Here is a 41,596-nt window from a genome sequence, read left to right on the forward strand (position 1 = left end):
CAAAGCGTGTTCACCTTTCGGCTTCGGCCTGTTCGGAGCGGCTCCGTGTGCTCCAAGCCGCAGGGATCATCGAGGGGTTCTACGCCCGACTCAGTCCAGCCCTCATCGGGGGCATTATCTCTATAATGGTGGAGGTGGTTCTGGATCGCCATCGTCTCGAGGATCAACGACACTTCGAGACTGCGATCCAGGAAATTCCGGAAATCCTGGACTGCTGGGCTATCGGGGGGCGGATCGACTATCTGATGCGCGTTTCTTCTCCTTCCATGGCTGCGTATCAGAATTTCATGGAGGGACTGCTGCAGGCAGGCTTGGGGATCGACAAATACTATAGCCTTGTCGTGACCAAACCAGTGAAATCCAATTCACCGATCCCCTTGTCCGCTCTAAGGCAAAGATAAACTCCCCAAACCTCGATTTCCACGGCGATCGGTGTCGTTTCCGCGAATTCGTCGGCTAAAGTCGTACATTCCCGCGAAAGTCGAGAGGCGTTTGCCGGTATGCTAATTGCTAAAGAGGCGGCTGGCTGAGTGTCCTCCGCCGATGATCGCGAGGAGACGGACGATGAGCTTGAGCAATCTGGGAACCGAGCAACTCCGGGAGAAGGATCGGAGCTTTGTCTTTCATCCGTCTACGCACTTAGCCAAGCACAGCCGCGGCGAGACGCCAAACCGAATTATGGTAGGCGCAGAAGGCGTGTACATCTGGGATACCGAAGGCCGAAAAAGCCTCGACGGTTTTGGCGGGCTCTATTGCGTCAATATGGGGTATGGCTGCACCGAGATAGCCGACGCCATTGCCCGGCAAGCGCACGAGTTGCCGTTCGCCCATGTCTATGCAAGCCAAGGAACCGAGCCAGTCGCGCTCTTGGCAGAGGCCGTGGTCGAATATTTCGGTCAGAACATGCGAAGGGTCTATTTCGGCCTCTCCGGTTCCGACGCTAACGAAACCAATATCAAGCTGGTCTGGTACTACAACAACATCCTCGGCCGTCCTGAAAAGAAGAAGATCATCTCGCGACATCGCGGATATCACGGGTCCGGGCTGATCACCGGTAGCCTGACAGGCCTTCCCTTCTTTCACAATTTCTTCGACCTGCCGCTGGACTTGGTGCGCCATACGACGACGCCACATTACTATCGCCAGGCGCATGACGGCGAAAGTGAGGAAGCGTTCTCCAGACGCTGTGCTAACGAACTTGAAGCCCTTATCCTCGCTGATGGCCCCGAGACAGTTGCAGCCTTTATCGGAGAGCCGGTACTTGGGACCGGCGGCATCGTTCCGCCCCCAAAGGGATACTGGACGGCAATTCAAGGCGTGCTCGACAAGTACGATATCCTTCTGATCGCCGATGAAGTGGTCTGCGGCTTCGCGCGAACCGGTGAGAAATTCGGTTCCCACCTGTATGGCATGCGCCCGGATTTCGTAACGATCGCCAAGGGCTTGAGTTCAGCCTACCTGCCTATCTCCGGGTCTATTATCGGTGATCGGGTCTGGTCGGTCTTGGAACAAGGAACGGAGAAGCACGGCCCACTTGGCCATGGCTGGACATATTCTGGTCACACGCTTTGCGCGGCGGCAGCGCTTGCGAATATTAAACTGCTCAAGGAAAGAAACATCTTGGAACATGTTCGGGATGTCGGACCGTATTGGCATGCCCGCATGAGAGCCGAACTGGAGGGACATCCTATTGTTGGCGAGGTTCGCGGCGTCGGCATTCTAGCCGCCGTGGAGCTGATGCAGGATCCTAAAGGGCGGGTACCATTTGAACCCGGACTTCAGGTCGGCGTGCGCGCCGCTGCTGCTCTGTTTGAGAATGGTGTCATCGGCCGCGCTATGCCGCATGGCGATATTCTCGGCTATGCCCCACCTCTGATCATTTCCCGGAAAGAGATCGACATCATCGTCGACGCGACCGCGAAATCAGTCGATACGACCTATCGCGCGCTGAAGGCGGACGGCGCGATATGATCTGGCGTGAGATGAAGCCTTCCACTCGGATCGGCCGGGATATTCACGTGCGGCAGCCCTGTGGCGTCATGAGCAGGGGGGCGCAACAATCCGCTTCGCTTTTAAGGCAACTTGCATGGAGGGTGTGCGAGCCGATGCCGAAATGCGACGCCAATCTCGAAAAACACACTGCCGCCTTCGCGTCCGAAGACGGCTCACGTGAGCTGCTGCAAAAAAAGAGGTGACGCTTTCACAGACCACAGACCGCAATCTACCGTGAGGCTGAGCTCCTCCATGGAGCAGTCTCAACCGCACGCAAAAAGACACCCCGACCGTGATGAAGTGCAAACCCAAGAGGACAACTGTCACCTGCTAACAGATGACGCTGGAATGACGTCTCGGTTTCGATAACAGCGCCGTCGAAGCACATATCGCCCTCCCAAGGCGCACCGGCCCGGCACGGAGCTCAGTCTCCGGCCGGGCCTTCTACCCAGAATGGCTGCGGATTGGCCGGCCCGTCTTGGCTCCTTTTTGGGAGGCCAGAACTCACTGCAGTTTAGCTATGCAAGACGCTTTTCATAGATTTGTAGAGCAGATCGCGGACAGCGCTGACGCGACGGACCTGCGCAACGCTCTGGGCGAGATTGCCTCTTCGCTCGATTTGCCGTCTTTTGCCTATCTTTTTCCTTCGCCTGTCAAGGGCCGCAAGGTCCGCCTGATTTCCACCTACCCTCAATCCTGGACATCTCACTACCTTCACAGCCGATATGAAAAGATTGACCCGGTTATCCATCAGGCGCGTGGTGGTCAGGAACCATTCAACTGGGATGCGCACGGTGCTGTTCTCGAACTATCGACGCAGCAGCGACAATTGATGGATGAGGCGACGCAATTTGGCATTCACTGCGGCTTCACGATCCCGATCCATGACAGCACCGGTACTTTTGCAGCACTGACCTTCGCCTCCGATGAAAGGCGACCACCGTTCTTTCGCCTGATTGATCGATATGATCGCGTGCTGCAGCTCATCGCGGTCTTCTTCCACCTTCATGCCTGTCGCAAGCTGGCCGACGGCAGGACCGTGGCTGGCGTTGCCCTGTCGCGAAGGGAAATGGAATGTCTGAAGTGGGCGGCTCGCGGCAAGACGGCGTGGGAAATCGGCCGCATCTTGGGAATCAGTCGGAGCACCGCAGCCTTTCATCGGGATAACGCCAGGAAGAAGCTTGGCGTGAAGACGGCTATTCAGGCAGCCGTTCGACTTGCACTATCCAGGCCATCTCTCTTCACCTGATCTCCGAAACCTGGGCACATGCACAGGTTGTATCAACTCCGGCCTTTGCCTTCAATCGCAGGTATTATCCATGCGAGGGAGAAAGGCCATCATGATGCAGTTGATCACGCCGGATTGCTACGCTGAGTTCAGCGACGAGCTCGAGCAGATGCACCGCTTGCGGTATCGCGTCTTCAGGGATCGACTTGATTGGGACGTTTCGTTCAGCGGCGGCTTTGAGGTCGATCCGTTCGACGCGCTTCGTCCCCACTACCTATTGCTGCGTGCGCCCGACGGACGCATCGACGGCTGCGTGCGCCTGTTGCCGACTACAGGACCGACAATGCTGCGCGATAGCTTCTTCGCTCTCCTTGCCGACGGTCCAGCGCCGGAAGATCCGCGTGTTTGGGAAAGCAGCCGTTTTGCGCTTGATCTGCCGCCGTCCGCGCCGAAACAGGCGGGCATCGCTATTGGCACCTACGAGCTGTTTGCCGGGATGGTCGAGTTTGGGTTGTCACGTGGTCTGCACAGCATCGTTACCGTAACGGATCTACGCATAGAGCGGATCTTGCGTCGCGCCGGCTGGCCACTCGAACGGCTGTCCGATCCGCAAACAATAGGCCACACGCGCGCCGTTGCCGGATATCTCGACGTCTCAACACAGAGCTTGGAAGCCCTCCATCGCAATGGCGGACTCAAGGGCCCGGTACTGTGGACACCGGTCATGAAGATCGCCTGAGCCTGGAATCCGACCTTTCTTGGAAACGATGCAATGGACGAAACAAGACCTGGTGATGGTGACTATGGCTATGTCGAGCGGCTGACCAGCCGAGGCTGGGCCTGGGAATTCCTCAGGCGCAATCCGGACTTCCAGAAGGATCTGGCGAACGCGTTACGCGGTGCCGAACGCACGAACGCCCGATCCGTGGACATTATCAGCCTGCCTTCGAACACTGTTGATCTCTCGCGGTGGGGCCTTCTGTTTTGCAAGCTCAAAAGGAACTGATGCGAGCGTCTTTTGGTGCCCCTGCCAATGTCCGCATGTTTTGCCGGTTGCTGCCGAAATGGCGGCGCGGCCGCGCGGGGTCGACTTGCTTGATCTCGCCCCGCGCTCCTGCCGCATCTCCATACTCGTCACGCGGGACGGGCATCAGCACGTCCTTGTCGAGGACAGTGGCAGGAGCTTGCAGCTGGCTGCCTCCGGCGTCAGCATCCTCGAACCTGTGCGATTGACATCCTCCGTCCTCTGGTCGCCAGAGGAACTGAAGCAACGCCTGAACGCGCTGGAATGTCTGAACAGCCTCTGTTGGACCGGCAGGCTGCAACCAGGATTCTTTCCGACCGAGCCCCGTTGCTCGCGGTTGCGCCGAGTCTTGCGTGCGCTCGACGGCTCCATCGCTGGCGCATCACACCGCGAAATCGGCCTTGCCCTCTTCGGCAGAGCCCGCGTCGAGCAGGACTGGGCCGACCCCGGCGACCATCTTCGCGACGGCGTCCGCCGTGCAGTCAGACGCGGGCGCTCGCTTATGAGCGGTGGGTATAAGCGGTTTCTTCTATAGCGATCGTCACCATCAGGCCTCTTGACCAGAGAACAGCTCTTTGTACCCCGCGATCACCAGCCAGTGGGCGCGCGCGAGATGGCTGCGAACCGCCTTTTGGGCGCGAGCTGGCTCTCGCACTGGATCAATGCCCAATATCGCCTGCGCCATCTCTTCTTCGCTGGCATTCCCGGCGCATGCGTCTATGAGTCTCAGATAGATCCTGAAGTGCTCATTGTCATAAGCGGTCAGGCTCTCCGCCCAGGGGACCTCGTCGGCAACAGCAGGTTGGAGCAATCTGTCTTCCATCTCATATCTCGCTATGAATTACCCCGCGTCCGCCTTTGACTGGACAATATCCTAAAATGGGATAATCCGAAACTGGGATTAGTCGATGAGCCAGTTCTTCCTGGCCGGTTCGTCTGATGCCGAAATCCCTTCGATCACCTCGCCAGCGCTGGCTGCTGAAAAGGTTGATTGCGGCGCGCAAAAATAACGGATTCACCCAGAGCCAGATTGCTGAAATGCTAAGCCGCCCGCAGTCGTTCGTCGCCAAGTATGAGGGTGGTGAACGTGGGCTGGACGTAATTGATTTTCTCGACGTAACCGAGGCTCTCAAAATCGATCCTTGCGAGCTTCTGGCACAAATGCGTCGCTCTCGTGACCTATAGGTGGCGTCGCACTTTGTTTGGGTGTCAAACTTCACGCTTTACGTCCTTGAGTTTTCGGATCAGCGGGATTTGCCCTCGCTAAAGTGATGCCGTGCAGCCGCTCCCCTTTGTTGTCTCTGATTTTTGTAGAGAATCCTCCGTGGTGAAATCCTCGACAAGAGGGTGGCTTCTCGTGCATGGAAATCCGAGAGGTCTTTGCCCGCAATCTGCGTAGGCGTCGCCAAAAAAGAAATTGTCGCAGGAAGCGCTGGCGCATGAGGCTGGCGTTGACCGAACATATGTCAGCGCACTTGAGCGCCGGTCTGTGCCGCCAGCATTGATATGGTGGCAAAACTCGCCAGAGTGCTCGGAATCGAGCCGGCCGATTTACTCAACCCTCATTCTGAATAGATCTGGAAGTAGGGACGAAACCGCGGTTGATGAGACTCGAGCGCCCGCGCGCCTGACGACGCGCACCAGGTGCTCATGAACCGAGCCCGCTTTTCTTCGGCAAGCTCAGGCGGTCTCGGCCATTCGGCTTCGCCCCTTGGCGCGGGCAGCCCTTCGGGCTGTGACGGCCGCCGCCCTTGCGGGCGGCGCGGTTTGGCTGTTGGCCTTTCCCGGTGGCGCGGGGTGGGCGGCACTCCCTTCTAGGCCCGCCGCGGCAGCCCGCAACCCTTCGCGTGCCGCTCAGGGTCCTCCTCTTCGTTCCGGTCCTTCGGATGCGGTCCGCCTCCCACGGCGGGCCTTTCCGGTCGCGACTCGCCGCCCACCCCGCTCACATGGGGATTTTGTCGTCAAGACTGTCTTCGCATATCCACCTCAATGCGTTGTGATCCAAGGTCCGAGCCTGTCATCTTGGCGCGGTGACAACACCGGTCCAAACTCACATACGGTCGCTGCTCTGCGGCAGCTGCACCAACATCCCGCTTTCGTCGGTAAGGCTCAGAGGAACGCGACCAATCTTCCGGACGGCATTTTAGGCCAAGTGGGGTGGAAGGTTCGTTCGCCCAGGATCAGCCGGGAGCGATCAATCCCGGCGGATGGAGAAGAGTGCGTTGATTATGCCGGCTTCATAACAGCGCCCTCAATGACAGCACCATGATGAACGTACTTCCACAGCGCGATCAGAAGTTTTCTCGCGAGCGCAATGATGGCCGGCTTGCGGCGCCTGCCGCCGTCGATCGCGACTCGCTCCTGGAACCATTGTGCCAAAGCCGATCGAGGTTGATGCAAAAGCCAGAACCACGACAATTGCACCATCACGGTCCTCAGCCTCGGATTGCCCGCCTTCGATACGCCCTGTTCCCGGCTGATCGATCCGCTTTGCCACGGTGTCGGTGTCAGACCGGCATAGGAGGCGAGCTGCCTTCGATTCGCAAATTCGCGATACAGACCCTCGGACCAAAGCACCTCGGCAAAGTCCGCTCCCACGCCGCGCAGCTGCTTGAGCATCGACATTCCATTGGCGACTTTTGAAGGCTCGCATTCTTTGCGAGCCGCTTCGTCGCGCGCTGCCTCCACGTCCTTGATTTGCCGAAGCACGAGCTCGATCCGGTCCAGTGCACGGACAATCTCCGCTTTGAGATTCGACGGTAGTTCACGACCGTCTCCGGTCCTGAGTTCTTCCAGTCGAGTGCGCCGGTTCCGCTTCAGCGGCTCAAATCAACGATGCCCTGTGAGAACAAGAGCCCCTTGATCCGGTTCACAATCTTGATCCGCTCCGCGATGAGAGCGCGTCGCTCACGGCTGTTGCGCTTTCGGTCTTCTTGCTCGGGCGATGGCGGAACGACCATGGCGCATACCCGCGGCTCGCCGCGCTTGTAGGCAAGCAGGGCGCGAAGGAGGGTCTCGCCGTCCAGCTTGTCTGTCTTCGCCCGGCGTTTCCTGCGTGACGTGGCGATGGATGCCGCATCAACAACATGGCTTTCGATGCCATTACGCTCAAGGATCCGATGTATCCAGAAGCCGTCCAGGCCAGCCTCCTGGACTGCGATCACCGGCACGTCACGGCCCGTTCTGCGCCGAACTGTCGCCTTCAGGTGGCGGACAAGGTCGAACAATCCGGCCGTATCGCCTGCCTTGACGATGCGCTTTGACATCTTCTCTCCGTTGCACGGCAACAAACTTGTCACCAACCAGGTCGAGCGACTGAGTTCCAGGGACAGGAAGATAGCGCCGAGTGTCGTATGGACGGCATCGGTTTCAATCTCAGTCGCGTTTTCAGCCTTCATGTGTTCTGTCCCTCCAAGTTGTTCATGAGCAATGCGTCGGTCAAAGCGAGTTGATCACAGCTGCGGTCATCGCTTCGCGATGTGGTTTTGGTTGTTGCCTGCCCCCGCTCGCGGGGTGGGCGACGCTCCTTTCTAGGCCCGCTGCGGCAGGCCGCAATGTTCGCTCCGCTCACATCCTCCACTCCGTTCCGGCCCTTCGGGTGCAGCCTGCCTCGTTCAGCGAGCCAAGCCAGTCGCGTTCTGCCGCCACCCCGCTCACGGGGCAGGCACGCGAGATCGGGATCGAGCGCTGCCTCCACCACCCATGGGATCTTCCGGGGAAAGGCGCGGCGATTGGCGAGCGGAGGATGAGACGATGCATGCAAACAGCAAGCGTACCCCCAGCGGAGAGGCTGGCGCAGGCAAGGGCGGGCGCCCCGGCGCCAGCCTTTATCAGGAGATCACGGACCGCATCATTGCCGAACTGGAGCGCGGCACCGTGCCATGGGTCAAGCCATGGGGCAGCGCAAAGGCAGGCCTTGGCCTGCCGAGGAATGCATCCACGCGGGGCCAGCCACCGCTCCTGCAGCAAAAGCACAGCAGCTGTCGCAGCATGGCTGAACAAGGCGTCTTGTCGGCGTCGAGGAACTCCGTGCTCGCCTTACGCAGGCGCATAGCTCTGACATGACGTCCGGGAGACTGATGCCCCCATCAACAATACCCAACAGCCATCCTGAATCCGAAGCGCATCTAAGCACGTCCATTTCAGGCGTTAGTCGAGGCCGCATTGACCAGGGGTACCTTCTTGGTCCGCTGGAGGAGGGCAGTTGTGTGCATCAAGTTCTGCAAAATGGCGTGGCATTGCGGTGACGTCGGCGTGTCGCCCGTACAGAGACGACCAAAAAAGGGCGCACGAGGCGCCCTTCATTCCAATCGGCTATCAGCAGCCGCCTTCACCTTTCGTTGTTAGAAGCGGTAGGTGACACCTGCTCCTATCAACCAGGGATCGAGCTCCGCCTTTCCCGTCAGCTTCGCGCCGTCGACCGTGACGTCGAAGTCTGGCTTGAGGAAAAGCTTCTTCACGTCGAAGTTGACGCCCCAGTGCTGATCCACCATGTAGTCGAATCCGACCTGCAGCGCGGTGCCGAATGTATTCTTAACCTTGAGAGCATCGGCACTGCCGGCACCCTGGTTATAGAAGATCGTGTAGTTCACGCCGGCACCGACATAGGGCTTGAACGCGCCGAAATTGGTAAAATGATACTGCAATGTGAGGGTAGGCGGCAGCAGCCAAACCTTGCCGATATTGCCCAGTCCGCCGATCGTACCTTGGCCCCCGATGTTTGCATAGGTGGTGCCGAGTATGAGCTCGGCGGCGATGTTGTCCGTGAAGAAATAGGAGATATCGAGTTCCGGGATCACGGTGTCCGAATAGGAAAGACCGGAGCCTGACACTGCATTGACGTAGCCCGAATCCTCGGTGATGACCCCCAACCCACGCAGGCGGAGTTGCCAAGGGCTTGGCGCTTGCGTGACCGAGGCTCCCGCCTGCGGGACGCTCGCCGCTTGCGCAAGGTCCGCCGCGACTGCCTGCTGTCCCATCACAATGAGGACAACGGCCGCTGTTACTCCCCACGCCGCGCGCATTTGGTTTCTCGCCATGATATTCTCTCCTTGCTCTTCAGAAATGTGGACTGAATTACGAATAATCTTGCTCGAATTGCTTGATATTGGCGGAGCGCTCATGCCCAGTTTGCTTCGCGGCTGCGACCGCGTTCGGCGCGCATGATCATGGGATGATTTCTCCTCTTTCCGTGCCGCAGCGCGTTTTGCGGACTGCGCTGCAGGTGTCGTGCCAAATGAGAAAATCATTTCATAACAATGCGATCACCCTGATGGCGCTGTGTCTCATGTCCGACATCGTCGAAGATCCGACAACGAATGCAGCCGTGACCGCCTGATAGAACCTCCTGCGCCACTCGGTGGACACTGCGGAATAAGCAGTGAAGCTCACCGCGAAACTGGTCGAGCTTCGGATCGACATCGGCGACGGGGCCATCGACGACCACTACGTCGCCGGTCTCGGGCGCGGCACAGCCTGAAGACTCCGCGACGGCGATCATCGAATAACTGCGTTTACGATTGCTCCATCCTGGCCACCGGCTCGGCGCGCAAAAGACTGCTTTGCGGCCTCATCGCTTTCCCTGGATTGAGTCGCAGGGACCGAATGGCGCATCTGCTTTTGGAACCGGCAGAGTGGTAGAACGCAATTGTCTTCCGGCTATCTTTACAGTTCGATAATCCAGTTGGTGAAGGTGCCAGATCGCACAATCATTGATGCGCTCAGGTATGTGCATGCGGCCATCCGCAATCATCTCATCCGGAGCATCGATCCGACACCAACATAGAGAATTGCTTCCCCCTGAGAGAGGCGTCGCGGCGGATATGAGATTGCGTCAGCCTTCATGATCGCGGCCCCCGAGGATGTCGGGATCGAGCCAGTGCAACGGCACGATAGGGCTAAGGATCTGGCAGCTCTTGCAACTGCCGGCCTCGATGGGAGAGGCACATCGCGATCTGTCCGGCAGAGACGCAAGGTTCTGCACTGTCCGTTCATGAAGACGTCGTGCTGGTCTCCAAGAGAAGTATTCTGGTGCAGAAGTGCCCGATTAGCTATTGGGAAAAAGGCGACATCGGCGTGCTAATCGAGCGCCGCCGTGAGGCGTCCCTCAATGTCGGATTTCCGACAGGATCGCAAATCCGCCAATCCATTGTTAAATAAAGTTTCCTTCTCTGGCACGGCCCATGCATGGGACTCTGCGAACGCATCAGCGAGACGTCGTCCATGATCATGCGCACTGAAAATGCCGTCGCCGCAGTGAAAACCGCGCTCTCGCCTGCCATCAAGCCGCCGAAAGGCCGGCGCGTCATGGTAGAGGCGGGCGATTGCGCCGGCTTCAAACACCTTAATGGGCCTGGAAAGCTCCTCGCGTGATGGCGACGCGGGCATCCAGACGGGCGGAAAGGACATACGTCGTTGCCCCACGTCGCCGGCATGACCCGTCGATTGTCACCGCGCTGGAATGCTCGGGTCTACATTCGACGACCCGAACGCGCAGGACAATTCTCGCAATCCGGTCGGCACCGGGGCTCGAAAACGTCCGCGAGGGGGCCCAATGGCTATGGCCGATATTCGCCGCGAACAAGCCGCCTAGCGGGAAGACTCTATAGGAGGAAAGCAAGTGGAGTTATCTTGCGTTGGGGTCGGTGCTGGGCCGTCTAATTTGAGCCTTGCGTGTCAGATACACGAACAAGTTGGGGAAGGGGCACTGTTCCTGGATCGACAGGTCGACTTCCGCTGGCACCCAGGCATCGCATTCGATTCCTCAGAGCTCCAGGTGAGCCACTTCAAGGATCTGGTCACGCTGGTGAATCCGCGATCAGCCTACACTTTCGTAAACTTCCTGCACGAGAACGGGCGTCTGTATCACTTCCTGAACGCACAGTTCGAAGCCGTGCTCAGAGTTGAGTTCGAACAATACCTGAACTGGGCCTTCCACAGGAACCCACTTGTGCGTGGCGGCGAGACGGTGCGCGAAATCCGCTTTGACGGCGAGTTTCGGGTGCGGACGGATAAGGCGGTTCTCGGCGCCAGAAACGTCGTGGTCGGCATTGGCAAGCAGGCGCAAATTCCGCCTCAGTTTCAGGGCTGGACTGGACGCAACCTGTTCCACTCATCTGTTTTACTGCACATCCATCCTGAGGTGCGGAGAAAGCATGTCTGCGTGGTTGGCGGAGGCCAGTCGGGAGCCGAGGTGATGTTGCACCTTGTCGGCCTGCCGAAAGAACGGCGGCCTGCCTCGATCACCTGGGTCTCGCAGCGCGAAAACTATTTGCCTCTCGACAACAGCCCGTTCACAAACGAGTTGTTCATGCCCTGCTTTTCGGATCGTTTCGCGGCGATGAGCGAGTCGCGGCGTAAGGTGCTCCTGCGGCGTTTCGTGCTTGCCTCGGACGGCATTTCGGAAAGCACGTTGCGCGCAATCTATCAGGCGCTGTACCGCCACGCATTTTTCGAACCAAACCGATGCGACATCACACTGCGGCCGGGCTGCACCGTCTCGCACTGCATCAACGCCGGCGCGGGTCACAGGCTGACCCTGCAGCACGGCATGGACGAGGTCGAAGAAGTCACGGCTGACATCGTCATCCTGGCCACCGGTTACGAGAACGCGGTGCCAGACTTCTTGGAACCCATCGCGCACCGGCTGGAGCAGATCGACAATGAATTAGCTATTCGCCAGGATTTTTCGGTGAGCTGGGACGGACCGCGTGGCAGACGCATCTTCGTGCAAAACGCGAGCCTCGGGCAGCGCGGCCTGGCCGATCCGAACCTAAGCCTGCTGGCCTGGCGCGCGCGCCGCATCCTCGATAGCCTTCTTGGGCGCGCGCCATGCGCGAACCCCGAGCATCCGGGCTTCATCAGCCATACCTCGATCGAGAGCTGGCCCGACCCCGCAGCCGAAGAAATGGGCAGCGGGATATGACTCGTAGACTTTTGATCATCGGCGGTGGCATCCTAGGAATGATGTCCGCCTCCGCTGAGGCGAAGGCCGGAGGTTTCTCCGAAATCATCGTGACCGAACAAGCCCTTGGACCAAGCGGCGCATCGCATTATTCTGGGGGCGTGCATTTCCCCTACGGCTGTCAAGACCGTACCAGCTCGCTCACTCGAAAGAGCGCCGTGGTCTTGGCGGCCATGGCTGGGTCGGCGGTCAGCGGATGGTGCCGGCCTTTAGCGATGCGTGTCGTGGCTGGACCGGGTGAAGCGATTGATCCGGCCCAGTTTACGGAACCCCTGGACCCGGCTGAGCCTGACATAGGCAGTCTCGCGCCGAGCTTCTGCGGACAATATCCGCCGGAACGGAACGCACTTAGCATCGCCGTCCCACATGACGTGAGTCCGTCTCCGTGGACCCGCAACTTGACCAGCGCCCGACTGCCCTAATTGGGATGTCCGACCAACCAGTCTTTCCAACAGGAGGCTTTTCGCATGTTGACTGATGCACAAAGAGAAAAGTGGCAGAAAGACGGATACGTCAGGCTCGAAAGGTTCTTCGCTCCAGCGGCTCAGGAAGACATCTCTACTTTTGTCGAAGACATGTCACGCTGGGATGTCAGCGATGATAAATGGCTCATGTGGTTCGAAAAGACGACGGACAATCGAAAGATCATCTCCAAGATCGAGAATTTTCTCGACTTCCATGATCCATTGCGTCGTTTGCTTTTAGAAGATCAGCGCATAAAGTCAGCGGTCGAGGATTTGCTTGGCGAAGATTCGCGCAGGCTCAAGGAGTTGCTGATTTTCCACTACCCCGACAGCGGCGGCTATCTCCCGCATCAGGACATTTATCACATTCCACACAAACTCCCCGACCGGATGGTCCATGCGGTGGTTGCCGTAGGCATCGACGACTCCGACCCGGAAAACGGCGGGCTTTTCTTCAGCCCCGGCAACCACAAGAAGGGGGTGTTTCCCATGGATGCCGGTGGGGTGATCGATCCTCAAGTCGCCGAAATGTTCTCCTGGGAACCCGTAGTATGGAAGGCTGGCGACATCTTCATCTTCGACGATTACGCACCGCACTACTCACGACCGAACAAAAGCAATCGTTCGCGGCGGACACTCTACTTGGTGTTCCAGCGTGCTTCAACCGGTGGACCGACCCGCGCTGAATATAACGTGCTTAAGCGCGCTCTTAACCCGCCCGAGGGCAAAGTGGCCGATCTCGACAAACTCAAGCCCCCAAATGGCATTTTCTATCGCGATTGAGCTCACGCAGCCAGGCGGAGGCATGCACACGGAACTGATCGGCCGCTCAAAAATGCGCGGAGAGTATGGCGTTCTGATTTGCGGGCTCGCGGAGCATCGACCGCAGCCCGTTACGACGCTTCGGCACGTGGATTGTGGAGGTGGTCGCAGGGCGGTCTTCTGTGACGCCTACAGCCCGACTGGCGCCCCCCTCGTCGCCCGCCTGGCGGCCCAGAGCCGCATTATTCTGGCCGGGGCCGCCAACGGGTTGGGCTGCCGCTTCTCTGCGCAACTTGCACAAGAGGCTGTTGCGTTGGCAGCCGAAGATCCCACGGCTTCAACAGCTTAGGTTCGTTGTCATGCGCAAATACACGTTTTCTCGAACGGAGCTGTCGCGGGCGTTCGGTATCAACATGGCCACGCTTGGAACGGGAAGCGCCGGCACGGGGTTTTCGTTCGGTAGGGTGGCACCGGGCGTTACATCCGAGCCCCATCGGCACGACGAAATCGAGGCCTTCGTGATCCTGTCAGGATCGGGCAAGGTCAGGACCGACCTTGGGGAAATCTCGGTCGAGGCGGGCGATGTCGTTCTGTTCGACCCTTTTGAAGCGCATGTGCTGCGCAACGACGGAAACGAAGACCTAGATTTCGTCGATGTCTACTGGCGAGACGGCGAGGCCGCCCTTGATGCCGCTGCAAAAACCACGGCTTCACGCGGGCCGATCTTCGTCTTCTCCACGCCTCCAACGCCAAATGGCGATCTGCATCTGGGGCATCTTTCTGGCCCCTATTTCGGCGCCGACGTCTATACTCGTTTCCTGCGCATGAAAGGAGTCGAAGCCTATCACCTCACTGGAAGCGATGACAACCAGAGCTACGTCACGACACGCGCTGATGCCGATCAATCGACGCCTGCAAACGTGGCGCGCTACTACGCCGACGAGATTCGCGCCACGCTTGCACTTCTCGATTGTGACGTCCACAGCTTCCAACCCACAATGGGCGATGACGGTTACGGCGAGTTTCAAGCCGCGTGTTTCCGCAGTCTTCTGAGCAGCACGGCGGTAGATCTGCGCCAGAGCCCTGCGCTTTTCGATGCTGTGACAGGCCACTATCTTTACGAGCCTGATGTTAGCGGCCTCTGCCCCGATTGCGGCGGCTCCGCCGGTGGCAACATCTGCGAGGAATGCGGCGCCCCAAACCTTTGCCACGACTTGGGTGCAGCCCGGTCACGGCAGTCTGCCGAGGCGCCGCTGGTCCGCTCCGTTCGCCGCCCGGAACTTGCCTTGGACCGATGCTACGACAATATCGAGCGGCATCTAAGGGCGTCGGGCGTCCCGCTACGGATCTTGGATCTCTTCGCGCGCCTACGCCGACGCGGCAACTTTTCAGTGCCCATTACCCACCCCTCGGACTGGGGCCTGCCGGCCGAAGGGTTCCCGGGGCAAGTGATCTGGGTCTGGCCGGAAATGGCCTTCGGTTTTCTTTACAACATCCAGGCGCTCGGCCGCTTGCTGGGTCGCGACTGGAAGGCGGAGATGCCCGGCAACGACTGGCAGATTGTCCATTTCTTCGGCTTCGACAATTCGTTCTACCACGCGCTACTCTACCCCGCTCTTTACGCCGAGGTCTTCTCCCACTGGACGCCACGCATCCACTATCACGTCAACGAGTTCTACCTGCTCGACGGCAAGAAGTTCTCAACCAGCTGCCGCCATGCGGTCTGGGGCAAGGAGGTTCTGAGCCCAAAGACAGTCGACGTCGTGCGCCTCCATTTGGGCCTGACACGCCCGGAAGGTGAGCGGACGGATTTCACGCTGGACGCGCTGCGCCGCACCGAGAACGAGGTGTTCCAAGGGATTTGGCTGAACTGGCTTGATGCGTTGAACCAGGAAATCAAGCAGGATTTTGGCGGCCGTGTACCCGATGCAGGCGACTGGAGCCCGGCCGACCGCGCCTTCTTTGCTCGGATAGAGATCTATCGCGCGGCGATGGAACGCGCCTATTCGGACGAAGGCTTCTCGGTCCGCCGCGCGGCCGCTCAGGTCTGCGATTTCGTGCGCGATTGCGTGGTCTACCGTCGGGCGCAAGACTATGCGGCGGCGCGACGTTTCTATCCCGCCCGCAATCGGACTTCGCTAGCCCTTCAGACGACGGCCGCTGCGATCCTGGCGCCGACACTCGCTCCGCTGATGCCCCGATTCGCCAGAACGCTGGCGCGAGGCATCGATGGCGTCTCAACCGAAACATGGCCCCGGTCCGTCCAGCGCCTTGCGCCCGGGACGCGCTTTGATCTCGGACCCGTGTTGGTGTTCTACGCCAAATCCGGCAATCCTCATCTCGATGAGGAGGAAGCACTATGAGCCCAAAGGTGCACCAGTGAGCTATCCCAATCTCGACCAGATCTGCGCGGCAATCAAAGCCGATGATGCCAAATATCTTTACTCGCTGTCACTGGCGACCGAAGCCGCTATCAGACGGTAGAGACCAGATTGGCGGACCTGAACCAACGCATCGTCGGCACCCTGGCCCGCGCCTTCGAGGACCGCTCGGCCGATCGCTTCCCACCCCTTGCTGTTTCGTGCCGCAAATGCCGTGTGGGCTCGACTGCGCTGACCAACCTCTTCGGCATCGCGGGATTTCCGTCCTTCAGCCGGTCAAGACTGTCATGCGGTTCGAGGCGCTTGGTCAACCTGGCGCGCCCTGGATCGTGCGCCGATCACCGGAAATGTCGAATGCGAATGCCTGCCTGATGGTATCTTCGATTCTGTCCGAGCCTGTACCGGCGCGGCATTCGGCCGAAGAACAACTGAGCTACTGACAATTGAAAGGTAGCAGGTTCAAAATTCTGCCCAGAAACCGGATATTGCGCACAAACCGGCGTTCATGATCGCGATGGTGCACAAGCTTCCAACCAGACCCGCGCAACGACAGCCCGTCGCCTGAAGTCGGCGAGGGCCGCCAAATCGCTGGCAAGCGTATCCTCCGTCACATGCACGCCGTCTTCGCCGAAAATGCAGACGCTTGTCTCGTCGAGAGATAAGTCCAGCCAGGGTGCTCCTTCAGGATTGCGTGTTTGCTCGGGTACGGAGCCGCCCCTCAGTTCCCAATCGAGGAGCGATCCTACAATTCACATATTTGGAGATCGCTCGCTAGGTTACCCGGTCTGTGAACCCTGCAAGCCGAAAATTCAGATGCCGCCCATGCAGAGATATTTCATTTCGAGGTAGTCCTCGAGGCCATGGCGGGATCCCTCCCGCCCGATGCCGGACTGTTTTATCCCACCGAACGGCGCCGCTTCTGAAGACATCCGGCCGGTATTTACCCCGACCATTCCATATTCCAAGGCCTCGGCCACACGCCAGACACGCTTCAGGTTGGAGGCATAAAAGTAGGCCGCGAGGCCGTAGATCGTGTCGTTGGCCTCACGCACGACCTGATCCGCATCTTTGAAGCGAATAATCGGTGCCAGCGGCCCGAATGTCTCTTCTTGCGCGACGGTCATCTCGCTGGAGACACCGGTCAGGACTGTCGGTTGGAAAAACGTGCCATTCGTGCCGATGCGTTTGCCCCCGCATCGAATTGCGCCGCCTTTGGCGACGGCATCGGCAATATGGGATTCGATCTTGGCCAATGCGTGCTTGTCGATGAGCGGTCCGATGTCCACTCCGGGAGCGAAACCATCACCAATTTGAAGTTGGCATGCCCGTTGCACGAATTTCTCGACGAACTCGTCGTGAACGCCCGACTGGACGTAAAGGCGGTTCGCCGAAACGCAGGTCTGGCCGGCATTGCGGAACTTCGCCTGGATCGCACCGTCAACCGCGGCATCGATATCGGCATCATCGAAGACGATGAAAGGTGCATTGCCGCCGAGCTCAAGGCTGACTTTTTTGATCTGGTCAGAGCACTGGCGCATGAGAAGGCGCCCGATCTCAGTCGACCCGGTGAAGCTGATCTTGCGGACCTTGGGATTGGTACAAAGTTCGCGGCCGACCGCGTCACCTTCGGACGCATAGATTAGGTTGACGACGCCTTCGGGAAAGCCAGCCTGATGGGCGAGGGCGAACATTGCTCCCGCCACGAGCGGCGTCTGTTCAGCGGGCTTGAGGACGATCGTGCAGCCCGCCGCCAAGGCTGGCGAGATTTTGCGCGCCACCATCGAGGCCGGGAAATTCCATGGCGTTATCGTGCCAACAACTCCGATGGGCTGCTTGATTACCAGCATTCGGCGGTCCATCGATGGTGCGGAGATCGTCTCGCCATAGACGCGATTGGCCTCCTCGGCGTACCATTGCAGATACGCCGCAGCATGCGATATCTCCGACTTGGCTTCGGCAAGCGGCTTGCCCATCTCCGCGGTGAGAATCTCGGCGAGATCGTCGGCGTGGTCGATGATCAACTGATGCCATCGCGATAGAACGTCGCTGCGCTCACGTGCGGTCAACCCTGCCCATCCAGGCTGAGCGACATAGGCCTTGTCGATCGCAGCGCATGTCTCCTCGACACCCATGTCGGGTAGTTCTGCCAGCACTTCGCCAGTCGACGGGTTGAGGACCTCGAATGTCCGCTCGCTAGTCCGCGTGCCAAGTGCCGGCAGGCGATCAATGGGTCCAAACAGGTCAGGGGATCTCAGGTGACGGATCATCGGCAGGCACAGGGGCAATACCGGATTCCTCCTCAACGCAGCAGGTCTATATAGCAGGTGCGGTGTGTACTCCGCGAGGTCCGGGTTCCTTATAGGGCCTCGGCCAGACAGCTGGTAGACCACGGTACCCAACTGGAAAGGGAGAATACCTGAATACGCTAGAAGATGCCTCGCGGTTCTACTAGTCGAACGATTGAACAACGGACATCGGCTTCGCCAGCCGCGCGGAGTGGATGCTGGTGGACTGCGCCTACAATCTGCGGACCACGAATCGGCGACTCTATCCACTCGAAGAGAGGCTGGCCTGAGGAGGAGCGCACCCCAAATAATGACGCCTCAACCGGCAAATGCCTGGCAAGGCCCGGGAAAACCGCTCCTCGCGGCTTTAAACAGATCCCGTTTACCCGGCGAGCGCCCGCAAGATGAGAAAGAGGATGGAGAGGAACAGGGTGGCGAAGACGCGCCGAGGGAAGACCGGCCGGCGCATTTGCATGGGGATGGAGCTCATGATCAATTCCCCGCCTGTTGCTGCGGCAAAAGATAGCCTGTCGTCGAATGGTCGAGCACCAGATAACGCGCGGCGACCGCCTTGACCTCGTCGGTGGTGACCTTGCGGACGCGGTCCGGCCTCTCGAGCACGTCCTTCACATTGCCACCGGTGGTGAGCGTCTTGCCATAAATGTTGGCGATGTGGTCCAGCTCGTCGTGCGCAAAAATCACCGAGCGGATATAGCGGTCTTTGGCCTTGTCCAGCTCGTCGCTGGTGACGCCATCCTTGGCGATCCGGGCGACTTCGGCAACGGCCGCCGCTTCGAGATCGACGAGCTTTGCATCGCCGCGCGGCGAGCCGGAGATGGTGAAATTGGTGTCGTCTAGCATCGTGCCCTGGAAGGAGGCGCCGGCCGCCGAAGCTATGCCTTGCTTGGCGACAAGCTCCTGATATAGCCGGCTGCGGTTACCGCCGCCGAGGATCTCGGCCAGCAGGTCGAGCGCCTCGGCCTCGCCGGGCTCTGCCGTATGATAGGACGGCACCACCCATTGAGTGGAAAAGCTCGGCACCGAAACGCGCGCATCGGTCAGCGTCACTGTGCGCCTGGTGTTCTGCTCCGGCTCGACCGGGCGGTTGCGCGGGGGCAGGTCCGGCCCGCGCACAACCTTGCCATAGGTCTTCTCGGCCAGCGCCTTCACCGTCTCAGGCTCTACGTCGCCGGCCACCACCAGCACGGCGTTGTTCGGTCGGTAGTATTTGTTGTAGATGGTGAATGCGTCGGTGCCGTTCAGCTTCTCCATCTCCTGCATCCAGCCGATGACCGGAATGCGGTAGGGCTGGTTTTGCCGCAACGTCGCGTTGACCTCCTCGTCCAGCAGAGCATGCGGGTTCGTCTCTCTGTGCCAACGGCGCTCCTCCAGGATCACGTCGCGCTCGGTCTTGATATCATCGTCGTTGAGGATGAGGTTGAACATGCGATCGGCCTCGAAGCCCATCATCTCACCCAACGCCGAGGGCGCCACCGTCTCGAGGAAGGTGGTGTAGTCATAGGCGGTGAAGGCGTTATTGTAGCCGCCGATTGCTGAGACGGCTCGGTCGAACTCGCCGGCGGCGTGGTTGGTCGTCGCCTTGAACATCAGATGCTTGAGGAAATGGGCAAGGCCGGATTTGCCGGGTGGCTCGTCGGCGCTGCCGATCTTGTACCAGATCATATGAGTGACGATCGGTGCGCGGTGATCGGGGATGACCACCACTTCCATGCCGTTGTCGAGCAGGAAATCCGTCACCTTGCCGCCGTCGGTGGTGGCCAGAGCCGGAGCGGTCGTCACCAGGGCCAGCGCGGTGGCAATGAACGCCCTGCGCAGCCAGGGGGACAATCGATGGCTGCGGTTGTGGTGGCTGGTCGAAAGGCAAGGTTCGAGGCAAAGTGATTTGTTCCTCATTTTGATGAAGGCGCTGCGTCCCAGTCTCCCCGCGTGGGAGGATCGGCGGGCAGCGCCGAGCCAGATGAATAAGCTCTTCATGGGGCCAGGCCTTACTCGAGCCTCATCTTTGGATGGACCCAGGAGACCTGCGGCGGTATTTCTTGGTGAGGTGATCATGGGACGGATTCTCCTTGGTCCGCGATGCCTTGCGGATGACCAAGCATGCACCGTGCCAGATCAGAAAACCGTTCGAGGCAGTGGACAAATCGGGCTCTGCCATGTTGCGCATCCGACATTGTCGGACATCGGACAGGGCCGAACGCGACGCGCGCGCGGCTGAGAATATCTTCTTCGTGCGGAAGACGATTGGGCGGGCTGCCGGGGAGGGGTATAGGATGCGCTTCGAATGGCCGCTGCACTGACGGTGAGAATGGAGATGTTGGTCGCCCCAGCGGGACCCTGTCCTCGACAGCCAGACCGGGTCGATGCTGAAGGGCAGAGGCGTGAGCAGCCCAGCCAACTGGAACCCGGAGCCTGCTTGCGCGCTAGGACGGATCTGATCCAAAAATCGGCAAGTTGGGCGATATCCGCGAGGCGCTGGAAAACGAAGATCGTAGGACTCGGGCGGGAAAAAACGATGCGGTCGCGCGCTTCTGGCGTAATGCGCCTGCCGCGAGGCCGTTGAGCCTGATGAGTTGCTGCGGGAAAGGGGAGTGTTTGCGCGGGACCTTGGTCAAACGTAAGAAACAACCGTCGAGCTCGCCGTAGAGGGGCATGCAGGCACGTCTGTCGCTGGAGGACAGCAGCACGGAAGCTGTCCGCGCTTGCCGTCGTCGCTGGGTACCAAACAGGAGAATTTGGCGGTCGCGGTCGAATTCATCTGCGCAAATACCGACTGGCTGTGCTCGGTTTGCCGGCGAACAGATTTTGCCTTCTTTGCGGCTGCAAACGCATCCCTGGCGGCGTGGTCCCTTAGGTCAAGAGCATCGGGTGAGTAACAGCCTGATCCTGCTCAATCTGATACGCGCCAACCGCCTCGCCGGATTGTGGAACCGCTCGCGGGTAGCTTCTACCACAAACAGCAAGGTCATGAAATCAAGTAGGAAGTCGTCGATCGCTTGGGCGATTGTTTCTGACTTGCCCTTGAACTGGTCCAGCAAAACGCGCGCGTTATCGATCGCTTCCACGCTGGTGGCATCGATCAACCCCTCGACCCTCTTGAAACAATCCAATTCGAAACTCCTTCAAGCGCTTGCCAAGCCGTTATGCACGAAGGTAGCTCCGTGAACTACCCGGCCTTTGACCTGGCGGCACGAGCAGCGGTCGGCCTTACGTCCCGTGCCTCCAAGCACCAGCCCTAGACGTGGCGCTGAGGAGCGTTGGAAGGATCGGGCGCTTCCGGCCATGCTCGAGCGGTAGTGTAGGACAGTGCTTGCTGGCGACTACGGCCAAAATGGAGTGCGCCAGCTGATCGGGGCTTAACAATTTTTCGCTTTTTGCTGCGCCCAAGTCTCGGCTATGAGTCAGGCAGGCCTAATGGCCTGCCCGACGTTGCAATTGTTAAGGAGGAACACGTATATGCCTACTGGAACGGTAAAGTGGTTCAACAGCACCAAGGGGTTTGGATTTATCCAGCCCGACAATGGCGGTCCGGATGTTTTCGTCCACATTTCCGCTGTCGAACGCGCGGGCCTCTCGACCCTCGCTGACGGCCAGAAGATCAACTATGAGATCGAGCAGGATCGCCGCACCGGCAAATCCTCCGCTGGCAGCCTCAGCAAAGCTGGTTGAAATTTTCTCCTGCGTCCTGGCAAGAGTGGGCGCGTAGGTCCGGAGGTCCTCACGGCCGCTCGATAGGAGCGAGCAAAAACTGAGGGCAGCAGATTGCTGCAGGCGTCGCGAATTCCTCATGAAACAAAAAAGGAAGGCGGGGTTGGCCCCGCCTTTTTATATGACGATATGACGCGCAGATTAAGCCGATGGCTGCAACGCTCCAGAACGAATCTCCATTGCCGAAATCAAGCCGCGACCTTCTTGCGGGTTCGCTTCGTCGGCGCCGGCTCCGGCGCTTCCGGCGCTTTCGGTTTGCGGCCGAGCCCCATTGTCTTGGCCAATGACGAGCGCGCCGCGGCGTAGTTCGGCGCGACCATGGGATAATCCGCCGACAGGCCCCATTTGGCCCGATATCCATCCGGCGTCAGCCCATAGTGGGTCGACAGATGGCGCTTTAGCGATTTGAATTTCTTCCCGTCCTCAAGGGAGATGATGTAGTCCGGTGTCACCGACTTCCTGATCGGGACTGCAGGCGTAAGGGCAACCGGCTCTTTTGCAGAGACACCTTCCGCCGTCCCTTTCAGAGCCGCGTGCACTTGGCCGATGAGGGCAGGGAGATCCCCCACCGGGATCGGATTGTTGGAGACATAGGCTGAGACGACATCGGCCGTGAGCTCGATGAGGGTGTTGATGTTTTTTTCGGCTTCTTCTGTCATGAAACTCTCCAGGCGGCGTGAAACACAGTCGGCGAAGCGTCGCTTCATAGTGGCGGTCTCCGCTGAAAGCAACCAAGGTCTCGACAGGATTATTGCGATGCTCATCCAGCGAGATCTATGGCGCAGTATCGCGCCGTCATGACCGTTGATGCGTTCCGTTGTTGGCGACCTGCCGCGGTGCTTGCGCATTTTCAGGCGCGTCTCGGCCGTAAGCTTTGCGCCAAAATGACCAGTAATCTCGAAACGAAGCGGGCTATTCCTGTTTCGCCATTCTCTTTTTGGCTGTGAAATCGATGGCAGAGCAGTGGCCGCTTCCTGGTGGCGCGTGGAGGAACTATCAAGCGTTGATTCGCAATGGTCGAAACGATCTAGATTCATCCGGTGAGCCGCTCTTGCAGCAGGATGTTAGGGATGGACCCGCTGGCAAACCGAGGACATCACGCCGCTGCTTTGCTATTGAACCGCTATCGCTGTGACAACACATTCCGCAATGGTGGGCGGGTGTAGAGGAGGCGCCTGTTCACGCAAAACTAGCGGTTTCAGCAGGTCGGGAGGAACGAATGAGCTCAGGGACTTTCAGCAGCCCACTTTTCGTAAGGCGTGCAGCGCACATCGTGCAAGAGATTGCCAGTCCTGCGGATGCTATCGATTTTCTCAACGAATGGCCAGAAGATCGCAGAGACCGGATCTACGAAGCCGCCCTCAGGGCGTGCTTTGATGCATACAACGGACGAAAACCTGCGAGCGCAGCGCGCAAGGCTGTTTTCCGCTTTGCGAAACAGGTCGCCATATTGGAAGATGCAACCTCGGCGATGCAATGGCTCGCTGCCTGCATGTCGGGCAGTGGAAAAGCGCAAGTATAGGCGCCGCAGTCGTGTGTGAGGCTGGAGCGGGTACGCCGACGAGGTTATTGTGTCGAGATTTCGCCGGCATCTGGAGCGTAGTGTAGCGAACAAACAATATTTTGCGGCGCTATGGCGATGTTAATCATCTTGTTGTATTTGTAAATCAGCTTCTCGCGATAGGATTGCACGCCTCCGGTGTGAAAATCACTGCGTGGGACTTGGTTCTCAATTCATGATGGTAAATTACCGTGTAATGATTGCAAAGCAGTTGTCCCATCGAAGCAAGATGATAAACGAAGCCAAAATTGTGCTCCGTCGTCTGCCAATATTCGCTCTATGGAGGCCTACAAGCCAATTAAAACAGCTACTCGGGCGCCTCTGAAATTCGTGTAATTCTGCTCACCCCAAACGGCCCTCTACAGTCGAAATAAGATCGTCCCGCAAAGGTGCTACAAGACACTATCGCGGATCGATTTGGGCCAAGGTCGATCTGGCGAAGGCAGGCGGAAGTCGAGCAGGACCTGCTGCGGAACAGATAACCGGCCCCAAACCGAATCCGACACGGTGGCCCCGATTTCTTCATAGTTGAAGGCGCAGAGAGAACCGGAGCACGGCTCCGGCGCCGCCGCTTGCCGAGCAGCGATCCTCCGCCTCCCAAAATCCAATCGAGAAGAGCGTTCAATTCCGGGACGGTCCAAGCTCTGCCGCAAAAACAGGTGTCAGACCCCCGGTCCTCTCCCGCAACTGATCTAGCGCAGGGCGTTCATGAGCCGCATATCCCAGAGTGGCTGCGTGCACGACGCAGCGAGATCATTTATGAAAATCCTATTCAGTACGATGGCTGTCCCCTTGCTGACGGCCACCGCCTTTGCTGCGGATTCGATCCCCGCAGACCTCAGAGAAACGGCAATGGCCACTTTCAAGGCTTTGCCACCCACCACGCCGGCAGTCGCCAACAACCCGATCACCCCGGAAAAGATCGCTCTCGGCAAGGCACTGTTCTTCGATCCACGCGTCTCTGCGTCAGGCGTCTTGTCGTGCAACTCGTGCCACAACCTGGCCACCGGCGGCGACGACAATCACGAAACCTCGATCGGCCATGGTTGGCAGAAGGGACCGCGCAACGCGCCGACTGTACTGAACGCTGTCTTCAACATCGCCCAGTTCTGGGATGGTCGTGCCGAAGACCTGAAGGCTCAGGCGAAGGGACCGGTCCAAGCCGGGATCGAAATGGCCAATACACCGGGCCAAGTCATCACCACGCTCAAGTCCATGCCGCAATATGTCGAGTGGTTCGATGCAGCTTTTCCGTCTGAAGCCGATCGGGTCACCTTCGACAACCTCGCCAAGGCAATCGAAGCCTTCGAGGCGACACTGGTGACGCCGGCCCCCTTCGACAGCTTCCTCAATGGCGACGAGGCTGCCATGACTTCCGAACAGAAACAGGGCCTGGCGCTTTTCATGGACAAAGGCTGCTCGTCCTGCCATGGCGGTATCAACGTTGGTGGGCAAGCCTATTACCCATTCGGCCTCGTGGAACAGCCCAGCGCCGAGGTCCTGCCGGAAAAAGACAAGGGCCGATTTGCGGTCACCAATACTGCCGACGATTCCTATGTTTTCCGCGTGGCGCCGCTGCGCAACGTTGCACTCACCGCGCCATACTTTCATTCGGGCAAGGTTTGGGATCTGAAACAGGCCGTTGCAATCATGGGAACCACCCAGCTTGGCGTGGTACTGGCGGACGAAGAAGTCGACCTGCTTGTTGCCTTCCTCAACTCGCTGACCGGAAAGGCACCCGAGCTCGCCTATCCGATTTTACCCGCCGAAACGGCGACAACGCCCCGGCCTGTAACGCAGATCTTAGGAAAATAAACGGCCAGCTGACTGCGGAACATCGCAATCGACAATGATTGCGACTTTTACTGGGACGAGACGATCGCGAGGTCCATGAGGACGCAAATGGCTCGTTTCCAAAGTGCAGACACTGCTTTCGTCACCATTCCGTTGCGATGGAATCATGGTTGGGATCTGGCGTGCGACATGCCAAGGAAGGCGTCTGACGCATGAGGCTCGCGCGCTGTCGATACCGCGCGGCGGACGGCCATCGCGCTGGCGGCCGAATAGCCGCGCGCCGGAGTGACCGGCCCCCTCAGGGTGATGGGGCAGCCACTCCGTCCTCCATGTCCAGTGATTCTTCGACTGCTTCCGGATTCCGGGCGATGGTCCGTGTTCGCCGCTACATCCGGTCTTGAGCGACCTTGCTCCAGTTTCGAAGCGTTGCCAGATCGAGGCCATACCTCACGGAGAATGCCTCCTGAGAGAGCTTCGCGCGATCCGGACTTCGCGAACACTTATCGGCCGCGGCGCGTGAACCTTCGCGATCACGCCTGCGGACGACAGTTCATTCTTCAGTGCCAACAGGTCCTCGACGCAAGGAACCGTCACGAACGCCTTGCCGTGATCAACCATCTCCGTGAGTATCGCGTGGGCCGTCCTGAGCGGCAGCTGTTTCTTAACGAGAATGCGGGCGGCCTCAGGAGTATTCGCGCCGTGAAGAAAACCGAGGCTCAGTCGGACGGGAGAGCCTGACGACACCGGCACGACGTCCCGGGTTCGCACCCGTTGTCCGAACCGCTCCATGAATCTCGATGTAGTCGACATTAACCTCTCCGCGATCACTCGACCGAGCTTGAGTAATTTGGACCATCCAACACTCCAACACTGGAGGGCCTCGCGATAAAAGTACGCCAAACAGCGCTAAGGGAGAACAAACGGTGATCGGATTTCGTTCGACGCTCGTTTTCGAGAGCCGTTCTGGGTCGTTCGCAATCAACTGTGTAGGCCAGCGGAGCGAGCAAGGAGCGCCAGATCCGGACAGGGCTGAGGGGGGTGCTTCTCCGAAAGGTGGGGCCATGCCCTAACGGACACGAGATGTAGTGGACTCGTCGATCCGCGCGGTTTCGATTCGCGCACCCGGGCACAAAGCTTGGATAAGTCCCATCAGATGCTCTCCGGTCGCCGTCATCTGTTTAGCTGACATTGGGCAGAGGGCTTCCAGCACGAGCCACATGGCGCGGGTATCGACCGTCACCATGGTGCGCCGCCCCTGCCGCCAGTTCCAGCGGCGGCAAGTGACACCGGCATCATCGCACCAGATGACTTCGCCCGGTTCGGGATGCTCGGTTACCATTTCACCTTGCTGGATCGTGTCGAATGGCTCCGCTCCCTTCGCAATTAAAAGTCTCGGGACCCCCTGGTAGAGATCGAGATCCTCGCCGCCAATCGGAACGCCATACAACACGCTGACGGCATTGTAGGCATCAACCAGTGGGGATATCCGCGGGAGAGAGCCATCTTTCCGCACCCGCTTGAGAAGCGCGGCGGCCGAGCACGGCCTTCGATTGGCTTTTGTGCCGAAAGACTCGTAGGCAACGGCCCACGCCGCAAGATGCGCGTCCCTTTGGGCGTCATCGCGAAGCGCCGCCTGTTCCGCCGCCGCAATCGTGTCGTTCAACGCTTGTGCATCCGGCACGTCGATTTCAGCGTTCCGCACCACAATGCTGATCAGATGAAAATCCGGGTAGCGGGCCTTGATCTCGGGGTCAATCAATGGCGTGAAAGACATGGGAAGCTCTTTTCTCATGGGGAGGCTTTGCGCTGCGGGTCGTTCGGGAAATGTATGAAGAAAGGTGCTTGTCGAGCGTCCAGATCTTCTGGCATCGGCATGGTGCATGCCGCACCATGCGCTGGATAATTCCATCATTCGGCCGTGGACAAGGCCTGGTAGAGATCGTCGATTATGTCTTGAGGGTGCTCGAGCCCGCTCGGCCGGCAACAAGCTACGCCTCCGCCAGATCCTCCATTTCATAAAAGGCAGCGGGCGCGATATGGATGTGAAGCAGTTTTCCTTGCCGCATGCATCGCTCTCGGAAATTCGTCTCGCACGAAAAATCTGCCGCCAAACTGGCCTGATCAACAGCACCAGTTGCATGGCGTATTCCCAGTCCAGTTGGCTTTGCAACGAAATGCGGTTCAGCCCAAGGGTCGGTTTCCTCGCCAGCACGCCACGTCCCCGCCGTTTTAGTCACCGTGTCCCGGCAACGCGTCTTGCACCTGCTTGACAACCGCTCGCAGGATCTCAACGCCCTTCTCGATCTGCCGAATGCTCAAGGCGGCATAGCCCATGACAAGCCCGACGCGATCGATGTGGCCTTCGTCCGATTGCCGCTCGTAAAGGGGCGAGATCAGGTGCAGCCCCAGGCCCGCCCCTCGGGCGGCTTCGACCAGGGTCGTTTCCTGCGACCGCGGCAGGTCGTTGAACCAAACGGCGACGTGCAGTCCGGCATCTGCTCCCTGGACAGCGATGCGATCTCCGAAGCTGCGCCGCAAGGCGCCCAACAACGTCTCCCGACGCTCGCCGTTCAGCCTGCGCACACGCCGCACATGGCTTTCGTAGCCGCCACTCTCGATCAAACAGGCCAGAGCCTCCTGTTCAGCCACCGGCGAATGCCGGTCCGCGAATTGTTTGGCGGTAGCGAAGACCTCCTGCAATTCCGTCGGGACGACGAGATAGCCGATACGCAGCATCGGCGAGAGCGTTTTGGAGATCGTGCCGAGGTAGATGACAGCCCCGTGGTCCTCAAGACTGTGCAGCGGAGGGACCGGATTGATATCGTAGCGATATTCGCTGTCGTAGTCGTCCTCGATCACATAGGCGTTGTTGTGCCGCGCCCATTCCAGAAGCTGATGGCGGCGCGCGATCGGCATGACGCCGCCCAGCGGAAACTGATGCGATGGCGTGACATAGGCCAGTCGTGCCCCGATCCCCGCCAGCAACTCCGTCTTCATCCCGTCCTCGTCGACGGTGACCGGAACGGGCGAGGCACCCGTACTGGCAAAGACCTGACGCGCCATCCTATAGCACGGGTCCTCGATGACGAAGCGGTCGGCGGGATCGAGAAGCAGGCGAGCGCACAGATCTAGGCCCTGCTGCGAACCGTTGACGATGATGATCTGCTCGAGGTCGCAGCTCAGGGTTCGGGCGCGCCAGAGATAGCCCTGGAGCGCCTGGCGCAGCCGGCGCGAGCCGCGAGGATCGTCATAGGCAAGACGCAACGGGCGCTGCCCCATCGCCTCGTTCATCGCACGTTTCCAGACCAATGCGGGGAAGTCTGACGGCGCCAGGTCGCCATAGCGGAAATCGACCTTCAGTCCAGTCGGCAGATAATCCGGCCAGGGCGGCGTGACGCGCAGTCGTTCGCCATAGGCGGACAGATGAACCGGGCCGACTCGTTTCGCGACAGTGCGGCTCGTCTCAGGACCGATCAGCGAGGATGCAACGCGAGGTCGTGCGCCTTGACGGACGTCGATGAAACCTTCCGCGGTCAGTTGCTCATAGGCGACCGTCACCGTCGTTCGCGAAACCCCAAGGTTATTTGCGAGGCCTCGGGAGGACGGCAGCTGACTACCGGTTTCATAGACGCCGCCGAGGATTTGCTCGCGAAGAGCCTCGTAGATCTGGCGTGCACCCATCGCGTGCGTGCGACCTGCAGAACCGGCACTTGAAGACTGGACCATTTCATTCATCGCCAACTGGATATTTCACATTGGCCAGTTTGCCGTCAATCTTTCGGAAACCCAAGAAAGATCTTAGAGGCCGAATGACCCGCTCCTATCAATCCGAAACCGATGCTCTCACGCGGTCGCTCAACGACACCGGTCCCGGATTCGCCACTCGGGCGATCCATCATGGCTACGATCCCGCCGGCTTTTCCAATGCCGTTCAGCCGCCAGTCTTCTTGACCTCGACCTATGGATTCGAAAGCGTGGCAGCGAACGAGGCCGCCGCCGCGCTTGGCGGAAGGCTCTATGCGCGCGAATACAATCCGACGACGGAGATCCTCGAACAACGGCTCGCCAATCTGGAGGGAGCCGAGGCAGGTCTGGTCGTTGCCTCGGGGATGGCGGCTTTCGGGACGCTGATCCTGTCGCTCCTGTCCCAAGGGGATGAACTCATCGTCCACAGGACGCTTTATGCGAACACGCTTGCCATGGTCGAACAGGCGGTCCCCCGCTTCGGCATCAAGGTCGTCGCGGTCGACCTGTCCGATCCTCACAATCTCGATGCCGCGATTACCGAGCGGACCCGGCTTGTTTTTTTCGAGACGCCGGTGAATCCGCTGAGCCGCATCCTTGATCTCGCTGCCATTGCCGAGCGCGCCCACGCGCGCGGTGTAAAGGTTGCAGTCGACAGCACCTTCGCCTCGCCCGCGCTCCAGCGGCCGCTCGAACATGGGGCAGACCTCGTGCTCCACTCGCTGACCAAATACATCAATGGGCACGGCGATGCCCTTGGCGGGGCGATTCTCGGCGACGCGCAAACGCTCCGCACGCTGCACGAAACGGGCCTGCGCTACATCACCGGCGCAGCGCTCTCGCCCATGTCAGCCTTCCTGATCCTGCGCGGTCTGAAGACGCTCACGCTGCGCATGGAACGGCACAGCGCCACTGCCCTTGCGGTGGCTCAGGCGCTCGAGGCGCACCCGGCGGTGGCATGGGTGAGTTATCCCTTCCTCGACTCGCACCCTGATCAGGTGACGGCGCGAAAGCAGATGTCCCAAGGGTCGGGCATGTTGGCCTTTGGCCTCCACGCTGGGTTCGAGGGCGCGCGCCGGATGATGGACCGGCTCAACCTGATCACCCGGGCTGTCAGCCTCGGCGATGCCGACAGCCTCATCTATCATCCGGCAAGCCTGACCCGTGCTCGTCAGCCGATCCGCAAGGATGCGCATCTGGCCGATGGAGTCGGCGAGGACCTCATGCGTCTCTCGGTGGGTCTTGAAGACGCCGAGGACCTGATCGCCGACATGCGGCGGGCTCTGGACGCCTTGTGATGACCTGTGGTCCGGCCAGTCCCGCGCTCGCGTACAAACCCGGAGGCTTGCCATGGCATTCCTGAGCGGCCTTTCCGCGTTTCCCATCACGCCGACCGATCGTGACGGCCGTGCCGATACCGTTGCTCTGCGCAAGCTGATTGCCAGGCTTTGCGCCGCTCAGGTCGATTCCATCGGTCTTCTCGGCAGCACCGGCACATACATGTATCTGACGCGCGAGGAACGGCGACGGGCGCTCGCCGAGACCTTGGACGAAACCGGGGGACAAATGCCGGTCGTGGTGGGTGTGGGCGCGCTGCGCACCGACGAAGCAGTGAGGCTCGCGCAGGACGCTAAGGCCCTTGGGGCTGCCGCGGGGTTGCTTGCCGCCGCCTCTTACACCCCGCTCACTGAGGACGAGGTGTTCGAACATTTCTCCACGGTGGCGCGCGAAAGTGGCCTTCCGATCGTCATCTACGACAATCCAGGAACGACGCATTTCCGTTTCACCCCAGCACTCGTCAGCCGCCTGGCAAAGGTGCGGGGGATCGTCGCTATCAAGAATCCGACAGACAAGGGCGATGCGATCAAGAGCCATCTGGCCGACCAGAGGCGCACTGTGCCGGAAGGGTTCTCGATCGGCTACAGCGGCGACTGGAACGCCGCAGAGGCCATGATCGCCGGCGCCAACACATGGTACAGCGTCCTCGCCGGCATCCTGCCCGAGGTCTGCGTGAAGATCGTCACGGCGGCGCAGCAGGGCGATGCGGCCGAAGCGCGACGGATCGATGCCACGCTTGCGCCGCTCTGGAGCCTCTTCAAGGAGTTCTCGAGCCTTCGCGTCGTCTATGCACTTGCCGATTTGCTCGACATTTGCAGTGCCGACCCCCCGCGTCCCATCCTGCCTCTGCCCTCAGCAGCGAAGCGCCAGATCGCCGCCGAGTTGGAACGCTTGCCATCGGATGTCAACCGGTGAATAGCGAACCCGGCGGCCAGTGAAGGAACCTGTCATGTATGTACCCGCGCATTTCGATGAACCGAGCCGAGAAGTCCTCTACGAACTGATCGAGAACAGTGCACTTGGCATGCTGATAACCCATGGCCGGAGCGGTCTCGACGCCAATCACATCCCCTTCGAACTCGACACGTCACAGGGAGAAAACGGTACCCTTTACTCCTGCGCGATTAATACACGTGCCGAAGGAAAGTGCACATTCTCGCTCGAGTGACTTTATTTCAAAGGATGTGATCGCGTTTTGGCGCATTCACGGCCGACATGCGGCAGCCGGTCACTCACCACATGGTGAGCAACCAGGAAACCCTCCGGCCTACACTTTCTACCGGAGCGCACGTGCTGCATCGACCATGTTCATGAGGGCAGGGCGGACCTCCTCCCATTTGCGTGTTTTGAGGCCACAGTCCGGGTTTACCCACAGTTGGGAATCCGACAGTCGCTCGCGGGCAAGCATGACGAGATCCGAAATCTCCCCGACTTCCGGGACACGTGGTGAGTGAATGTCGTAGACTCCGGGCCCGATTTCGTTCGGATATTTGGAGCTCGTGAAGGCGTCCAGCAGTTCCATTTTCGAGCGCGACGTCTCAATCGAAATGACATCCGCATCCATTTCAGCGATCGCGTCGATGATCTCGTTGAACTCCGAATAGCACATGTGGGTATGGATTTGAGTCGCGTCCTTTACACCCGTTGAAGCGATCCGGAAGCATTCGACAGCCCAGTCGAGATAGTCGTTCCAATCAGACTGGCGCAGTGGCAATCCTTCGCGAAACGCGGCCTCATCGATCTGGATCATCCTTGCGCCGGACCATTCGAGATCCGTCACTTCGTCGCGGATGGCGAGCGCGATCTGGCGGCATGCTTCGGAGCGCGGTACGTCGTCGCGAACAAAAGACCAGTTGAGAATGGTCACTGGGCCTGTGAGCATTCCCTTCACAGGGTTTTCCGTAAGCGACTGGGCGAATTGCCACCAGCGCAGCGTCATCGGATTGCGCCTCGATACGTCGCCGAAGATGATGGGGGGGCGCACGTAACGCGACCCATAGCTCTGCACCCAGGCATGCTGGGTGAAGGCGAAGCCGGACAGCTGCTCGCCGAAATACTGTACCATGTCGTTTCGTTCGAACTCACCGTGCACCAGCACGTCCAGCCCGATCTCTTCCTGCCAGCGAATTGCAGCCTCGATCTCCTTCTTCAGGAAGGTCTCGTAGTCGACATAGCTCAGCTGGCCCTTCGCATGAGCGGCCCGCGCTCTGCGTACCTGCGGCGTCTGCGGGAAGGACCCGATGGTCGTCGTCGGGAACGGCGGCAGCCCGAGCGTGCCGGCCTGGACTCTGGAGCGCTCGGCAAAAGCGCTCTCTCGTCGCTTCATGCTGTCGTCAATGCTGGCGATCCGCCCCTCAACCAGCGGGTCATGGATCTTCGTGGATGTCACGCGAGTGGCGGCAGCCTCGGCAGACGCTTTCAACGCGCCTGCCACCGCATCCCTGCCTTGGGACAGGGCCCGGGCCAGCAACACCAACTCGTCGGTCTTCTGGGCCGCGAAGGCGAGCCACGACCTGATGTCCGCGTCGAGTTCGGTCTCCATGCGCAGGTCGATCGGCACGTGCAGCATCGAGCAAGAAGGCGCGATCTCGACGCGGTCCAAGGGCCAGCCGGCGACGATCGGTTTGATGCGGTCGAGAATGGCGGGCAGGTTCGCACGCCAGACGTTGCGGCCATCGATCAAGCCAAGCGAGAGCACCAGATCCTTCGGTGCGAGCCGACCCACCGTTTCCAGCTGCTCGGGAGCGCGCACGAGATCAATATGCAGCCCGGCCAGGGGCAGAGAAACCGCGGTTTCGAGATTGTCTCCCAGCGGCCCGAAATAGGTAGCCAGCATGATCTTCAGCTCGGGCGCGGCCTTCGACAGCTGGCCATAGGCGAATTCGAACGCAGCTCGTTCGTTCGGGTTCAGATCGAGGACAAGCGCTGGCTCATCGATCTGCACCCAGTCGGCTCCAGACAGCTTCAGCCTCTGCAGGAGTTGCTCGTAGACGGGCAGCAGCCGCGGCAGGAGCGCGATGGGATCGAATCCTTCGGCAGGCGATTTCGCCAGCTTGAGGAAGGTGATCGGTCCAAGGATGACTGGGCGTGTGTGAACGCCGAGAGCTTTAGCCTCGATGAAGTAATCGACCGGTTTCGTCGACGAGAGGGCGAACGTCTGATCATCGTTGAGTTCCGGCACAATGTAGTGATAGTTGGTGTCAAACCACTTGGTCATTTCCATCGCGGTTACATCAGACCGATGAGCCGCCTGCTGGTGACCAGCGTGTCGACAATCCTCCGTCTGACCCTGGTTGCCGCGCGCCATTGCGAAGTAGATGTCAAGTGGGACCTCGCCGCTATTCCAGCCGTAACGGGATGGAACGGCGCCGACCATGGCTGCGGTGTCGAGCACATGGTCGTATAGCGAGAAGTCGTTCGACGGGATTTTCGACACGCCGCGATCGTGCTGCTCCTCCCAGCTAGCGGCACGGAGCGCCTTCGCCGTCGTGAGAAGGTCGGCGGCGGAAGATTTTCCGGACCAGTAACTTTCAAGCGCGAATTTCAGTTCTCGCCGACGACCGAAGCGCGGCACGCCGAGCGTTGCTACAGGAATTTGATGAGAGACAGTCATGCCATACCCCGATGGTTGGGGCGTCGGTGACAAGGAAGGCGCTAGCAGGCCGGCACGAACGCCAGGCTGCGGCGGCCACCGAGACACCCCGCCTGTGGACGTAATTCGCCGTGGCAGGTCTCCTGGCTCGCGGGGTCATAGCCAGCTACCCGTCTTCCCAAGGCTATTCGCCTCAGTGACATGAGTGGGGTTGGCTCGCCGCTAACAGTTGCGGGGGCAGCGCCGGCATCGCACCGGCTTCCCTCTTAGCTCCGCTGCGGCAGCGCCGTACGGAGAACCACGACACGGGAGACAATCACAGCAGTTCGCTTCTTTGTCAACGCCGCATAAAGAAATGTTTATGTCGTTATGTTAAATTTCCGTTGGCATGTTCCAAAGGTCGCCTCGAAAGCGAAAACTGTGGAAGCCTTGAGCGGCCGGTAAATCAAAGCAATGACGCACGGCGCCCTTGTCCAGGAGGATAGGAGTTCGTCGGCTGCCGGCAGCAAACATACCGGCAAGCGCCGTGGTGCTGCTTAGCGCATCATGCGAACCACCTCGGCGTCGAACTTCGGCTCCGAGGTTCCGACCGCTTCGTTGGTGATCTGCTCGCGACCATATTCGGCTCAATGGAGAGGCTGTTGCCCATGTGGAAGCTGTTGGCCGTGATGCCCTCGGTGATATGACACAACGATTTCGGGGGGAGCACACCGAGGCCAGGCGCAGCGGCGTGATCGAGGCCAATGTCTCGAACTGCTTGTTCGCAGCCCACCGGCTCAAGGTAACCCGGCTCAAACCATCGGGCCAGCTCAAGTCCTGTCCAAATGAGGCCTGAGCGGCAAATCGTCGTGCACGCGCACGGTTTGACGTTCGATCTTGTGATGCGTCTTGGGCGGACAATCGCCACGGTGCAGCGCGCAGAAGCGGTCCCCAATTGGGAAGCCGAGGGCGTCGCCACAGGCGGAAGGGGACTTGGACCTGTTTGCCCTGCTGGACCACAAGTTCGCGACACAGGGCCTCAAGGAGAAGACCAAGAGTTTATGCGGGGACCTCGCCAAATTCATCAAAAGCAGCGGGCAGTCAAAGTTCGGCGCCGATTGACATGGAGATAGCCATCGCGGCGGACCGCCCAGGCGGACCGCAAGCCGGAATACAACCGGGTGCAGGCGGCCAAGCTCGTCCACAAGATGGCGTCGGGCACACACCGGCGATGGGAGAGCGGACCGTGGAGTGCAGGAACTTTACGCCTATCCACGCTCCCGTGGACGTGTCCTGCGGCACATCGGCAGCGATATTGAGGAGGCAGTTGAGCTTCTGGTCGAGCACTCTTACCTGCCACTACCTACGCTTAACGTCATCTCGTACTGAAAACGCACCACGCAAGGTCGAGATGTAACATGCGCCCTTCGTGGATGGTTCTAAGCTTCCTCGGGCGCGGTCAATCTGTGATAACGGTCGCTTGGAACCTCCATCACCGCGACGCGATCAAGGTTGGCGTATCGCGCTCGGTAGTAACCTTCTTCCTCCACTTCGGCGAAACTACACTGGGGAACGTCAAAGGTCGCAGCTTCCAATCCGAAGAAAGTCGTAGCGGTTTCTTCATCCAAGAAGTTCCACTCATCTTCTCCGTCGTCATATGTGACGCGAACATAGGAGGCCATGCGCACGGCTTCCTGATCACCCATCTCTGCGATGATGGCATCGCATTCTTTCTTCAGCTTTCCTGAAACCTCACCCTTATCCCAGTCATCCAAAGCCCGATAGATTTCTGGATGATAATATTCTGGCATCTCCTCTACATCGTCACCGATAAGCTCAATGGTGCGGACATATTGCGGATTTATCAAGAGTATTTTGTTGTCAAGGCTCCAACAATACAGCCATGGCCTGCTTGTGTTATTTCTACGCAGATTATGAAGTTCCTTCAACTGACGTAAAATCGATTCACGCGCCTTTTCATCGATAGGATATTGGCGGCTGCCAACAGTCGTCTTGATTCTGAGCGTGCCGTATCGCGTTTCGGCATCGGCAATTGCAAACGGGCTCGTGCGCCACTCCTCGACATCAATCTTCCAGCCCAGCAGCTCCTCGACCGTGCATTTCAACGTGAGACAAAGGTCCTTGATCTGCTCGACGTTCAACTGCGTTTTGCCTGTTTCCCAACGGGCCACAGTCTGTTGCGTTGTTGCCATCTGCTCTGCCAAATCTTTTTGAGTCATGCCCAGTCGAACCCTAAGCTCTTTCATGTTCATAACTCACCTCGCGTGTTCAACACACGCATCGTGGATGAATTAATCTAACACGTCAAGCGTGTTCAAAAATCGCAGCATGTGTTTTTAGGGCGTCTTCGAGGCTCCGGCAGCCGTTCGTGACCACTTGCGCAAGACACAGGGCTGGTACACAGCACGAATGGGCGATCAAAAATTACTGCTGCGATGCTCGTCATCAGCCAAGCTGCCGCCGCACCTTCCACTAGGGTGCCAAGGTTCGAAATGAGTGCAGCCGACCATAGCGAACGGAAGGTCTTGTGCTCAAAAGGAACGAGTGAAGATGTTCTCTTCGCCATTGTGGGAAGCCTCGGGATTGACCGCGGGGCTGGATTTGTTTCGCCTCACTTAACCATGGCCTCGCCGTACAAGCCAAGCTGCCACAGTGCGCGCCTGCTAACCCAGAAAACTTGGCGGCCTTACAGGCATGCGCAGGACGTGCGAAGCCGCTCAAATCTCCCCAGATGGTCAGCCATCGAAGACCGGCATCACTTGCCCGTTGAGCGGCTATACGATAATGCTCCGCGCTAAGCAGGAAGCGCCAAAAAATTCGAGCGGCGACTTCATTCTCCTATTCAGGAAGGAACTATGAGGCGGCAGACGCGACCATTCACCGTGGAAATCAAACAAAAGCGCAATTATCAAAAATCCGCACGTTCCATCTGGGGCAATTTCGACATCGCCGCGGCGATGGCCGAGACAACAAAGGAAGTCGAGCCGTTAAATCGTCAGCTTGTTGACTCTACTGTAGTGGCCCTTGATGCTGAACCTTTGCACAAACCGCGAGTGGAGCATTTCATGGCCAATCCCCTGGAGACCGAGTCAGCAGTAGTTCATAGCGAACCGGCAGACAAAACCGAAACGCCAAAACCGAAGACGAGAGCGCGGCGGTCGAGGAAGCCAGAAGCTGAGGCGAGCGCGCCTGCCAAGCCGATATCCGCGACCACTGAAGCACCGCCGTCAGCGCGAACGGGCCGAAAGAGCTACTCCGCGAAGGATCGTGCCCAGAAGCTGGCGCAGATCGAGACCTCGATCGGCGGCGGCGCTACTCTCAAGAGCGCGGTGAAGCAAGCCGGCATCTCGGAACAGACATACTATCTTTGGAAGAAGGCGGCGGCGCCTGCGGCGGACAGTGACGGGCTGAAGGATCTCGTCGCGCTCGAGGAAGAAAACAAGCGGCTAAAGAGCCTGCTTGCCGATCGTCTCCGCAAGGAGAATGCGGAACTGAAGAAAAGGCTCGGGCTGGATTGAGGAGGGTGGGCAGCTGGTTCTTGGCTCGCCACCTACAGCAGCCCCGCCTGCTCGGCCTCTCTGCGCAAATTCTGGCGTGGCCTTGGGCCGATCTGCTGGATGACCAGCCCGGCCGCTAGCGAGCCGAGATCGCCGCAATCCTTGAGGCTGCGGCCTTGCGTGTAGCCGTAGAGGAAGCCGGCGGCATAGAGGTCGCCGGCGCCTGTCGTGTCGACCAGCTCGCGGATCCTGGTCGCATTGATGGTCACGGTCTCGTCGCCGCGCACGATCACCGAGCCCTTTTCCGAGCGGGTGACGGCGGCGATCTTGCAATCCTTACGGATCCGGGCCAGCGCCTCGTCGAACGACGCGGTCTGGTAGAGCGACTTGATCTCGTGGCTGTTGGCAAAGACGATGTCGACGGTGCCGGAGCGCATCAACTCTAGGAATTCGTCGCGGTAGCGGTCGACGCAGAACGAATCCGACAATGTCATCGATACTTCGCGCCCCGCCGCATGGGCGAGCTTCGCCGTCTGCCGGATCGCCTCCTTGGCGCGCGGCGGGTCCCACAGATAACCCTCGAAATAGGTGACCGCGGCGCCCGAGGCCTTGTCGGCCTCGACGTCCTCCGGGCCGAGTTCGATGCAGGCGCCGAGATAGGTGTTCATCGAGCGCTCGCCGTCCGGCGTGACGAAGATCATCGAGCGCGCTGTCGGCGGTTCGCCGTTAAGCGGCCTGGTGTCGAAGGCGACACCCTGGGCATGGATGTCATGCGCGTAGATTTCGCCGAGCGCGTCGTTGGAGACCTTGCCGAAGAAAGCGGCGCGACCGCCGAAGGAGGCGACGCCCGCCGCCGTGTTGCCGGCGCTGCCGCCCGAGGCTTCAATGGCCGGGCCCATGCGGCTGTAGAGCAGTTCGGCGCGCCTCGTGTCGATCAAATTCATTGCGCCCTTGATGATGCCGTTGGTCTCCAGGAACGCCTCGTCGCATTGGGCGATGATGTCGACGATGGCATTTCCGATACAAAGCACGTCATAGTCCGGCATCAATTCATGTCTCCGCCAAAAAACCCACCGGCTTTCTGCCACGCCGGGCGCGGGCGGGTCTGGCCAGTGGGAATGGGCTTTCCGCTTGCCAATCGGTTCGGCGCCAGCCCTCACGGGGCGGCAAGTCCTGCCTCGCGACGCAATTCGTCGGCCCTGTCTGTCTTCTCCCAGGTGAAATCAGGCTCTTCACGGCCGAAATGGCCATAGGTCGCGGTCTTGCGGTAGATAGGGCGTAAGAGATCAAGCATCTTGATAATGCCCTTCGGTCTGAGATCGAACAACTCAAGAATGAGGCGCTCGATCCTTCTTTCCTCAACCCTCGCTGTTCCGAACGTGTTGACCATGACAGAAACCGGACTGGCCACGCCGATTGCGTAAGCAAGCTGCACCTCGCAGACGTCCGCAAGTCCGCTAGCGACGATATTCTTTGCGACATACCGGGCCGCATAGGCAGCTGAGCGGTCAACCTTGGACGGGTCCTTGCCCGAAAAGGCGCCGCCGCCGTGACGACCCATCCCACCATAAGAATCGACGATGATCTTGCGTCCAGTGAGACCGCAGTCGCCGCGCGGCCCGCCGACTACGAACCTCCCCGTCGGGTTGACCAGAATTCTGATGCCTTCCGTCTCCAGGTGGGTCGGCAGGACAGGCTTTATGATTTCCTCAATGACGCCCTCGCGGACCGTCTCTTGCGAGACCTGCTCGTCATGTTGGGTCGATACGACGATGGTATCCAGGGCGACCGGGCGCAACCCCTCATAGCGCACTGAGACTTGGGATTTCATGTCAGGACGCAACCAGCCAAGCTGTCGTGCTTTCCGGACATCTGCCTGTCGTTTCGTCAAGCGATGAGCGAGCTGGATCGGCAAAGGCATCAAGGTATCGGTTTCGCGGCATGCGTAGCCGAACATGAGGCCCTGATCTCCCGCTCCCTGCTGGAGGTCCTGCCCTCGTCCCTCGTCAACGCCCTGGCTAATGTCGGGCGATTGCTCGGTGAGTGCATGAACGACGGAGCAACGCCGGCCGTCAAAGCCGACGGCCTCATCGTCGTATCCAATATCGAGAATCGTATCGCGCGCAACTTGGCTATAATCCACCCGCGCATCGCTGGTAATCTCGCCAGCCAGAACGACTATCCCTGATTTTACCAACGCTTCACAGGCGACGCGCGCCTTGGGATCGGTGCGGAGGATGGCATCGAGGATGGCATCCGAGATGTTGTCGGCCAACTTATCCGGGTGTCCCGCGCCAACCGATTCGGAAGAGAACACGAACTGCCTAGCCATGAAATGCCTCGTTTCGGGTGTTGGAGTTGTATGGGGCATTTTGCTTAGCCCACCTTGCGCTGTTGGTGATGCCCGGGACCTCGAACGCAGCGCACAAATCGGCAACGTCTCTTCGCACGCAGGCATGGAGATCTTCGTCATCAGGCCGCCGGAGGACGCAGTCAATGAAGCCAGCAATTTGCACCATTTCCACATCGCGCATGCCGATGGACGTCACTGCTGGCGACCCCAAGCGAATTCCGCTTGTGACCGCCGGATCCCGCGGGTCGCCAGGCACCATTTAAAGTTCGTAATGATGCCTGCCTTCGCTAACCGCTCGGCATAGGTCTTGCCTGATAGTGGTCGATCGCGAAGATCAAGGATCAGCATGTGATTGTCAGTGCCCCCGGTGACCAGGTCATAACCTCGGTCCAGAAGCGCGTGGGCCAGAGGCCGCCAAGCGAGACCGTCCGCAAGTGTCGGGCGGCGCGATGGCGCCGTCGGCGGAGTTGTCCATGGTGGTTTCGCGCTCCAATTGGATCTATTTCACGGTCAAGCATGCGATCCCCTTCGACGGCGCGTCTTGTGTCGCTTCGAGCCGTTGAAGGTCTCGTTTGTGATAGCCATCGCTGTGGGGCAGGAGATCAACCAACAACTGAACCAGCCCGCCGTCCTTACCTGCTGCTTTGAGATGGTACGAGCACCACGGGCGTTGTTCGTTGCAGTAGAGAAAGTCGGCTCTGGCCAGCAGCCGGACGTGTCGTACAACGTGCTCACGACGCAGACCCAGAATCTCCGCTAGCTGGCAGACAGTTAGGTCCGCGTGCGCGCAAAGACCTAGGATTCGAAGGCGATCTAAATGCGCTGCCGTCCGTAGGCGACTGACCAGTGTCAGCATTGGTCAGGACCAAGCCACTTGGAAAGCCTAGGCACTCGTCCTACTGAATTTGTCATTTCGCGTTCTCCACAGATGTTGCGGCTTTCGAACCAAATTATATGGTTGATTGTCCACCGACCGGACAATGTCGGTGGCCGTGAAGATACTGTTTTGAGCCGATATGGCTGTGTCGAACAAACAAGATGGGCGCTCTTCTTGCCATTGCCTTTAGCCGAAATTGCACGCAGTTCGGCGGGTCGGAGAATAAGCGGCGCCACGGTTTGGACCCCACTGACCTCAGACGTTGCAATAAGCCTACCATTCACAGCGAACCGGAGTTGCTAAGAGTCAATGAATTTCCTTGAAGGATCTGTTGCAACGTTTGCCCAGCCCGCTCGTGCTCCCGGTTTGCAGCGGTCAATCTCGAGCAGACTGACCGTGATGCAAAGATGACAAAGAAGGTTCCCTTTCAATCCGATCTTCTTCCGGCGCCAAGGGATACGGCCTGTCCCCTTGTAGTAAAGCGTAGTGAGAAGATTCCATGTGCGGTCAGCTTGATCCTGGATTTTACGCTCGCTGGACTGCTTGATTTTGCGGGGAATGGTGACCCTATCGTCCAGCACGTCCTCCCAAACGAGCTGAGCTCAAGGAGGCTCATGCCGTCGAATGGTGAGATTTTGCGAGGCTCATCGGCTTTGAAATATGTGTCGATCAAGTGCCGCATATCAGCCTCGTAGGCCTTCAGATCGAGGCTTTCGTTGCTGGCCAGACGCACAGTGTCCCGCGCATTCAGGTAATGCTCGACCTGTTTCTTGATGCGGGCAACGTGGGCGTTGTTGTAGCCTGCGGCATCCATTTCACCCGCGATATTAGCATACGCCCGCAGCAGCCCTGCGGTTGCCTTGTACAGGGCCGCGCGCTGAGGTTCACGCTATTTAAGGTCTGACGCGATTTCGGTGTTGCCGCAGAAGAAGTACGCATCCGGTGAAGACCGCAGACGTGCGCATCCGGCAGCCAGGAGAACCTGAGCACCGGAGTGCTGGGGTCAAGCTTTCTT

Annotated in this window: 33 protein-coding genes, 4 pseudogenes and 1 riboswitch; of the genes and pseudogenes, 21 read left to right on the top strand and 16 right to left on the bottom strand. The window is 59.3% G+C overall.

Going from position 1 to position 41,596, the window contains the following annotated elements; all coding sequences use genetic code 11:
• The 6 genes from NKH60_RS27765 to NKH60_RS27790 all read left to right on the top strand — a co-directional run.
• Positions 1-401: Lrp/AsnC family transcriptional regulator (locus tag NKH60_RS27765; RefSeq protein ID WP_352874142.1), on the top strand; the 401-nt coding region annotated here is incomplete at its 5' end.
• Positions 402-564: 163 nt separating this feature from the next.
• Positions 565-1,971, top strand: coding sequence for an aminotransferase (locus NKH60_RS27770; RefSeq protein ID WP_352874144.1), 1,407 nt, complete (start codon positions 565-567; stop codon positions 1,969-1,971).
• Positions 1,972-2,512: 541 nt separating this feature from the next.
• Positions 2,513-3,241 (top strand): LuxR family transcriptional regulator, encoded by a 729-nt coding sequence (locus NKH60_RS27775; protein ID WP_352874146.1) that lies wholly within the window; start codon positions 2,513-2,515, stop codon positions 3,239-3,241.
• A 91-nt stretch (positions 3,242-3,332) separates the two neighbouring features.
• Positions 3,333-3,959 carry an acyl-homoserine-lactone synthase gene (locus tag NKH60_RS27780; protein ID WP_352874148.1) on the top strand — a complete coding sequence of 209 codons (627 nt, stop codon included), beginning with the start codon at positions 3,333-3,335 and terminating at the stop codon, positions 3,957-3,959.
• Positions 3,960-3,992: 33 nt separating this feature from the next.
• Positions 3,993-4,226, top strand: coding sequence for a transcriptional regulator domain-containing protein (locus tag NKH60_RS27785; RefSeq protein ID WP_352874150.1), 234 nt, complete (start codon positions 3,993-3,995; stop codon positions 4,224-4,226).
• Between the two features lie 58 nt (positions 4,227-4,284).
• Positions 4,285-4,779, top strand: coding sequence for a DNA -binding domain-containing protein (locus tag NKH60_RS27790; protein WP_352874152.1), 495 nt, complete (start codon positions 4,285-4,287; stop codon positions 4,777-4,779).
• A gap of 12 nt (positions 4,780-4,791) precedes the next feature.
• On the opposite strand, the gene NKH60_RS27795 is transcribed toward NKH60_RS27790, so the two are convergent.
• Positions 4,792-5,067: a DNA -binding domain-containing protein gene (locus NKH60_RS27795; RefSeq protein WP_352874153.1), complete on the bottom strand. Its 276-nt coding sequence runs from the start codon at positions 5,065-5,067 to the stop codon at positions 4,792-4,794.
• Between the two features lie 215 nt (positions 5,068-5,282).
• Here NKH60_RS27795 and NKH60_RS27800 point away from each other — a divergent pair, with 215 nt between their 5' ends.
• Positions 5,283-5,429, top strand: coding sequence for a transcriptional regulator (locus tag NKH60_RS27800; RefSeq protein WP_352874175.1), 147 nt, complete (start codon positions 5,283-5,285; stop codon positions 5,427-5,429).
• Between the two features lie 176 nt (positions 5,430-5,605).
• A pseudogene (locus tag NKH60_RS27805) lies at positions 5,606-5,819 on the top strand (helix-turn-helix domain-containing protein).
• A gap of 651 nt (positions 5,820-6,470) precedes the next feature.
• On the opposite strand, the pseudogene NKH60_RS27810 reads toward NKH60_RS27805, so the two are convergent.
• Positions 6,471-7,642: pseudogene (locus NKH60_RS27810) on the bottom strand (IS110 family RNA-guided transposase).
• 355 nt (positions 7,643-7,997) lie between these two features.
• Here NKH60_RS27810 and NKH60_RS27815 point away from each other — a divergent pair.
• Positions 7,998-8,186, top strand: a pseudogene (locus tag NKH60_RS27815) (ArdC-like ssDNA-binding domain-containing protein); the annotation flags it as partial.
• A gap of 401 nt (positions 8,187-8,587) precedes the next feature.
• Here the strand turns inward: NKH60_RS27815 and NKH60_RS27820 are convergent.
• Positions 8,588-9,268 carry an OmpW/AlkL family protein gene (locus NKH60_RS27820; protein WP_352874177.1) on the bottom strand — a complete coding sequence of 227 codons (681 nt, stop codon included), beginning with the start codon at positions 9,266-9,268 and terminating at the stop codon, positions 8,588-8,590.
• Between the two features lie 149 nt (positions 9,269-9,417).
• Between NKH60_RS27820 and NKH60_RS27825 the strand changes: the two genes are divergently transcribed.
• The 4 genes from NKH60_RS27825 to NKH60_RS27845 all read left to right on the top strand — a co-directional run bounded on the left by NKH60_RS27825 (position 9,418) and on the right by NKH60_RS27845 (position 15,796).
• Positions 9,418-9,582: a hypothetical protein gene (locus NKH60_RS27825; RefSeq protein WP_352694246.1), complete on the top strand. Its 165-nt coding sequence runs from the start codon at positions 9,418-9,420 to the stop codon at positions 9,580-9,582.
• A gap of 1,281 nt (positions 9,583-10,863) precedes the next feature.
• On the top strand, positions 10,864-12,168 hold the full coding sequence (locus NKH60_RS27835) for a lysine N(6)-hydroxylase/L-ornithine N(5)-oxygenase family protein (protein ID WP_352874155.1): 1,305 nt from the start codon (positions 10,864-10,866) through the stop codon (positions 12,166-12,168).
• 506 nt (positions 12,169-12,674) lie between these two features.
• The gene (locus NKH60_RS27840) at positions 12,675-13,454 is read left to right on the top strand and encodes a phytanoyl-CoA dioxygenase family protein (RefSeq protein WP_352874157.1); all 780 of its coding nucleotides are present in this window, start codon (positions 12,675-12,677) and stop codon (positions 13,452-13,454) included.
• A 134-nt stretch (positions 13,455-13,588) separates the two neighbouring features.
• The gene (locus NKH60_RS27845) at positions 13,589-15,796 is read left to right on the top strand and encodes a class I tRNA ligase family protein (RefSeq protein ID WP_352874159.1); all 2,208 of its coding nucleotides are present in this window, start codon (positions 13,589-13,591) and stop codon (positions 15,794-15,796) included.
• An 827-nt stretch (positions 15,797-16,623) separates the two neighbouring features.
• Here NKH60_RS27845 and NKH60_RS27850 read toward each other — a convergent pair.
• The 3 genes from NKH60_RS27850 to NKH60_RS27860 form a co-directional block, all read right to left on the bottom strand.
• Positions 16,624-18,081, bottom strand: a complete 1,458-nt coding sequence (locus NKH60_RS27850; protein ID WP_502907786.1) for an NAD-dependent succinate-semialdehyde dehydrogenase — start codon at positions 18,079-18,081, stop codon at positions 16,624-16,626.
• Positions 18,082-18,591: 510 nt separating this feature from the next.
• On the bottom strand, positions 18,592-19,947 hold the full coding sequence (locus tag NKH60_RS27855) for a M16 family metallopeptidase (protein WP_352874161.1): 1,356 nt from the start codon (positions 19,945-19,947) through the stop codon (positions 18,592-18,594).
• Positions 19,948-20,972: 1,025 nt separating this feature from the next.
• The gene (locus NKH60_RS27860; protein ID WP_352473851.1) at positions 20,973-21,200 is read right to left on the bottom strand and encodes a hypothetical protein; all 228 of its coding nucleotides are present in this window, start codon (positions 21,198-21,200) and stop codon (positions 20,973-20,975) included.
• Positions 21,201-21,573: 373 nt separating this feature from the next.
• On the opposite strand from NKH60_RS27860, the gene NKH60_RS27865 reads away from it, so the two are divergent.
• Positions 21,574-21,786 carry a cold-shock protein gene (locus tag NKH60_RS27865; protein WP_023679670.1) on the top strand — a complete coding sequence of 71 codons (213 nt, stop codon included), beginning with the start codon at positions 21,574-21,576 and terminating at the stop codon, positions 21,784-21,786.
• 227 nt (positions 21,787-22,013) lie between these two features.
• On the opposite strand, the gene NKH60_RS27870 is transcribed toward NKH60_RS27865, so the two are convergent.
• Entirely contained in the window at positions 22,014-22,484 is a 471-nt protein-coding gene (locus NKH60_RS27870; RefSeq protein ID WP_352452644.1) for a Ros/MucR family transcriptional regulator, read from the bottom strand.
• Between the two features lie 560 nt (positions 22,485-23,044).
• Between NKH60_RS27870 and NKH60_RS27875 the strand changes: the two genes are divergently transcribed.
• Both NKH60_RS27875 and NKH60_RS27880 read left to right on the top strand, forming a co-directional pair.
• On the top strand, positions 23,045-23,347 hold the full coding sequence (locus tag NKH60_RS27875; protein ID WP_352452612.1) for a DUF982 domain-containing protein: 303 nt from the start codon (positions 23,045-23,047) through the stop codon (positions 23,345-23,347).
• A 798-nt stretch (positions 23,348-24,145) separates the two neighbouring features.
• Positions 24,146-25,201 (top strand): cytochrome-c peroxidase, encoded by a 1,056-nt coding sequence (locus NKH60_RS27880; RefSeq protein WP_352874181.1) that lies wholly within the window; start codon positions 24,146-24,148, stop codon positions 25,199-25,201.
• Between the two features lie 1,045 nt (positions 25,202-26,246).
• Here the strand turns inward: NKH60_RS27880 and NKH60_RS27885 are convergent.
• Positions 26,247-26,954, bottom strand: a complete 708-nt coding sequence (locus NKH60_RS27885) for a B3/B4 domain-containing protein (protein ID WP_352874163.1) — start codon at positions 26,952-26,954, stop codon at positions 26,247-26,249.
• Between the two features lie 455 nt (positions 26,955-27,409).
• Positions 27,410-28,906, bottom strand: a complete 1,497-nt coding sequence (pdxR, locus tag NKH60_RS27895; RefSeq protein ID WP_502907785.1) for a MocR-like pyridoxine biosynthesis transcription factor PdxR — start codon at positions 28,904-28,906, stop codon at positions 27,410-27,412.
• A gap of 83 nt (positions 28,907-28,989) precedes the next feature.
• Here pdxR and NKH60_RS27900 point away from each other — a divergent pair, with 83 nt between their 5' ends.
• From NKH60_RS27900 to NKH60_RS27910, 3 genes are read left to right on the top strand one after another with little or no spacing between them, the layout of a single operon-like run.
• Positions 28,990-30,222: a trans-sulfuration enzyme family protein gene (locus NKH60_RS27900; RefSeq protein ID WP_352874165.1), complete on the top strand. Its 1,233-nt coding sequence runs from the start codon at positions 28,990-28,992 to the stop codon at positions 30,220-30,222.
• A 52-nt stretch (positions 30,223-30,274) separates the two neighbouring features.
• On the top strand, positions 30,275-31,177 hold the full coding sequence (locus tag NKH60_RS27905; protein ID WP_352874167.1) for a dihydrodipicolinate synthase family protein: 903 nt from the start codon (positions 30,275-30,277) through the stop codon (positions 31,175-31,177).
• A 34-nt stretch (positions 31,178-31,211) separates the two neighbouring features.
• On the top strand, positions 31,212-31,430 hold the full coding sequence (locus tag NKH60_RS27910; RefSeq protein ID WP_352517525.1) for an FMN-binding negative transcriptional regulator: 219 nt from the start codon (positions 31,212-31,214) through the stop codon (positions 31,428-31,430).
• Between the two features lie 108 nt (positions 31,431-31,538).
• Here NKH60_RS27910 and metE read toward each other — a convergent pair whose 3' ends face one another.
• On the bottom strand, positions 31,539-33,875 hold the full coding sequence (gene metE, locus NKH60_RS27915) for a 5-methyltetrahydropteroyltriglutamate--homocysteine S-methyltransferase (RefSeq protein WP_352874169.1): 2,337 nt from the start codon (positions 33,873-33,875) through the stop codon (positions 31,539-31,541).
• A gap of 95 nt (positions 33,876-33,970) precedes the next feature.
• A riboswitch (cobalamin riboswitch) is annotated at positions 33,971-34,172 on the bottom strand.
• Positions 34,173-34,826: 654 nt separating this feature from the next.
• Here metE and NKH60_RS27920 point away from each other — a divergent pair.
• Complete coding sequence (locus NKH60_RS27920; protein WP_352874171.1) at positions 34,827-34,955, top strand: hypothetical protein; 129 nt, start codon at positions 34,827-34,829, stop codon at positions 34,953-34,955.
• Positions 34,956-35,272: 317 nt separating this feature from the next.
• Here NKH60_RS27920 and NKH60_RS27925 read toward each other — a convergent pair whose 3' ends face one another.
• The gene (locus NKH60_RS27925; RefSeq protein WP_352515945.1) at positions 35,273-36,106 is read right to left on the bottom strand and encodes a helix-turn-helix transcriptional regulator; all 834 of its coding nucleotides are present in this window, start codon (positions 36,104-36,106) and stop codon (positions 35,273-35,275) included.
• A 62-nt stretch (positions 36,107-36,168) separates the two neighbouring features.
• Positions 36,169-36,420 (bottom strand): MFS transporter, encoded by a 252-nt coding sequence (locus NKH60_RS27930; protein WP_352458261.1) that lies wholly within the window; start codon positions 36,418-36,420, stop codon positions 36,169-36,171.
• A 289-nt stretch (positions 36,421-36,709) separates the two neighbouring features.
• On the opposite strand from NKH60_RS27930, the gene NKH60_RS27935 reads away from it, so the two are divergent.
• A complete protein-coding gene (locus NKH60_RS27935) occupies positions 36,710-37,372 on the top strand; it encodes a transposase (protein WP_352542143.1) in 663 nt (220 codons plus the stop codon).
• A 32-nt stretch (positions 37,373-37,404) separates the two neighbouring features.
• Here the strand turns inward: NKH60_RS27935 and NKH60_RS27940 are convergent, their stop codons facing one another.
• The 4 genes and pseudogenes from NKH60_RS27940 to NKH60_RS27955 all read right to left on the bottom strand — a co-directional run bounded on the left by NKH60_RS27940 (position 37,405) and on the right by NKH60_RS27955 (position 41,395).
• Positions 37,405-38,397: an adenosine kinase gene (locus tag NKH60_RS27940; RefSeq protein WP_352874173.1), complete on the bottom strand. Its 993-nt coding sequence runs from the start codon at positions 38,395-38,397 to the stop codon at positions 37,405-37,407.
• A gap of 110 nt (positions 38,398-38,507) precedes the next feature.
• Entirely contained in the window at positions 38,508-39,683 is a 1,176-nt protein-coding gene (gene metK, locus NKH60_RS27945) for a methionine adenosyltransferase (protein ID WP_352452623.1), read from the bottom strand.
• A gap of 61 nt (positions 39,684-39,744) precedes the next feature.
• Positions 39,745-40,118: pseudogene (glyA, locus tag NKH60_RS27950) on the bottom strand (serine hydroxymethyltransferase); the annotation flags it as partial.
• A gap of 890 nt (positions 40,119-41,008) precedes the next feature.
• On the bottom strand, positions 41,009-41,395 hold the full coding sequence (locus NKH60_RS27955; protein WP_352610601.1) for a hypothetical protein: 387 nt from the start codon (positions 41,393-41,395) through the stop codon (positions 41,009-41,011).
• Between the last annotated feature and the right edge of the window lie 201 nt (positions 41,396-41,596).

It is taken from the genome of Mesorhizobium sp. M1006, assembly GCF_040318825.1.
Lineage (GTDB): Bacteria > Pseudomonadota > Alphaproteobacteria > Rhizobiales > Rhizobiaceae > Mesorhizobium.

What these genes read in the sequence shown, in the direction of transcription:
- NKH60_RS27770 (WP_352874144.1), top strand. Translation starts at nt 565, where the DNA reads ATGAGCTTGAGCAATCTGGGAACCGAGCAACTCCGGGAGAAGGATCGG.
- NKH60_RS27775 (WP_352874146.1), top strand. Translation starts at nt 2,513, where the DNA reads ATGCAAGACGCTTTTCATAGATTTGTAGAGCAGATCGCGGACAGCGCT.
- NKH60_RS27780 (WP_352874148.1), top strand. Translation starts at nt 3,333, where the DNA reads ATGATGCAGTTGATCACGCCGGATTGCTACGCTGAGTTCAGCGACGAG.
- NKH60_RS27785 (WP_352874150.1), top strand. Translation starts at nt 3,993, where the DNA reads ATGGACGAAACAAGACCTGGTGATGGTGACTATGGCTATGTCGAGCGG.
- NKH60_RS27790 (WP_352874152.1), top strand. Translation starts at nt 4,285, where the DNA reads ATGGCGGCGCGGCCGCGCGGGGTCGACTTGCTTGATCTCGCCCCGCGC.
- NKH60_RS27795 (WP_352874153.1), bottom strand. Translation starts at nt 5,067, where the DNA reads ATGGAAGACAGATTGCTCCAACCTGCTGTTGCCGACGAGGTCCCCTGG.
- NKH60_RS27800 (WP_352874175.1), top strand. Translation starts at nt 5,283, where the DNA reads ATGCTAAGCCGCCCGCAGTCGTTCGTCGCCAAGTATGAGGGTGGTGAA.
- NKH60_RS27820 (WP_352874177.1), bottom strand. Translation starts at nt 9,268, where the DNA reads ATGCGCGCGGCGTGGGGAGTAACAGCGGCCGTTGTCCTCATTGTGATG.
- NKH60_RS27825 (WP_352694246.1), top strand. Translation starts at nt 9,418, where the DNA reads ATGATTTCTCCTCTTTCCGTGCCGCAGCGCGTTTTGCGGACTGCGCTG.
- NKH60_RS27840 (WP_352874157.1), top strand. Translation starts at nt 12,675, where the DNA reads ATGTTGACTGATGCACAAAGAGAAAAGTGGCAGAAAGACGGATACGTC.
- NKH60_RS27850 (WP_502907786.1), bottom strand. Translation starts at nt 18,081, where the DNA reads ATGATCCGTCACCTGAGATCCCCTGACCTGTTTGGACCCATTGATCGC.
- NKH60_RS27865 (WP_023679670.1), top strand. Translation starts at nt 21,574, where the DNA reads ATGCCTACTGGAACGGTAAAGTGGTTCAACAGCACCAAGGGGTTTGGA.
- NKH60_RS27870 (WP_352452644.1), bottom strand. Translation starts at nt 22,484, where the DNA reads ATGACAGAAGAAGCCGAAAAAAACATCAACACCCTCATCGAGCTCACG.
- NKH60_RS27875 (WP_352452612.1), top strand. Translation starts at nt 23,045, where the DNA reads ATGAGCTCAGGGACTTTCAGCAGCCCACTTTTCGTAAGGCGTGCAGCG.
- NKH60_RS27880 (WP_352874181.1), top strand. Translation starts at nt 24,146, where the DNA reads ATGAAAATCCTATTCAGTACGATGGCTGTCCCCTTGCTGACGGCCACC.
- NKH60_RS27885 (WP_352874163.1), bottom strand. Translation starts at nt 26,954, where the DNA reads ATGTCTTTCACGCCATTGATTGACCCCGAGATCAAGGCCCGCTACCCG.
- pdxR (WP_502907785.1), bottom strand. Translation starts at nt 28,906, where the DNA reads ATGGTCCAGTCTTCAAGTGCCGGTTCTGCAGGTCGCACGCACGCGATG.
- NKH60_RS27900 (WP_352874165.1), top strand. Translation starts at nt 28,990, where the DNA reads ATGACCCGCTCCTATCAATCCGAAACCGATGCTCTCACGCGGTCGCTC.
- NKH60_RS27905 (WP_352874167.1), top strand. Translation starts at nt 30,275, where the DNA reads ATGGCATTCCTGAGCGGCCTTTCCGCGTTTCCCATCACGCCGACCGAT.
- NKH60_RS27910 (WP_352517525.1), top strand. Translation starts at nt 31,212, where the DNA reads ATGTATGTACCCGCGCATTTCGATGAACCGAGCCGAGAAGTCCTCTAC.
- metE (WP_352874169.1), bottom strand. Translation starts at nt 33,875, where the DNA reads ATGACTGTCTCTCATCAAATTCCTGTAGCAACGCTCGGCGTGCCGCGC.
- NKH60_RS27925 (WP_352515945.1), bottom strand. Translation starts at nt 36,106, where the DNA reads ATGAACATGAAAGAGCTTAGGGTTCGACTGGGCATGACTCAAAAAGAT.
- NKH60_RS27930 (WP_352458261.1), bottom strand. Translation starts at nt 36,420, where the DNA reads ATGGCGAAGAGAACATCTTCACTCGTTCCTTTTGAGCACAAGACCTTC.
- NKH60_RS27935 (WP_352542143.1), top strand. Translation starts at nt 36,710, where the DNA reads ATGAGGCGGCAGACGCGACCATTCACCGTGGAAATCAAACAAAAGCGC.
- NKH60_RS27940 (WP_352874173.1), bottom strand. Translation starts at nt 38,397, where the DNA reads ATGCCGGACTATGACGTGCTTTGTATCGGAAATGCCATCGTCGACATC.
- metK (WP_352452623.1), bottom strand. Translation starts at nt 39,683, where the DNA reads ATGGCTAGGCAGTTCGTGTTCTCTTCCGAATCGGTTGGCGCGGGACAC.
- NKH60_RS27955 (WP_352610601.1), bottom strand. Translation starts at nt 41,395, where the DNA reads ATGGATGCCGCAGGCTACAACAACGCCCACGTTGCCCGCATCAAGAAA.